The sequence below is a fragment of the Paraburkholderia fungorum genome, from assembly GCF_046027605.1.
In the GTDB taxonomy this organism is placed as follows: domain Bacteria; phylum Pseudomonadota; class Gammaproteobacteria; order Burkholderiales; family Burkholderiaceae; genus Paraburkholderia; species Paraburkholderia fungorum_F.
On the sequence record NZ_JAQQEF010000003.1, the window covers coordinates 115,343 to 173,013 of the forward strand.

Below are 57,671 nucleotides of genomic sequence, written 5' to 3' on the forward strand. Positions count from 1 at the left end.
TGAAGCGGCCTGTGCGAAGGCGACCGACCAACGGCCGCAGCCAGCACGATAACGGATCGAATAGATGAACATGGCAATCTCCTGTGGCATTCAATATCAACACGCCCTGGCGCCCTTCGTCGCTGATCCGGACGGGTTGGTCCCATTCTGGTCACGCGCTGTTGACGCGATCCTGTCCGGCGGATTACATCCTTGTTATCTCGAAGCAGATTGTGTGCGTCGCAGCCATTCGCCGAGTTCTTTCCCACGAGCGCTGAACCCAATACGACTTCGGATATGCTGTCAGCAGAATGGCTCACACCTTACTTAAGCGGTGAGTGCTTTCTCGATGAGAGAAGAATAGGTTTTGCCGGAGGGTGAATCTACTCTACAGTTGGATATGCCAATGCCGCGTTAGCGTTGCCTGTTTATACGAACGTATAACCGCGGTGGGGAGCGCTGGTATTTCGAGCGGCTGCGGGAATGTCTCGTGTCGGTTAAGTATCGGACCGAGTGCGAGACAAGCCGCCTTTAGACAGGGCAACACTACCGATACGCGGGAATCGTAAATTGAAATGTCATTCCCGAATCGATATTGTGGGACGCCCACACCCGCCCTCCGTGAGCGTCGATGATTGAACGACAGATGGAGAGTCCCATGCCCATACCATCCACCTTCGTCGTGTAAAACGCGCTGAAAAGCCGGTCCAGCTCCTCGGGCTCTGTGCCGATGCCGACGTCCTGCACCGCCACGAATACCTGGCCGGATTCCCGCTGTTCGGTTCGGATGGTTAGCACACGCGTGCGACCGGTGACTGCCGCCATGGCCTGGACACCATTGATTGCGAGATTGATGATCACCTGTTGCAACTGGACCCGGTCGCCACGCACCGAGGGCAAATCCGGCGCAAGCCGCTGCTGCACCGTCACCCAATGTCTGAGCGCCTCCGGCTTTACAAGCGCGACCGCCTCGTCGATAACCTCGTTGATGTCCAGTGGAATCATCTCCGGATCCGCCCTCCTCGCAAGATCGCGAACGCTCCGGATCACGTTGCCCGCGCGATCGGCCTGCTCGGCAATGTGACTCACGCAGGCGCATGCCTCGGCTACTTCCGGAACATCGCGGGTCAGCCAGCGCAAGCCGGCTGCGGCGGTCGTGGAGATGGCCGCGAGGGGTTGATTCACCTCATGCGCAATCGAGGCACTCATCTGTCCAAGCGCTGTTACGCGAGCGGCGCGGGCCAGTTCCGCCTGTGCCGTGTGCAATGCCTCTTGCGCTTCCCGGGTGGTCGTGACGTCCATCAGTGCGCCAACGAATTCCTCGCCCGATTCGTATTTCGCGCGATGGGCCAAAACGATCAGGTGTTTGATCGTTCCATCCGGCATCAGAAGACGGTGCTCGTAGTCGTTCGCTGGTTCACCAAGTGCCACGCGATCCATCTCTCGCAGAACAAATTCCCGGTCATCCGGATGAACGCGTTGAAGAACGAGGTCGATCGTCGGCTCGACCGTTTCGTCCACGCCAAATATCCGATATGTCTCTTTCGACCAGACCATGTCGCCGCTGGTTAGCTTCCAGCCAAAGGTCCCCGTATGACTTAACCGTTGAGCCTCGGCCAGATTGGCCTCACTGCGCCGCAACGCGCCTTCCACACCTCTTCGCGCAACGTTCAGCCACACCACGAACAGGCCTGTCACCGCAAGCAGGACGATGCGGGGCAAGTCCGCAGACGCAACCTTGAACGAGTCGACGGGCGGGACAAAGTGATAAGTGAAACACGCGACGGATAGCGCGGTTGCGAGCAAACCCGGCCCGAGGCCACCGAACCAGGCGCTGAACATGATTGCGCATAGAGACAGCGAAACGAACGGACTACTATGCATGTGAGGTTCCAGCAGCAGTGCGGCGACGAACGCCGCTACAACCGACAGAACTGCAACCGCATAGTTAGCAAAAGCGGACCGTCTGGTCCACTGTAGAGGACTAGACCATGACATATCTGCTGCCTCCACGCATCAGCAATGCCTCGCGCAATCTGGCTGCCTGAGGCATTCGGGATCGACATCTTCAGAGCCGCGGCCGTCTGTTCGGGGAAGTTCGCAATGCAGATGCCGTCGACGGCCGCCTCGATCTCCTCGCGCTCGTATGCGAAACCGTACTCGGGTGACGCCGCGGTGACCGGCTACGCGACGGGGGCGACGCGCGCCCCGGCCCGGACCTTGCGTCGCCTGATTGTCGCGCGGGATGCCGGCAATCATACCGCTATCGGGCTGCCGCGGCGGCATTGTCAGGTTGATTATCGACGGTGTAAAACTACAGGAAACAGGTGTTTGCCCGGACGGTCGGCGGATTCTGGATGAGTTCGACGAAGCGACGCCATGCAGCGAAGCCTTGGGCGAGTTGCTTGCGGTAAAGCGAAGCGCACAAAGGGAAAGTCGGACTAGCGCCGATGCATGCCGCCGAATCCCCTGGTTCCACCGAATCCACGCATACCACCGCTGGGGAATGGCCTGCGATGAAAGCCCGTTCCGAATGGCACGAAGTGATTGTGACCAAACTGATGAAAGTGGTCGAAATGGTGAAAGTGATGGAAATGGTCGACAAAGATCAGACTCACGCCGCCGCCGATGAATATCGGCGGCCCCCACCACCACGGGTCGGGATAGGGATAGGCAGCGACCGGGTACCACAGCACGCTGCCATCCTCGCTTTGCACAATCTGCCAGGTCCCATCACTCTGCAGGCACGCACGTCCGACGACCTGCTGGATCGTCCCATCGATGTCCGCCTGCCCGACAACTGCGCGGCAATTCGCGCTATCGGCCGGCGCGGGTTGCTCGTCGTAGGTTTGCGCCAGTGCAGGCGCAGCGAAGCCGAGACACGCGAGCAATGTCCCGATACGAAGCAGTTTGTCCATGATGGTTGGCCACCTGAATCCCCGACGTTTTCGACGCCGAGTCGTCGGCGTCGCCCAGCACATCGGTGTGCTTGCGCAAATTCACGCCGCGGGCTTGCTGCAGCAGGCCTTGACGCTCGAGACATGGTTGCACGATGAGTAAACGATAGTGCACGCCGGCTTATTCCGGCACCGTGCGTGAAACGTGGGTTTTTCAGAGCGCTTCGGCGCGTTCTTTGTCTAACGAATTGCTGAAGCGACCAACACACCAGCTGCCGCAATACGGGCTCGAACCTGTAAAACCCGTTCTCCGGCTTTTTTGAATTCGGTCATCGCAGTGGGCCGTGGCGCGCCGGTGCGGTGCAACTCTCAAGGAATGCGCCGGAGATGGCGCACACGCTGAGCGCATGAAGCAAACTTTCGAACTAGAACAGCGGGTGCTCTTGCGGGTACAGCGCGGTCCTAAGGGCGAGGACACCGAGGACAACGAAGATGATGGCGGCCAGAATGTGGACCGCCCTGGTTGGCAGGCGGTCGGCGAACTTGTGTCCCAGGTAGATGACGGGCACATTTGCCAGCATCATGCCGAGTGTTGTGCCCGCGACGACGCCGAAGAACTCGTGAAAGCGCGCAGCGAGAGCAATGGTGACGATTTGGGTTTTATCGCCCATTTCGGCGAGAAAGAATGTGAGCGCGGTTGTGCCGAACACACCCATCGAGTTTTTGGTCAACACCGCATCAGCGTCGTCCAGCTTGTCCGGAACAAGAATCCACACTGCCATCACCGCGAACGACGCGACTACCGCCCAATTCAGAATGCCCGGACTCAGAACGCTCGCCAGCCACGCGCCGAGTGCGCCGGATGCACCATGGTTGATGAGGGTAGCGGCAAAAACACCCAGGATGATGGGAATGGGCTTGCGATATCGCGCGGCCAATACCAGGGACAGCAGTTGGGTCTTGTCGCCAATTTCGGCAAGGCCGACCACGCTGGTCGAGACAAGGAAGGATTGCATGGGTTGTTGTATCCGGGCCGCGCTGAAAGAACGCGATGACGCGCATTCCGGCGACCCGGTTAGGTCGGAATGCGTGCCATCAGTCTTGCCAGGCGCTTGGCTGCGCACGCCATAGCGGATCTCTCGACTCGCCAAGTATGTTGACGTGCGCCCTCGAACATCGCGTTCGAGGCGGCTACTCCCCAATGAACAGGCGCGATTCTATCGCGCCATGTGTGATAGACGCAAGTTATCGCACGGGAAGCTCGTGGCAAATGGAGACGCTCGCCAGAGCGGGTTATTCAAAGATGTGGCGCCCGGGGGCAACGCCGGGCATCGAAGCCACGGCCATCAATGCACGCCGACTCGACTGCCATAGATCAGGCCACCGCGTGTGAGGTCTGCACTTCAACGGTGACATGTGACAGCCCCTTGAACTGCTCGAGCACCGCGTGATAGAAGCGCGAATCATGCCGGGGCTCACCTGTTGCCACGGACACCACGGCACTCATGTGACCTGGACCCACCCGCCATACATGCAGATCGACGACCTTGTCGCCACGCTCCTCGATAGCGTTGCGCACGTTCTCCGCCATGCGTCGGTCGGAGCTCATGTCGAGCAGGATTGCACCGGTGTCGCGCATCAGCCCATAGGACCAGTTTGCAATCACCAGCGCGCCGATGACACCCGCGAGCGGGTCCATCCAGAGCCAGCCAAATGCGCGTGCCAGTAAGAGGCCGATGATAGCCAGCACGGAGACCGCCGCATCCGCCATCACGTGGATGTAGGCCGAGCGGATGTTATGGTCGCGGGTCGCGTCTTCATGGGCATGCTCGTCGTGAGCATGGTCGTGATTATGGTCGTGACTGTGGCCGTGATCATGGCCGTGTCCGTGGCTATGACCATGACTATGCCCGTAGTCGCCTCCGCTCAGCAGCCACACGCTTGCCAGGTTGACCAGCAGGCCGACCACCGCGATAGGAATCGCTTCGCCAAAATGAATGGGTACCGGCGACAGAAAACGCGACACCGCCCCGTAGCCAATCAGCACTGCAATCATCGCCAGCACGATGGCACTCGTGAAGCCTGCGAGATCGCCAAGTTTGCCGGTACCGAACACGAAACGAGGATCGGTGGCATGCCTGCGCGCATACGTGTAGGCAAGTGCCGCAATCAACATCGCGCCGGCATGCGTCGACATATGCAGACCATCGGCGACAAGCGCAAGCGAGCCGAACATACTGCCGCCGACGATCTCAATCAGCATCATTACGCTGCATAGCGCTATCACGGCCCAGGTCTTGCGCTCGTTCTTTTCATGACCGGCACCGAGAAAGTTGTGGTCATGTCCTGCGCCAAAGGCGGCGCTTTTGAAATCACTCATGTTCCGCTCTACTTGAAATAGCTGTGAACGACCTCGATAAGCTGATCCGTCGCGCTGCCGGCCGGCTCTTCGTTGGTGTCCGCATCGACGAGATGGGTGCGGATATGGTCCTCGAGCACGACAGCCAGGAGGCCATTCATCGCACCGCGGCAACTGGTTATCTGCTGCAGGATGTCAATGCACCCCTGCTCCTCCACGAGCGCCCGCTCGATGGCTTCGACCTGGCCCTTGATGCGCCGGACCCGGTTGAGCAGCTTCTGTTTCTCGCGAATGGTGTGGCTCATCAATGATCTCCCATATACCTAGGGGGAGTATAAGTCGGATAGGGTGGAGGGGTATATTAAATCTGTGTGGGCGAAAGTTGTTCGAAAGTATCCGCCTGGACAACTTTCGAATAGCCGTTTGCCCGGTCGAGCACCGCTGCATGCAATCATTATTACGAAATCCTTTCTGACGTGATATGCTCGCCCCTGTCTTTGGGGAGTAGCCGGCTTCTACCCAGAAGCGCCTGCATCAACATACTCGGTCGAGCAGACCGTGGTGCAGGCAGCCCTTTGGTTGGCAAGACCATCGACACACCACGCGACCGGTCGGGCGCGACGGTGTGTCGCGGTTTTCCGCCCGGCCATGAGCGCTTCCTGTCATGAATCCCGTCACAACCCTCTTCCTCGCTTTTGCCATGTCTACCGACGCCTTTGCGGCTGCGATCGGCAAAGGCGCCACCCTTCATCGTCCTCGCTGGCGCGAAGCCGTCAGGACGGGACTGATCTTCGGAATCATTGAGGCGCTGACGCCTTTAATCGGATGGTTCCTCGGCAAGGCTGCAGCCCAATACGTCTCCGCCTGGGATCACTGGATCGCATTCACGCTGCTGTTCATCCTCGGCGCCCGCATGGTCTTCAATAGCTTTTCCGCCAGGGAAGTCGAAGAAAAGAAGCCGGCCACCCATTCCTTCTGGCTGCTGGCACTGACCGGTTTTGCCACCAGCATCGATGCGATGGCAGTCGGCGCCGGTCTCGCCTTTGTCGACGTGAACATCTATTCGACCGCAGCAGCGATCGGTCTCGCCACCATGGCGATGGTCACGATCGGGGTCATGCTGGGCCGTGTCGTCGGCAACGTTGCGGGCAGGCGTGCGGAACTGGCGGGCGGCATTGTGCTGGTCGCCATTGGCAGCACTATCCTTGTTGAGCACTTGAAGCTCATTGCCTGATCACCTTGTCCTACAGTGGCTCGCTCGCATCGTCGCTGCGAGCGAGTAAACAAAACACTTCCTTCAATTCATTTTTGCAAACGCACCCAAACGGAAAAGCCACGCGGCAAGCCGAGCGCCCATCGCGGACCGATCGACTTTGTCGCGTCGGGGGATGGGAACAGCTCGGGAACACGGGAATAAGTATCGTCAGTCGTACGTTTAGCTCTCGTAGTACGCAATTGACGTGTGAACAATGAGCCGCGCACAGCCGGCGCCGAAAGATGAAAATGGATTAGCCTGGCACTGGCGCGACCTCTGATCAGGAGAGCACAGTCGATGACGTCGATTGCGAACACGAAGGAACGCTTTGGCGCGGTCGCGATGCTGCTCCACTGGTCGATGGCTTTTCTTATCATCGGGCTTGCGGCATTGGGTCTTTACATGGTCACGCTTCCCGATGTCGGCTTCAATACGAAGAAGATCGTGTTGATTCTCTTCCATAAGGAGGTCGGCTTGCTGGTTCTCGTCTTACTCGCGGCGCGATTGGCCTGGCGTTTGACTCATATACTGCCGCAATTGGTTGCACACCTGCCCGATTGGCAACAAATCGCTGCCCGATTCGTTCATCTTTGTTTTTATGCCCTGATGTTCGCGTTGCCGATGACAGGGTGGCTGATGTCTTCCGCCGCTGGCATCCCGGTATCGTTCTTTGGCCTATTCATGCTGCCAGATTTCCTCCCTCATGACGATTATCTGTTTCAACGACTCATCGATATCCACAAGTGGTTCGGTTTCGCGCTCATCCTGTTCATATTCGTTCATGTGGGCGCGGCGCTGATGCATCATTTCGTGCTCAAAGACGACACCTTGCGCAGAATGCTGCCCTAGTTCGCGTTATCGACCACCAACGCGGCCAGTTCCCGCAATAGCGTTACCATCGCCTCATTGGCAGCCACGACGCCCGCGTAGGGGTTCCTCTCCCGCATGGGTTCACTCACTGACAATTCCCTGGTCGCAATGACCTGATTCGTGGCTTCACGGCTCAGATAGAAACGCATCGTGAGTCGCAGCATCGCGGGCTCCGACGTGAAGTCCTGCTTTAAGTTCAGGATTTCGCTGCGAAGCACGAACGTGTGGCGACCGAAATCGGGGGACGGCAGAACTTCGCTGAAATAGTGAGTGTGCCGAAGTGTCTCGACGATTAAAGGCTGAATCATCTGCGACGGTGTCTCTGCCCATTCATTTTGACTGAAGTACGCGATCTGATAAGCCTGCGTCGTATAGACCATCTGCGTGGTGGCATAGAGCGGTTCGGTATCGGGGAAGAGGACCAGCAGGGTCCCGGAGTGAGTCCGCTCGCTGGGCAGATCGAGCGGGATATCGGTCAGCGCATATTGTTTCGTATCTGTCTTGACCGGTGAGAGTAGCGCGCAGCCCGACAGCAGGACGACGCAGAGCACGCTGAAGATCGTCCTGCGCGTATCGACTTTCATTTTCGTTCCCCCGGTCCGAGTGGCCGCGGCGCAGTTCCGCGAATCACGATTGAGGGGTCTCGGTTGACCTTAGTCGCCAGGTCAGTGAAGGAACTGGACAGATTGTCAAGATTGAACAGAGCCTTGTGCGCTTCAGGCAAAATTTGCGTCTGGAGTGCTGTCACGGCGTCATTGCTCGATTGCAGCAACGCGTGCGCTTCAGGCAAGGTCTGCGTTTGAAGCGCTCTCACTGCGCTGTCGCTCGACCGCAGCAAGGGCTCAAAACGACGACTGGCGCGTTCAGTATTGGCAACGATAGCGTTGAGCTTGTTGGTATTTTCCACCAGGACCTGGGTGACCTGCTGCAAATTGTCCGCTGATTGCTTCAATGATGCTACGGTCTTCGTGTCGAGTATTGATTTCAGCAATCCGGTGACGATCTGAAAATTTGCGTTGACCTGATTGATCGTCGTGTCGAGCGTCACGACGTTTGACGGAGCCGTCGGTATGGTCGGATAGGCCTCGCCGGGCCGGGCAGTCAGTGGCCGCGGATTGATGCCGACATCTTCAAGAGCAATGCAAACGTAGCCGGTAAACCCGCGTGTCGCGAGTCCTCGCGAGGTAATCGTCGCTACGGTAATCGAAGTAACCGGCGCAGTCTTGTCGATACTCAGTACGATGCCTACTGAATGCGAATTGACCAGCCTGACGCTTTTTACCTTTCCCACCTCGACGCCGTGAAATTCAACCGGGGCATCGGCAACCAGACCTGAGACCGACTCCTGGGTATAGATCTGATAGGTCGCATACTGGCTTAGGGAAACGGCATACCAGATTGCCACCGCGACAGTCGAAGCAAGCAGGAACGCCACGAACGCGAATCCCGCCTTCGTATTGTTATCGCTTTTCATCCCACACGCCCCACATGTGTCCAGAACACCGTTAGCCAGGCGGCGGACCGGGGCAGGCGTCGCCTGCTCCGGGACGAGCGACTGATCCGACGTTCAACTCATCCGAGCGGAACCTCCCGAACCACGGCTTACCTGACATCTGACTGACGTATTCGCTCGACTTCTGATTGCACGCCGCTTCCGACGCATCAGCAATGGTTAATATCCGCCACTACTGCTGCTGCCACTGCTCGACGTCGCGCCGCCGCCGTGCGAACTCCCGTCTGATGGGCATCCCGTTAAGGCTAGCGAAGCAAGCATGAGGAATGCTAATAACAGCCTGGTAGTTTTCATCGTGACCTCCCGTGTGTACGACCCGCTGCGCTTTGCGAGACTGCGCACGGTAAACGTCTGCCGGAGCCACGATATTCCATTCGGAGCGGTCACCGGTTGGCATTGGGCGGACCGGCCTTGTTTCGCCGCGAAGGGCGTCCCGGTCAGGTCAAGGGCCCGTCGGCATGAGGCCGGTCGCAGATGGTTGACACGAACAAGTCAAGCGACGGCGCGGCGGATGGTTGGGGGCATTGCGTGACTGGTCGCATGTTTTCCTGTGTCCCATCTCGCGCGGCGCCGCCAATCCATTCGCGCCTGCGCTGCATCAATCCATGCACGAAAATGGAATAGACAGCCGGGGCCGACCGTTTATACGACATATCCAAACCCGCGGCAGACTACGACGAGCGCTCGGCGCGCGTTGCGAGTCGGTGTTCAACATACTCAGGGGCCGGTAACGGACAGATAAGCGGCGACCTGCTCGATCTGCGTGTCATTCAGCGTAGCCGCTACTGCTGTCATCGTTCCGGCTTTCGGCGGAGCGGCTTTTGCGCGCGCCTGGAATTCGTGCAGCCGGGCGACGGTAAATGCGGCGGGCTCGCCTGCGATACCGGGGAAGCGCGCGCCGTTGCCCTTGCCGCCCGCGGCGTGGCAACTGAAGCATGCCGCTACGCTCGTGCCCGCTCCCATTTCGGCGAGTTGCTTGCCGGCCGCGACGAGCTCCGGCGCTGGCGGCTGTGAAGCTTTCACAAGCGGCGGATGCTGGTTCGAAAAGAACACCGCGAGAGCACGCATGTCGCTGTCCGACAGGTTCTGAGTGACCGCCTGCATCGGAGGGCTGACACGCGTGCCGGCCTTGAACATCGACAGCGCATGCGCAAGGTACTCCGGATTCTTGCCTGCCAGCCGCGGCACGCCCATTTCACTTCCGGCACCCAACGCACCATGGCACGCTACACACGTCGCAATCGACGGACCCTGTGCAACGTTGCTTGCACTTGTGCTCGCAGCCTGGCTCTGGGCGAAGCATAAGCTGGCGAACCCGGCAAGCGACGCCCCCAATCCTACTTGCGCACAGCGCGAAATGACGTGCCGAAGATATGAAGCCGCCTTCTCGTGCCGCCCATGGTCTGCGCGAGACCTGCTGTCCGAATTGCGTACATTGAATTGCTTGATGATGTTGAGCATCTGATCTTCCACTTGAGGTTTACATTAGTCTGTCGATAGTCAACCGGCGGGTGAAGTTGGTTCTATCGATGACGCTCATTGAAGATCGCTATACAGTCGGGGGGATTGAGCATGCGTAAGGATTTGAGCCTTGATAAAGACGATCGAGGACGATGTCCGATGACGAAAATGTAATCGGACCGCAACGTCACGGTTATCCAGTGGGCCCCCTTCTCACCCGAGAAATCGAGTCGATACTTTCATTTCGCCTCGAGGGACTTCTATCAATGCGTCGCACCGACCTTTCTGAGTGCTTCCATTGCCACCGTATTGCCTTGCGCCTGAACGGTCGCAAGCGCAGTGTTTCCCCGCGCGTCCTCATGATCCGGGTCCGCGCCATGTGCGATCAGATCATTGAACAGGCTAAAACGTCCAAACAGCGCGGCGAAAGCAAGTGCGGTTTCGCCCGCGTTATTGGTTGCGTTAACGTCGCAGTGCGTTTGCAAGAGCGTCCTTGCAATGTCGAGCTGACCTTTGTAAATGACGCCCATCAAAGCCGTATTGCCATTACCGTCTGCTGCGCACGCATTCGCGCCTGCGGCTATCAGCTTGTCGACCGTATCTGGATGATTGTCGTAGGCGGCAAGAATCAGCGCTGTGTAGCCGCTCGAATTGGCGCTTTCGATTGGATAACCCGCCTTGAGCAAGGCATCGAGAATGTCCCATCGTCCTTCTCGTGCAGCGTTAAACCATTCGCGGTCGTATTGATGCGCTTCGACGCGCTGGTTCGCTTGCAGTTGCGGGACAGGCATGACTTCCGATGCGCATCCGGCCAGCAACATGGCACATGCAGCCACGCCGGCGATGGAAGGCCATGCAAAACCAAAGTGTCTACGCTGCTTCATGCGAGGTGTTTCCGTGAGACGAGGCACGCCGGATGAGCGGCGTGCCTCCTGTTACGCAGTGGCGACTCAAGGCGTATCAAGTTCGCCTGAAATCACTCATCGGACAGCTTCGCCGACATCGTCTTCACCTTCGAGCCGTCCGCATTCAGCGCTCGAATCAGGCGAGCACCCAGATCGGGATCGGCCTTGTTGAAGTAAGACAGCATCGTGTACTTGTTGTCTTCGTTCGTGACATGGCTCAGGTCGCCGGACAGCGCGGTGACGAGATCGCCCTTGCCTTGCTCGGTAAGACTTTCGAAATACTGACCCGCTTGCCGGAAGTTCTGCTTCTTGTGAATCGCGATCTGCTGCGTCGTGCCGGACAATGGCGTCTGTACATACTTGTATTTCGGGTCCTGGCTTAGCTCGCTAATCCCCGACGGCTCATAGTTGACGTCGCCGGTACGACCGCTCGCGTTCATTTTCCCGTCCTGATTGTTGTTGTGGACGTCAATCAGCGGGCGGTTGATCGGAAGCGAATTGTAGTTCGCACCCAACCGGTACATTTGCGTATCGGCGTAGGCAAACAAACGGCCCTGGAGCATCCGGTCTTCCGACGGTTCAATGCCGGGAACCAGTCTGGACGGCGCAAACGCGGACTCTTCGGTGGACTCGAAGTAGTTGTCGGGCACGCGGTTCAGCGTCATGGTGCCGATCTTGCGCTCAGGTACGCCGAGCCATTCCTTGGTGTCGTCAAGCGCATCGTAAGAGAACTTGTTCAGATCGGACGGCTTGAGAACCTGGACGTATAGATCCCACTTCGGGAAATCGCCCTTCCGGATTGCGCCGTAGAGATCGTTGGTCATCAGATTCCAGTCCGAGCCGATGGATGCGGCGATTTCACCGGGACGCAAGTCCTTCTTGCCCTGATCGCTGACCCAGTGGAACTTGACGTAGTGCACCTCGCCCTTCGCATTCACGAACTTGAAGGCATGTACTCCAAATCCGTCCATGTGCCTGTACGAATCGGGCATGCCGTCGTCGCCATAAAGATGCGTGAGCATATTCGTCGCTTCAGGCGTATGCGCAAAGAAATCAAACGCCAGATTGGCGTCCTGAACCCCGGTGACCGCGCTGGGTTTGTTAGCGTGGACGAAGTCAGGGAACTTGATCGCGTCGCGAATGAAGAAGATCGGCCAGTTAATGCCGACCATGTCCCAATTGCCTTGCCCGGTGTAGAACTTGATCGCGAAACCGCGGGGATCGCGCGCTTGTTCAGGAGATCCGCGGTAGCCCATCACCGTCGAGAACCGCACGAATACCGGCGTTTTACTGCCCGGCGAGAAGACCTGCGCTGTTGTCAGATCGGATAGATCGGTGCTTGGAACGAATTCGCCGAAGGCGCCCGTGCCTCGCGCATGAACGACACGCTCGGGAATACGCTCACGGTCGAAACGCTGCAGCTTTTCAACCAGATGCGAATCCTGCAATAGCACGGGGCCTTCCGGACCCGCTGTTTCCGAATTCTGATTGTCTCCAACGGGAGAGCCATTGTCGCGGGTCATGTCGGCTGCAAAGACAGGCGGCAACATCGTGGCGCTCAAGACAACGGACAGAAGCGTTCTTTTAAAGAATTTAGTTGCATGTTGCATATTTCGGTTCCTAGGATCAGTTACTACTCAAGACATCGCCCATCGGGTTGAATCCTATGTCGATGCCTCTGACTGGTCCAATCGCAGTTCCTAATGAATGCGATAGTGATGTCTTAGGAATATGAGTACCTGACAAATCTTGCAGATAGTAATGCAGCGGGTGGAGTCAACCTCTCGTTGCAACACCTTTCGTTTCTGATGGTGGACCAGGAGAAAAAGCGAGTGAATCAGAAGAGGAGATGCGGACTATCACCTGCACAAGGAGGTGTTCCTGAACACGCTGGCGAGTGTCAATCGGGCTTCTTCAGTCCGCTCGGATTCTCAGGTCCACCGCGCGTCACCCCTTGATCAGCCGGCGCGCTCGCACCGCGGTTATCAGGTGCTGTCTCGCGTCGTCCGGAGGCCGCCGACGCGGAATGGGGCGCGCGGACTGCGCCAGGTGTGCGTGGTCGATCGCCACTCTGAGACGCCTGGGCAACGCTAGTGCCTCGCATCCCCGCTCCCGAGTGGGCCGCCCCCACACCACTCGCTCCCGCCTCACGGGCCGCATCTGCATTCTGGGCAGATCCGGCCGTCGCAAAGGTCGACATCAACGCTGCAGCCGCGAAGCTTTTGAAGAGGACTTTCATTTTCGTCTCCATCGTCACGCGCACGCACCCATCGATGCGCGTGCGCGTTTGCTCGACAAATCGCTGCTGACAGGCCGAGGGCTGCTTCCCTTCACCCGCAGGTCGCCTCCATTTGGAAATTGCACCTTGATGCGGCCTGCGCGAGTCAGCCCACGCTACGCGTTGTGCATTGGAGGTGTTTTCATGTTAGTTCCACCGAACGACAGGACCAGCATTTTTCGTTACATCCGACGAAATTGTGCTGGAAGCCACAGCACAGCGACGCCGTTGGAACAAGATCAATGGGTAGCCCGTGAGGCCGTCTGAGCCCGCGTTGTGTTACGAAGCGCGCCGCTGGAAGATTCTGCCGGCATCACAGTCCAGCCAATGCCCCGGACGTTGCGGATCAACGATTGCCCATATTTCTTCCGCATCCCATGGATCAATACGTCGACTGCATTGCTATCTACCTCTCTTGCCCAGCCGTATAGCCGTTCTTCGAGCTGCCCTCGCGACAGCACCGAGCCGCGTCGCTCCAGAAAGGCACGCATCAGCACAAACTCACGCGCGGAGAGCGACGACTCGGCACCGTTATAGAAGAACGTGTGCTTGTCCAGATCGAGACTGATCGTCTGGTCGCCGATTCGTGAGGTTGCGTAGCCGGCAGTGCGCCGCAATACCGCACGAATGCGCGCGAGCAGTTCCCGGGTATCGAATGGTTTGAGTACGAAATCATCGGCGCCGGTGTCGAGACCGCGCGCACGCGTTTCAGGATCGTTATTTGCGGAGAGAAGCAGCACCGGGATCGTGATACCTGCAGCACGCGATGCCTTCAGCAGATCGATTCCGCAAACACCTGGAAGCCCGATGTTGATTAAAGCGACGGCGTAACCGGCATTTCCAATCGCGTCTTTTCCAGCCTTGCCATCACGAACCCAATCGACCGTGTAATCCGCCTCCTTCAACGCGCAGGACAGGTTTCGACCTTTATCCAGATCATTTTCAACAAGTAATACTCGCATCGTTTCCTCGTGAAGTGCCGAAAGCGTTCCCTGTGTCCATGGGCCGGACGCTGTCGGTTCAAGTGATCTCCCCGTCTTGTTTCGAACAACGTCTTCGTAGAGTCATCAGACGGTCCTAATGCATGACATAAGCCTTTTCACTGCAGCGCGTCAGGCCAGTTTTTAAAGATTTACAGAATTAGCCCTATCTGGAGCAGAATCGGGCAATCACACAGCCTGCCTTGGCGGCCAATCCTTCTCCAAAATCCGTTGCCCCGAATTGTGCGGGTTCGTTTTTTACGAAACATCCCCATAACTGGTGATAGCGGAGTTATTGTTCTGCTGAAGAGGCGGTTGTGCTCGAGTCGATTATTACAATTTGCCTTCTATATCGTGCTGGCACATCGCTGAACCGCGCCAGGCTGAGGAAATCACGCGAGGTGACTGTATGACGGCATACAGCGCAGACGAACTCGTCGGAGAGATATACGAGGCTGCGATGGGGCAACGGAGCTGGATGGATGTCGGCCGCGGGATTCGAAGGCTGACAGGCGCGCATACGGTGGCGATGTGGGCGCCCGGGCTGGACAATGAAACGAAGTCGAATCTGCTCATGCCGTTCGACGAAATGCAGGCGAAGCATCAGTATTTCTCGCACGGACTCAAGGTCAACCCCTTTCACAATTGGGGCTCCACGACAGCATCGACGGCGGGGACCCGTGCAAGCGTTCCCCTTGTGACGAGTGGCGACGAAATCATCTCCAGGCAGGAACTCGTCAAAAGCGCGTACTACCACGAGTGCATGCGTGAATATGATCTTCAGCACGTGGGCTATGCCCGGCTGACCCACTGCGACGCAATAGGCTTAGGCTTCAGCCGCGACGGCCTATCCGGCCCGTTCGACGCAGAGGAGCTGACGCTGATTGGACGCCTTCGTCCGCATCTGGAGCGGGGACTGCAGTTGCGTCGACAAATGTCGAGCCTTGCCGGCCAGCCCGACTACGGCCGAGCCGCACTGGAGGCGCTGCCCGGATACGCGATGATCGTATCCGCCGACCTGCGGATCCTGTTTGCCAACACGGCAGCGGTCAATAAGGCTGCGTCAGCTTCGTGTGGTTTGCGTGTCGTGAGATCCGGGCCGATGCCTGGCAGTTCTGCGTTTCTCACGGCGGCGCATCGTGACGACAACAAAACGCTGGCAGCGCTGGTGTTAGCCGCGGCGTCGGGGCGATCCGGCGGTGCGATGCGGATTCGTTCGCCGGCGACGGCCTCCTTGGCGACAGGTCTGGCCGTGCTTGTCTCTCCCGTTCCTGATTGCTTTGTCGACCGAACGTGTGCTGACCCGCGAATGCAACTGGCGAAAGGTGTCGCTTTAGTGACGGCGCGGGAAATTTCAGTCAAGCACTCGCCCGCTCATGGGGAGTTGCTGCGAAGCCTGTTCGATTTGTCGAAAGCGGAAACCGACGTGGCGATGACACTGATTGGTGGACGATCCGCCGAAGACGTAGCACGCTCCCGCGACGTTTCTCTGGGCACGATCAGAACGCAAATCAAGGCGGTGCTCAGAAAAATGGACGCGTTGAATTTGCGAGACTTTGAACGAATCGTTGCATCGGTCGAGGCGATGTTACCGGCAGCGACGAGCCCACACGCCCTTAAATCGGATCGATTCGTCTGATCGTGCCGACCACGAAGGCATAACTGGCGACCGCCAGCAGAGCGTGGGCAGCGACGAATATCAGCGCACCGTTGAATGAGTGCATGGTGTGGACCAGATAACCGATAGCAATCGGTGTGGTGATACCCGAGACGCTACTGAACGTATTGAACACCGACGCAGTCAGACCTGACGCGTTCACCGGCGACGTATCGGCGATAACCGCCCACCCGAGTGCGCCGAAACCCTTACCGAAGAAAGCCAGTGCCATGATCGTGACAACGAGCCAGTCTGCGCTCACGTAATTGCACGCCACGATGGTGGAAGCCATCAGCATCCCCACGTATATGGGCACCTTGCGCGCGACGGTGAGTGTCCGGCCTCGTCGCAGAAGCAGGTCAGAAAACATTCCGCCTAGAATTCCGCCGGAAAATCCGCAAATGGCAGGTACGGACGCCAGTATCCCGGCATGCAGCAAGGAGATATGTTTTTCCTGCACCAGATAAACAGGAAACCACATGATAAAGAAGAAGCTCAGCGTGCTGATGCAGTACTGTGCGAAGGAAATTCCCAGCAGCACGCGGTTTTGCAGCAGGCGGCGCAATGTGTCGAAGCGGGCCCGTCGCCGGGGCCGTTTGCCCTGCATTGCGAGCGAACGGCCGTGCTTGCTACCGCCATCCATGTCCAGTGTTCCGCCGCCCGCCTCGATGAACTCGCGCTCCGCTGTAGTCAGCCGAGGGTGATCCAGCGGCCCTTTCAGCCTGAGTCCAAATAGCGCGCCTGCAGCGATGCCGATGGCGCCCATGGCAAAGAAGACCGAGCGCCATCCGAAGTTGGCGGCAAGCAGAGCGAGCGCGGGCGTAAACGCCGCGGCGGCGAAGTACTGCGTGGCGTTGAAGATCGCCGATGCCGTCCCGCGCTCGGTTGCCGGAAACCAGGCTGACACGATCTTGGCGTTGGCGGGATAGCAAGGCGCCGCTGCCATGCCGATCATGAAGATCAACGCGAAGATCAGTACGCTCGCCGCGTGCGGTCCAAAGAGAGGGGCAAGGCCTACGCCCGCCGCGCAAAAAGACCACAGGAAAACGGCGCATGTATAAGTGCGTTTGGCCCCGAACCGATCCAACGTCCAGCCGCCGGCCAACTGGAAGAGTGTGTAGGCCCACGCGAACGACGAGAAAATCCAGCCCAGCTGCAGGTGATTCAAATGCAACTCAGCGGACATCGGCGTGGCCGCAATCGACATCGCTGCGCGATCCGCGAGATTGATCGTCATGACGATGAAGATCAGGCCGATCACTTCGTAGCGAATGTGCCGCGCCGCCAGCTGGCGCAGTCGCGCGAACGGGCTCTTTCCGATGGGATGATCGAAGGTGCGTGTGGGATCGACGTTCATGTGAGAAATCCGGAAATTGCCCTGCGTGACAAGGGACCGGCGGCGTGCCCGCTCAACCCGCTTTCGGTCCGACGATCCCTGCTTCCCGCGCTATCCGCACATGACCCTGGACTGTCGCCCCTTCGCTGGCGCGCTCCACCCGCAAACCAGCCACGCCCAACGCCAGCTCGTAGCGTCTGCACAGGTCGTCATCGCCGATCAATACGACTGGCAGCGTCATATCCGGCGTGTAAGACGCCATTGCACTCGCCACCTCCACGCCGATCAGAATCCCCGACAGGTAGTCCGGCAAGCCGGTCGAAGGCAATTCATCCATCAGACGCGCCGTGCGCGCGGCAAATACGACATGCGTCGCCTGGTTCGGGTGTTTCAGCCCGAGTGATACGCCCGCATGGAACGCGTCGTCGTCGCGCGAACCGAATTCCATCAGTCGCCCGAGAATGCCGTGCTTGGTCAGCAAACCATACAGTTCGCCCGTTATGTAAGTCGCAAAGTGGGTGATCATGGAATCTTGACCGACAGACACCCACTTGCTGTGCGTGCCCGGCAGAACGCAAAGACGTTCAGAGCCGACGGCCGCGCCCCAGATCTGCGTCTCTTCGCCGCGCATCACATCGTGTATCGAATCCCCCCCGCCGCAGCACACGCCAGGAATGATGTGCATGTCGACCTTGTCGGCGATCGGCAGCGTCGTGAATGCCATTGCAGCCGCTGCCGGCGTCGCCGGACAAGCCAGATAAGGCGCCTCGACCCAACCTTGCCGGCTGCCGACCATCCCGCTTGCCACGATCGGGCAACCGTGAATGTCGATCCAGTCCTCACAGATCGCGTTCAACGGTGTATGGAAATCCCGGTCCTTCACGGTCATGACGCCGCCAGGGGCACTTCGGCTCTCGATGATTTCTCCGTCAGCCGAGACCAGCGTCGCTCTCAAACTCGATGTACCCCAATCGAGGCTGATAAAAGATGGATTCATAATACGGTATCCTTAGTTATCAAAGTACGCTCCGGGAATAAGCGTCTGTTGCAGTTATTCCCGATCTGTAGCTATCAGCTTATCGTTTTCTTTCGCACATACTGCCAAACCTCATCGCTCGGCTCGACACCGAGACCGGGGCCCTGCGGTAGTTGAAACGCACCATTCATGCAGCGCATTGCCGTCTTGACATAGCGAAGGTTGCGATCGAATACAGAATGCTGGTACTCGTGCATCGGCAGATTCGGCAGCGCTGCCGCCGCATGCAGGCTGGCCGCCTGAAAAATGCCGATGCCGATGGTCGCGTGCGGGATCACCTTCACGTGAAAGGCGTTCGCCATTCGCGCGATCTGCATGAACTGGCTGATGCCCGTATGTCCCATCTCCGGCTGGATGATCGACATCGAGCGCTTTTCCAGTCGCGGACGGTATTCGTACACCGTGCGCCATTCCTCGCCAAGCGCAAGCGGCACGCGAATCTGTTCGCCGACTCGCGCCTGCCCTTCCATGTCTTCGGGCGCGCAAGGCGCTTCGATGAAATACGGACGCCAGCGCGCCAGCTGATCCGCAAGCTGTATCGCTTCCTGCGCGGTGAACTTCCAATGCAGATCGACCATAAGCTTGACGGTATCGCCGAGCCCTTCGCGCAATGCCCGCATTTCTTCGACAATGCCGTCGAACGAGACGGCCGCGTGGTATTTGAATGCACTGAAGCCTCTGCTCACGAACGAACGCGCCAGTTCCACACGTTCGTCGAGCGTGCGGCCCGGCAGGCCCGACACGTACGCAGGAATCTCTTCCAGACGCTGGCCGCCGATCAGCTTGACGACCGGCTGCCCGACCAGTTTGCCGAACAGATCCCAGATCGCAATATCGACGCCCGCGATGGCATCGACGTAGAACCCGCCGAAGAAGCCGCGCACTCGCATCAGGTCGTACAGATCTTCCTGGATCACCATCGCGTCGCGAGGGTCCCGCCCCACGACGGCGGGTCCGAGTACGTCGTCGATAATCGCCGTCACGGCTTCTGGAGCGACAATGCCGTAGGTTTCGCCCCAACCCACCGTGCCGTCCTCGGCAGTCAGCTTGATCAGCACCGACATGTCCGTGGTCGGATAGATCGTCCTGTTACCTTTGCGGATCAGATACCCGCGATGATTGATCTGCTCGTCTTTGCCGAGTCCGCCAAGATACGGCTCGCCTCGTGGAATCGACACGATGAACGATTCGACGCGGGCTATTCCAGGTACGTGTGTCAGCATGGTTTGCTTCCTCATCTGCAGGGTGCGAGGAGATCCTCGATGTCGTGCAGGAATGCGTCGACGTCGGCGACATCCTCGTTATCGAGCAACGGGCCGGCCGCGCGTTGCAGGCGGCAGCGGATCAGGCCACGACGGTGCAGCACATACTTCGTCAACGACCAGCGAAACACTGCTTGCACGTTCAGGATCGGCAGCATCCGCGTGAATAGTTGTCGCACGCGCTCCGTCTCGCCCGCGCGATGCGCGGCGAACAACGCAACGTGAACTTCCGCCAGCTCGATTGCAGGCATCGTGCCGCACGCGCCGCGCCGCAGTTCGTCGGTGATATAGCGGCCGCCCGCGCCGCCCAGTACGCCGAGCAGCGTGCGCGGCGCTGCCTGCCGTACCGACGTGAGCCGCTGCCCACTCGGCAACGTTTCTTCCTTGACGTAACGGATGCCCGGCACGGCATTCAGGATCGCGACCAGCACGTCGGGGTCGAGTCCCGCGCCCACGGGCGCCGGCACGTTCTGCAAAACGATCGGCGTATCGGGAACGGCCCGCGCAACCGCGGAGAAGAACTCAATCTGCGCCTCTGCCGTCTCGCGATCGGGTGGCACGGCGATCATCAACGCGCTCGCGCCGCGCCCGGCGGCCGCTTGCGCGAGCTGCACCGTCTTCCCGATATCGGTGCTCGATACGCCCGCAACCAGCGGGACGCGGCCGTCGAGTTCGTCGAGCACGATATCCGTCAATGCCAGCCTCTCCTCCGTCGTCAACTGGTTGAACTCGCTCGCGACGCCCGGGTACGTCATGCCGTCGACCCCCACGTCGACCAGATAGCGCACCAGTCTGCGCAAACTGTCGACGTCGGGCTTGCCGTCTTCGTCGAACGGCGTGGGCAAGACCGGGAACACGCCTGAGAGGGTTGCAACGCTGTCGTTCTTGTTCATCTATTAGTCTCCACGGTCAATATGCAGGCTTGGTCGAGAACCATCCGGGGCGTCGCGCATCGAGGTACGCGCCGCGAATGTGATCGACCTTGTAATGGTCCAGTTTGTCGAAATCCGGCTGCATGCCGAGACCGGCGCCGTCGGGCAGTGAGAACACGCCGTCCTTCACGGTGGGCGCCGAACGCACGACATCGTCGGCAAGATAGGCGCGCTCGGAATCGATCGAGATCGACATGTTCGGAATACTGCTCGCAAGATGCACATACGCGGACTGCGAGAAGCCCAGTTCGCCGCCGCTGTGCAGCGTCACGGGAATGCCGTGCGCTTCCGCGATTGCCGCTGCCTTGATGGTTTGCCACAGGCCGCCGATTTCGTGCGGATCGAGCAGAATCACATCGGCCGCCGCATGTCGCACGATATTGCCGACGTCCGCGAGCGTATAGGCCGACTCGTCCAATGCGATCGGAACCGGTTGCGCGCCGCGCAGTTGAGCGTGGCCGTGCAGGTCATCGAGTTCGAGCGGCTGTTCGACATATTGCAGATCGAACGGCCGCAGCAACTCCAGCATGCGTTTTGCGGTACCCGGCGTCCATGCGCTGTTGACATCGGCGCGCAACGGCAAATCACCTGTCACCGACTTCACGGCTTCGACGTTCGAAAGATCGCTCGCAGGTGTCATGCCGATCTTGACCTTGAAGCTTCGATAGCCGTCATCCAGAAAACGCCGCGCGGCGTCTTTCAACTGCGTCGCATCCGTTCCAAACAGATACGCGGATACCTCCACCTGAGAACGATAAGCACCGCCCCACAGGTCCACCAGGGGGCAATCAACGCTGCGCCCTTGCGCGTCCCACATCGCCATCTCGACGGCGGCCATCGCCATCACGACCGCGCGTTTATGATGGTAGTAACCCGCGCCGAACACGTGCCGGGTGAAGCGCTCGACATCACAGGCCCGGTGTTGCCTCGCAATCGGAATGATCGTGCTGGCCAGCACCGGCTCGATGAATTCGAGCAGGCAGATCGTTTCCCCATACCCCTTCACACCATTGGCCAAGGTCAATTCGACGACGAGCCGCGTCGCGGCGGGACGCGCGCCCGAACCCCATTCGAGCGCCTGGCTGAACGGCATCGCCACTTTCCAGTGACGCACTGCGACGATCTGTAATGGATGCTGTGTCATTGTTTCAGGCCTGCAACGCGCGCGGTTCGGCAACGGGAATGCGCAAACCGGCCGAATTGAAGAGATGCGTCTGTTGGGTGGCAATGGACAGGCCAATGTTCTCCCCGGCCCGAACCGGCGAATCGCCTGCCGTCTTGACCAGCACCATCGCCGATTCGACCTGCGCATGCACATAGGTTTCGCCGCCCAGCCGCTCGGCCAGTACGACGCGGCCGCTCAAATGCCCGTTGTGCGGAGCGACCAGTTCGAGATGCTCGGGACGCACGCCGAGCGTGATCGACCTGTCGGCCGGCAAGCGGACATCGCCGGCAAACGACAGCTTGCCGCCGCCGGGCAACGCGACGTCCAGCGCGGCGCCGTGCCCACCCATTGCGCCCACGTCGATAAAATTCATCTTCGGCGAGCCGATGAAACCGGCGACAAAACGATTCGCCGGGCGCGTGTACAACTGGAGCGGCGAACCAACCTGTTCGATCTTGCCGTCGCGCAGCACGACGATCTTGTCGGCGAGCGTCATCGCTTCGATCTGATCGTGTGTCACGTAGATAAACGTGGTGCCGAGTTGCGACTTGATCTTCGACAGTTCGACGCGCATCTCGACGCGCAGCGCGGCATCCAGATTCGACAGCGGCTCATCGAAGAGAAACAGCTTGGGATCGCGCACGATCGCACGTCCGATCGCCACGCGCTGACGCTGGCCGCCCGACAGATCTTTCGGGCGACGGCTCATCAGGTGCTCGATTTTCAGCGTCTGCGCGGCGCGTTCGACAGCCGCGTCGATCTGCGTTTGCGGCACACCCGCCATCCTGAGTCCAAAGCCCATGTTCTGCGCGACGCTCATGTGTGGATACAGCGCATAGGACTGGAACACCATGGCAATACCGCGGCGCGCCGGTTGCGCATTCGTGACGTCGATGCCGCCGATCGAAACCGTCCCTTCGCTGCATTCCTCGAGGCCGGCAATCAGCCTGAGCAGCGTGGACTTGCCGCAGCCCGACGGCCCGACGAACACGCAGAACTCGCCGTCGTCGATTTTCAGATCGACGCCGTGAATCACGGTCGCGGGGCCAAAGGTCTTGCGCACCCCTTTCAGCTCAACTTGAGCCATGTGTAGTCTCCTTCATGAATGTTGTCCTCGATGGATCGCACCGCTGCAATCGCATGCTTCAAGCGTCATGCACCAGGCGTCATGCGTCCGGCAGCACGATCGGCGGACGGCCCCACCAGCCGCGAATCCGCGTCGACAGCAGTGCGCTCGCGGCGAGCGAGGTCAGCCCGCCGTCCACGGCGAGGTCGACGCCTGTGATGAACGATGCTTCGTCCGACGCGAGGAACAGCACCGCGTTGGCGACGTCGTCGGGCTCGCCAACCCGGCCAACTGGGTAACATTCGCGGTTCAGACGCATGTCGTGTTCGCTGACGCCTTTCATCGTGCGTTCGGTCGCAATCAACGCAGGCGACACCGCGTTGCAGCGAATGCCCTGGGTTCCGTATTCGATCGCGATCTGCTTGCTCAGCGCGGCGACGCCGCCTTTGGCCGCGGTGTAGGCGGCAAGCCCCGGATTGGCGACCAGATGATTGATCGAAGCCAGATTCACGATCGAGCCACCGCCGTGGCGAAGCATGTGCGGAATCGCTGCACGGCAAAAACGGAACGTCGAACCGAGTGCCGAATCGATCGTCGCGGCCCAGTCCTCGTCCGTGCAATCGACCACATTGCGCTCCGTGTAGCGCACCGCGTTGTTCACCAGCGCATGCAATCCGCCGAAGCGAGTCAGTGCCTGCTGCACGGCATCGTCCACCGTCGACTGCAAATGGGCGTCGGCACAGATCAGATGCACCTGCTGTTCGGGCAAGCCCTCGATCGACGACTCGCCCGCCTCACGCGACCATTCGACCGCGACCACGCGCGCGCCCTCCTTCACGAATCGCCGCAGCACCGCGCGGCCGATGCCCTGCCCCGTGCCGGTAACGATGGCAACCTTGTCCGCGAGTCTCATGATTTGACTGCTCCTGCCGTGAGCCCTTGAATGAAGAAGCGTTGAAGAAAGGCAAAGCCGATCACCACGGGCAACGAACTGACGATCGAAGCCGCCATCGCGCCGCCCCAATCGCTCTTACCCTCGCCCATGTAGCCGAGCAGCAGGCCCGGACCGACCGTGCGCAACTCAGGCGACGTGATCAGCGTCAGCGAGAACAGCAGGTCGTTCCACGCCCACATGAACGAATACAGTCCCACGGTGACCAGCGCGGGCATCGCCAGCGGCAGCACGATGCGATGCAGGATGTAGAGTTCGCTCGCGCCGTCGGTACGCGCAGCCTCGATGATTTCGTTCGGAATATTGACGAAGTAGCTGTACAACATATATGTGCCGCTCGGCAGCGCCAGCACGATGTACGCAATAACCAGTCCGATTCGAGTATTCAGCAGCCCGAGTGTCTGCAGGATCGGATAGAGGCTGATCAGCAGCATCGCGAACGGAAACATTTGCGCCGAGAGCATCAGCACCATCAGCGCCTTGCGTCCGCGATAACGGAATTTCGCGAAACTGTAGGCCGCGTAAGTGGCCAGCGTCACGGTGAGTAACGCGCCGCCGCCCGCCGTCAACAGGCTGTTGCGCAGATACCCGACCATCTCGCCTTGCGCAAACAGGTCGCGATAGTTTTCAAACGTCGGCGCGTGCGGCCAGAACGACGGAAACTGTATAAAGACTTCGCCTTGCGGCTTGATCGATGTCATCACCATCCAGACGATCGGCAGAAACAGGAACGCCGCGATCGCCACGAATGCCACGACGAACGTCGTTCTGGCAGGTCCAGTTCGAAGGTTGAGCAGCATCAGGCCTCCCGCTTGAATAGCGCACGCAGATAAAACACCGTAGGCACGGCAATCAACACGAACCACAGCACGCCGACCGCGCACGCCATGCCCATGTCCCAGTTCTCGAACGCCTGCTTGTAGACTTCGACGGAGAGCATCGTGGTGGCGCCAACCGGTCCGCCTTGCGTCAACGCATAAATCACGTCGAAGGCCTGCAGATTGCCCATCGTGCCGAGAATCATCACGATGATGAGGGTGGGCGCGAGATGCGGCAGCACCACGTGCCGCAACACGCCGAGGTTCTGACATCCATCGACGCGCGCGGCATCGACCTGGTCCTGCGAAACGCTTTGCAAACCGGCGAGAAAAAACGCCATGAAAAGCGGCACGGAAAGCCATACCTTCGTGATGACGACACAAGCCATCGCGCCATGACGCTCCGCCAGCCAGGTGACCGGCTCGGATATCAGTCCGGTCGAAAGCAGGATTGCGTTGAGCACGCCGTACTGGCCGTTGAAGATCCACGCCGCGAGGAAAGCCGTCACCGTCGAAGGCAGCACCCACGGCAGCAGCGATGCCGCGCGTACCAGCGCCCGCGCCTTGAACGCCTGATTCATCATCAGCGCCCATGCGAGCGAGATCACCATCGTCACGCAGGTCGCGCTGACCACGAACACCAGCGTGTTCAGACAGACATTGACGATGGCCGGATCGCGAAACAGCTTGAAGAAATTTTCGAAGCCGACGAATTGCGGCTCCGGCGTATCGATCGTGTACCTGAACAGCGACAGCTTCAGCGACTTCACGAACGGAATCAGGATGATTACGACGAACGCCGCCAGCGCGGGCAGCGCAAACGCCACACCGACCCTGCGCTCGTGTTGCTTGAGCGTCGACTGGCGACGCGCTTCGTGCGGCGGATCCGCGGACGTGATGGATGAATCACTCATATCAGAACCTCGAAATGCCCGCTGTCTGGTCCTGCAAGCGCTTGCTCATGCTCTCGATCGCCTCCTGCGGCGACTTCTGGGCCAGCACCGCGGCCTGCACTTCTTCGCCGATCACCGTGGTGAGCGAAGCCGAATTGGGCCAGAACGAGGTCTCGTCGCGCGTGGCGCTGCGGGCCGCCTTCGACCAGATCGACACATACGGATCGGACGCCAGCTTGTCGAGCGCGCTGTTCGTCACCGGAAAGAGCCCGATGTCTTTATAGATGCGCAACTGCGATTCGTCATTGAGCGCGAGATACGCGAGCAGCTTCGCTTGCGGCGAGTTCGCATCGATCTTCTGCTTGCCGTCGCTGAAGATGCTGAGCAGATGCCCCCACGCGAGCGAGCGCGGCATGTCGCCCGCGTGCAGCACGGGTGTGGGCATCGCAATGACGAGCGCGTCGAACTTGTCGCCGATGCTCGAATTGCTGCGGGCAAAGCCGCGCGCGAGCGGCGCATCGTTATAGAAGCCCGTCTGGTACTGCGCGAACATGCGGCGCGCGTCCGGCCGGTCGATGTCTTTCGCAGCCAGTCCGTCCTTGACGAGACCGGCCATGAAACTGAGCGCTTTCACGCCTGCCGGGCTGTTCACCGCCACCTTGCCGCTGCTGTCGAACAGGTGGCCGCCGAACGTCCATAGCCATACCTGGAAGTCGGGGCTCAACGCGTTGTTGTTCTTCGTCGCCATTGCATAGGGCACGGCGCCAGGGTTCGCCTTTTTGATCGCCTTGAGTGCGCTCACGAATTCGTCCACCGAGGCAGGCGGCGTCGCAATGCCCGCGTTCTGCAGCACTTTCGCGTTGGCCACCATGCCGATCGAACCGGCCGACCACGGCAGTCCCATCTGCTTGCCGTGGTAATTGCCGAGTTCCAGCACGCCCTTGCTGATGCGGCTGCGCAACTGTGCCGCGCCGAATATCGTGTCGATATCGACGAGCCGGTTCGTGGCCGCGAATTGCGGCACCCAGCGTTCGTTCAGTTGCACGACGTCCATGGGTTGTCCAGAGCGCAACCGCAGCAGCACGTTCTGCTGCATCTGCGCCCACGGATAACCCACCGTGTCGAGCGATACGCCCGCGCTCTGGCGATAGCCATTGAACAGCGCGGCCAGCGTCGGCCTGCTGGCGGCCTCTTCTTGCGACCAGCCCACGTACGTGATCGCGCGGGTTTGCGCCTTCACCCCCGCCGCCGTGAATCCCGATGCGACCGCGACCGCACCGATGAATTGTCTGCGTGATATCAAAATTGCCTCCTGAATATTGATGCGTGGGACGCCGGCAGTGCCGGCTCCCTACGCGCGCTGCACAGCGAGCGCGCGCCGGTCAAAATACCTGCTTCAGTCCCACCGTAAAGCCCGTTCCGCTCGACGATGTGCCGGTCGGCTGCCAGCCGTTGAGGCCTGCCGCGCTGCCGGTGCGGTACGCGTATTTACCGGCATTGGCGTCATAGAGGGCATCCGCGTAAACCGAGGTGCGCTTCGACAGGAAATACACGTAGCCCAGCACGCTGCGGCTCTGGATGGTGTGTCCATAAGCGGTCGTGTGCGAGTACGTGCCGCGGACCATGCCGTACACACCGGTCGGAATCGCGAAGCCCAGCATCTGGTTGTGCATCAGCTGCTGGAACGTGTTCTGGCCGAAGCCGTAGCCCGCATACAGCCGCGCGAGGCCGAAATCGTATTGGCCTGCCGTGTAGGCCCAGTGCGCGTTGTCGCTTTGCGGGCGCAACCACGAGACGCCCAGCTTCAACTTCTTGTCCTCGTAGACCAGCGACGCCGAATACGGAATGTTGCCGTCGCCGCCCTGAATGGCGCTGTCGCGCGCGGCCACCATGGCGCGCAACGTCAGGTTGGCCCACGTGTACACGTAGTTGGCCGAATTATTGGTCCGCACGGTATCGATCTGGCCCGGGCCGCCGTTCGCCTGCGAGATGCCGCCTCGCGCGCCATAACCGGCTGCGACGCCATCCTGGCCAAACGGGTCGGAGCTCGATTCCACGTAGTGGCTCGCGTTCACGTCGCGCCCCACTACGAGGTGGCCGAACCACCCTTCGAGTCCGACTGTCGAGCGGCCACTGAAGAACGAACTGGAGTTGTACAACGTGCCGTCATTCGGATTGAACTGCTGCTCCAGCCAGAAGACCGCGCGATAGCCGCCGCCGAGGTCCTCCGAGCCTTTCAAACCCCAGCGGCTCGTCGCGCCCGTGTTCTCACGGATCGCCGTGCTGCCGTCGTACTTACCTACTTCGAGGTCGACGATGCCGTACATCGTCACACTCGATTGGGCCATTGCGGACGATGCCCCCAACGCTGCTGTCGCCAAGACGAGCAACTGGTGTTTTGCTTTCATTCTGGCTGGTCTCCTCCTGATAGTGTGTTCCATTCATTGGAACAACGTGGAACGCAGTCTACCATTGAATGGGACAAACGGAAGAGGAACGTAGCCAGGGATGTCCCGTACGCATGCCGCGGGAAAAGCTTCAGCGACGCCAACGGAAACCGGGCATCCTCAAGCATGGCGCGGTTCAGCGCGGCTTCGGCAGGACGTGCACCGTAGTGTAGCGATTCAGACTTAGAAGAGATTTAGCGACGAAATTCCCGATCAGTGGAACTCACACGACAAAGCGCGGGAGGCCGACAGCGGAATTTCAAGGGAGAACGAGAATGCCCGATCCGGGCAGCAAGGATTGATGCGCCGGCTCGCGGCGCAATCGGAAGGAAAAGGGAAACTCAGCCCGCGAACATTGCCTCGGGCAATCCCCGGACGCCAGGAATTTCCATCGCGAACAGCGATCCCGACAGGGGCGCCTCGGCCAGCGCCTGTTCGCTCAGGCGCACGGAGGCGCTGGTGACATAGAGCGTCTCAAGATTCGGGCCGCCAAAGCAGCAGCTGGTCGGCCGTGGCACCGGCATGCGAATGCGCTGGATTTCGCGCCCATCCGGCGCGTATCGGACCACATGCCACGCGTCCCACATGGCGATCCAGATGCAACCCTCGTCGTCGACGGTGAGGCCGTCCGCGCGCCCTTCGGTGGGCGCAAATTCAATCAGCGTGCGCCGGTTCGCAATGGCGCCCGACATCAGGTCGAAGTCATATTCGTACAGTGCGCGACGAAAGGTGTCGACAAAGTACATGCGCGAGTCGTCAGGGCTCCAGCCAAGGCCGTTCGGCACCGTAAAGCCGGTGTCCATCTTGCGCCAGGAGCCGTCCGCCTCGACCCGAAACAGACTGCCGCGATTGAGCGCCGTCGCCATATCCATCGACGCGATCCAGAGCCGCCCGCGCCGGTCGCATTTACCGTCGTTGAAACGATTCGCGGGACGTTCCGCCTCGGGATGGCTCAACGGCGTCATGCGCCGCGTAGCCGGATCGAAATTCATCAGGCCGCCTGGCGTCGCGAGCAGCAGGCCGCCGGTGGAGCGGGGAATCGCGACGCTCGCCATCGAGCCCAGCCGCACTTCCGAGGTCGAACCGTCCACGGCATGGTAGGTATGGACGGAAGGCATCAGAATGTCGACCCAGTAAAGCGCGTTGTCGCGCGGCGACCAGATCGGGCCTTCGCCCAGCAGCGCCTGGGCCCGGGTGACACAGCGCACCTCCACGGTGGGCATCTGTTCTGGCTGCTCGCGGGGCGCGATCGACATGGCCGCGCCGGCAGCCGAATGCGAAATGCCGCGTGCCGCGCCGATCAGCGTCGAACTCAAGCCATGCAGACGCTCAGCTTTCAGGCGTGTGACGTCGCCGGTCACCGTGACCGCGCCGATCGGCCGTCCTTCATAGTCGAAGATCGGTGCCGCGACCGACACGCTCTGCGCGCGGCATTCGCCTTCTTCGAGCGCATAGCCTCGGGCGCGCGCCAGATCGAGATCGTCGCGCAGCGCGGCTGTCGTGATCAGCGTCCTGTCGGTGAAGCGCCGCAGGTCGAGCCGTTCGATCAGCCTGGCTGATTGCGCCGGATCGAGATTGGCGACGATCGCTTTGCCCGCCGCCGACGCATGCACCGGCAACGGCATACCCACGCTCGACGTGCGCGCCATGTCGTGACCCGCGTCGGCACTGGCGACGATCACCACTTCGTCGCCATTCAGAACCGCGAGCTGCACGGTCTCGCCCAGCGAGTCGCGCAATGTGACGAGCGTATCCTGAGCGGCCACGCGCAAGTCGAAGTCGCTCCAGACCTTGTGAGCCATTTCCAGCAACCGCAAGCCGAGTTGAAATTTTTTGGTGTACGCGTCGTAGCGCAGCAGCCCCTCGTGGATGAGCGTCTGGGTGAGGCGATGCAGCGTGGATTTCGGCAACGCGGACGCGTGCTGCAGATCGGTAAAGCTCATGGGCGCGCGCTTGGCCGATACGATGTTCAAGAGCGCCAGTGCCTTGTCGAGCACACCCAGGCCGGCGGAACCGGAGGCGTCAGAGGCGGGTTTGTCTTTGATCATGGTCGGGAGCGCTGTGGCGACGGTAGAACACCGGTATTTGCTGGGAGCGGATGCTATCAGACTACTGGGAGCACCGTCATGCGGACGTCGCCCTCCCGTCCGTTAGATGAAACAGCATGATTTTTTTGCGGCCTTATCGCGATCACGACCGACCATCAGTTCCATTCAATAGAACAAACGGTGTGCGAAATCGGCTTTCCGCGTACAATGCCGACGGAGACCTTTCCCATTCGAAGCAGATCCGACAACTTGAACACTGTGAGAGACAAACTGCCGGACGCCCCCCGCTCGACCCCGCAAGCGGCGCCGAAGCGGGCGGATGCCACGGCATCCGCCGTCGTTGTCGCCGAAAAAGGCGCGGGTGGGATCGGCGTCCTCGAAAAGGCCATGGCGCTGCTGAACCTCGTGTCGAAGGCGCCCGCGCCAATGACCTTCACCCAGCTCCTGCACGCGTGCGGCATGCCGCGCGCCACGCTGCACCGCATTCTCGCCACGCTGCAACGGGAAGGACTGCTCCAGCACGACTCGGGCAGCAAGACCTTTCGCCTCGGCCTGCGTTTTCTCGAACTGGCTCACGAGGTATGGAGCGACTTCGACTTGCGGGTTGCCGCCCAGGACGAGCTTCTGCTGCTGCGCGATCAGGTTGGCGAAGCCGTCCATCTGGTTGTGCTTGAAGGTCATAGCGCCGTCGTCATTGCCGGCGAGCAGGCGCGCCAGTCAGCGCGGCTTTCGCCGGGCGTCGGCGAACGCCTGCCGCTGCACGCGAGCGCGGTCGGCAAGGCGGTGATGGCGTGGCTGGACCCGAGCCAGCAGCAACATCTGCTGGAATCGATCGGCCTGCCGGCGCTCGGTCCGCGCACCATCACGTCGGTCGGTGCGCTGAAGAGCGAGCTCGATCTGACCCGCGCGCGCGGCTATGCGCTGGCCATCTGCGAGAGTTCCCCGGATACCGTGGCCTTAGCCGCGCCCATCTTCGATTTCGAAGAGCGCCCCATCGGCGCGCTCGCGATCTCCGGCACGCTGGCGGAACTGGATGAGACGCGCGCGCACAGTCTGTCGGCAGCCGTCATCGGCGCCGCACGCAAGATTTCACACAATGCAGGCGGCCGCTCGATGTCGATCTCCGCCAAGGGACAGCCGGACATGCAGTCGAACGCCGAGGTTCGCTGCGTTAGCCAGATTCCGTCGCTGCTTGGCGAAGGTCCGCTCTGGTCGCCGCGTGACGATGCGCTGTACTGGGTCGACATCCTGACTCCCGCGATTCACCGCTTCGACGTGGCAACGGGCATCGATACCGAAACGAAGCTTGGCTCGATGGTCAGCCTCGCCATTCCAAAGGCCACAGGCGGACTGCTGATCGCGACGCCCAACGGCCTGATGACCATCGACGACAGCGGCAGCCTCACGCGCCTGTCTCACCCGGAGGCCGACCGGCCCGGCAATCGCTACAACGACGGCAAATGCGACCGCATGGGCCGCCTGTGGGTGGGCACCATGGACATGGGCGCGACGCCGAACCGCGGCAACCTGTTCAAGGTCGAACCCGACGGCTCATGGCTCAAGATGGACACCGGCTTCACCGTGGCGAATGGTCTCGGCTGGAGCCCGGACAATACGCGCATGTATTTCACCGATTCACACCGCAAGCTCGTGTTCCAGTACGACTTCGATTTCATCAACGGCACGATCGAGAATCGCCGGCCGCTGATCTCGTTCGACGCGTCGGCGGGTTCGCCCGATGGGCTCACCGTGGATGCCGAAGGCTGCCTGTGGGTCGCGATGTGGGACGAGTGGTGCATCGCCCGTTTCGACCCGCAAGGCCAGGAGATGACGCGAGTCCGGATGCCGGTGCCGCGTCCGACCAGCTGCTGCTTCGGCGGTCCGAACCTCGACATCCTCTATGTGACCAGCGCGCGGGTGCGGCTCGCACAAGACGTGCTCAGGAGCGCCCCGCTTTCGGGCTCGCTCTTTGCCGTTCAGATACCGGGTGTGCGCGGATTGCCCGAGACCATTTTTGCGGGTTGAATCTTCGGCCGCGCCTCCGCGTCGCGACCGATACGACGTTCGGTGGCATACCACCCGCCACCAGATACCCAACCAGCTCGATCGCCGAAAGCGGAGTGAGTTCGGACGGCTTGAGAGCGTTCGTGACGGGACAGGTTACGGCAAACGCGCGCGCCCTCCTTCGCGGTCTGGATCAGCACCTGTGCACCTTCCGGCGGAATGTTCACGACAGTGCCGACTTCGACGCCATCGAAGGGATTGGTGACGGGGATAAAGCCGGGCGACGAGTCAATGGGGAATGCGGAATTCATTTCGCAGCGCCTGCGTCCTTGCTTGAATACGAAAAATGTCAGAAACCAACGCACCAGCCGTTTCAGCGCGTCTCGCGTCCGGTCGGTCTAGAGCGTAAGCGAGCCCTCCACGGATGTGACGCAGGAACCGCCCACGCGCACATTCCCGTTCGCATCCACGCTGACCTGTATTCGTCCATCTCGACCGACGCACCGTCCCTGAGCAGCCACGTAATCTGCTCCGCCGGGCGGCAACAGGCCGCGCTGCCACTGGAAGGCCGCCACGCTGCCGTTGCCGCTTCCGCAGACAGGATCCTCCTCCACCCCACAGGACGGCGCGAAGGTACGCACTTCGATTGCCGCATCGTCTCGATGCTCGCGCGTGCCGAATACGGTCAGGCCGGTGACGCCGAGGCGGCGCTCGAGTGCCGCCAGGCTGGCGAAATCCGGCTGAAGATTGAGTACGGAAGCGGCATTGTTCAGATGCGCCACGATCCAGATGGCGCCGACATTCACGATAGCTGGCGCAGACCTGAGGTCCACTTTGCAGCCGAGGATCAGCTCCAGCTCCGCCACATCTGCCGCGTGCAGCGGCTCCAACTTCGCAGGCGGCAGGTTAAACGTGAGCTGTCGGTCTGCGCCTTGTCCCTCGATCGTCAATTCAACGAGGCCGATGCCGCATTGTTGAATCAATCGGCCGCTTTCGCGCGGTGTGACGCGCCCCGCTTCCACGATGGCGTGAGCACTACCCAGGGTCGGGTGTCCTGCGAAGGGAAGCTCACTACGCGGCGTGAATATCCTCAAAAGATAGTCGGCCCCGGCTGTCGTGGGCGGCAGGACAAAGGTCGTTTCTGAAAGGTTGGTCCAGCGCGCGACAGCTTGCATCGCGTCAGTAGTCAGACCCTCTGCGTCCAACACCACGGCCACCGGATTGCCCAGAAGCGGCCTCGCGGTGAAGACGTCAACCACTTTAAAAGATCGTTTCATGTTCGCCGACGCCCTGCAAGGTGCATCATTGCGCTCACGCTGCGTTCAGACTGCGCTGACGCCGTCGAGCTCCGTCTGTGTGAGCCCATACTTTGCCATGCGGGCACGGTGATCAGCCGAACCGAGGTACTTGCGAAGTTCCAGATTCACCGCCCGCAGAAGGTCAGGATTGCTCTCGCTGAACGAGAACGCGCCCACAGGTGCTCTGCCATCCTTGCTCTTTTCGTGCGCCACCACTTCCAGGTCCTGATTGGCACTGGCAAGGACACGGCTTCCAACCGCCGTGCTCGCGTAGGCGTCGATTGTTCCCGCGAGCAGCGCGTCGATCGCTTCGGTTTGGCCCTTGAACGCCACGATCTGGCTATCGCTCACGCCGGCCGACTTCGCAGAGTCGAGCTGAACCGTCCCGGCGACGATTCCGAGCCGCGCGTCGTTGCGCGCCGCGACGACCCCGTAGCTCGTCAGCGCTTTCGGATTGCCGTGATGCAGCAGGAATCCGTCGCCCAGCGCCCAGACCGGCACGCTGAACGCAACGCGCTCGGCACGCTCAGCGGTCACGAAAATGGGTACGTTCATGTCCCACCGGCCTTCCTGCACGCCAGGCAGCAGTTCTTCGAACGAGGTCAACTGATGTTCGATGGAGGACACACCGATCGCCCGAAGCACCACCTCGGCCAGTTCGATGTCGGCCCCCGTTACCGAATGATCTTCCCCCGTCCAGTAGAACGGCGGTTCCTCGAGATATGCGATTCTTACCTTCATAGCTGTGCTCCACATGTCCAGCAGTCAAGATTCCGGCCGCCTGCCGTTGGGCGGACCAAACCGCACAAGTTTCAGGTGATATTTCCCAGCCATTGCGATACGTCATCCCGTAGCAACGTCCATAACCATTGAAAGAGCAGACAGTGCGGGGCCGAGACGCGCAGGCGGCAGATAGCCAAAGCCCAGCCGGAATACACGGCTGCTTTCGCCAAACCATGCGCCGGATGCCAACTGCAAGTCATGACCCGGCAGCAGGTCCCAGAAACGCGAGACAGCAACTTCGTCGAATGCGTCGGCGCGCAGGCGCAGGCAGCATAACGCGCCGGCATCTGGGCGCACCCACTCGATGCGCTCGTACTCGCTCTCGCACCAAAGCGCCAGTTCCTGGAGGGCAGCGGCGAGCAACCGGCGTCGCGGTGCGAGCACACCTTCCCTGTTGCGCAGAAGCGCTGTAGCGAGCGTCTCGTCAAGTACCGATCCCGAGATCACGGTGTTCATTTTGGCGACGGCCAGACGCTCCCGAAGCTCCGCGTTCGCCACAGTGAGCCACCCCGTGCGCAAGCCCGGCGCGCCGAGCGCCTTCGATACCGATGCGCCGGTGACGATCTGTGGATCGAGTCCCGCGAAACTCTCGAGCACCGCATTGTCGCCGTAGGTGGCCTCCCGATAGGTCTCGTCGATGAAAAGTATCGCGCCCGAAGACCGCCTTTCCATCAAGACAAGGAGCTTCTCGACGTCGGCACGAGACGTCTGGATACCAGCTGGGTTCTGTGGCGAAGCGATACTGACCAGCTTCGTTTTCGGCGACAGACTTGCGTCGATCTGGTCCAGGTCCAGCCGATAGCCATTCTCGAATGACAGCTTGATCTCGCGGACGCTAACGCCGGCTCCAAGCAGGCAATCACGGCTCGGCGGAAAGCATGGTGTCGCGAGGACTGCCTCGTCACCGGATCGGCAAAGCTCGAAAGCGAGAAGAAAGAGACCTAGCGCGGTGCCTTGTGTCGTGATGATCTGCTCAGCCGGAACGTCGCAGCCCTCGGCAATTGCCTCGCGAAGCGCGACCGAACCAGCGGATGTGCCATAGCCGAGTTTCAGATTGCGAATATCCTCGAGGCCAGGCAGACATAGGAGTTCGCCGAGCGTCAGGTCTTGCGACGTGCTCTCCGCCAGGTTGAACGGCCGATTCACGTTGAGAAGTGAAATGATGTCGTTGCGAGGAAATCGCCCGCGCCACGCCAGGGGATTTGATTCGCTGAGGCCAGACTGTTGTCGTTCGTCGACATCCGGTTGAATACTCTGCATGCTTTTGCCTTGCATTCGCTGTGAATTGTTTGTCAGACGATCCGTTGCAAGTAGCCAAACAGGCGTTCCAGCCTGGCCCTGACAGCAGTTATCGCTGTGCGCAGCATCTCGGGTACTTCAGACGCGATCGCAACGCATGCATCGTAGCGCCCACCGGTCGACCATAACAGTCACAATTTTCCGCGAAATGGACCGTCACAATTCCTCTTGGCGAGCCGGGGCGGCGGATCGATAATCGTGGATTACACCGTTATGAGCGCATCCATGGACACGCCCACTCCATACCGCTACGAGCGCCTGGCCGAACTCATTGTCGGCATGATCGACAACGGCGCGCTCGCGGCGGGCACGCGTCTGCCCTCCGTGCGCGCCGTCAGCGAGCAGCACAGCATCAGTATCTCCACGGTGTTACAGGCGTATCGCCTGCTCGAGGATCGCGGCATCCTGGTCGCGCGGCCGCAGTCAGGCTTTTATGTCGCGGGCTCGCGCCGCGGCGCACTCGCATTGCCTTCGGTCTCGCGGCAGCGCGCGAAAGCGTCGACCGTGTCGATCAGCGGAGCCGTCGCGGGACTGCTCGAGCACGTATCGAACCCGGCGCTGGTGCCGCTCGGCTGCGCCGTACCCGACGCGGCGCTGCTGCAATCGAAGCGACTCGACCTCGCGCTCGCGCGTGCCGCACGTCAACACGGCACGCGCTACAACATCTATTGCGCACCGCAAGGCGACCCACGCCTGCGTCGCGAAATCGCGAAACGGGCGATGCACTTCGGACACGCGCTGTCGCCCGATGACCTGCTCGTCACGAACGGCTGCACCGAGGCATTGACGCTCGCGCTTACCGCTGTCGCGAAGCGGGGCGATTCGATTGCGATCGAGTCGCCCACTTACTTTGGTCTCCTCCATACTCTCGAAGTGCTTGGCCTGAAGGCATTCGAGCTGCCCACCGACCCGACGCACGGCATCGAGGTCGACGCGCTCGCCCGCCTGCTCGATACAGAACCGGTGGCTGCCTGCGTGCTGTCGTCGAATTTCAACAACCCGCTAGGCTGCGCGATGGCCGAAGCCGACAAGCGGGCGCTCCTTGCGCTACTCGCGCGGCATGCCGTGCCGCTGATCGAAGACGACGTCTACGGCGACATCCACTTCGGTCGCGAGCGGCCCAAGCCGTTCATCGCGCTCGACGGCGGCGCCAATACGATCTACTGCAGCTCGTTTTCAAAAAGCCTTGCACCTGGGTATCGGGTCGGCTGGATCGTGGCGGGCACCTATGCGCAACAGGTGATGGAGCGCAAGCTGGCGTTCAGCCTCTGCTGTCCTGTCCTGCCACAGGTCGCGCTCGCAGACTTTCTGGAGAGCGGCTCGTACGACGCCCACTTGCGCAGCGTGCGGCGCATCTTCGAAGAGAACCTCGGGAGCATGACACGTACGATCGAGACAAGCTTCCCGACCGACACAAAAGTGAGCCGGCCAGCAGGCGGCTTCATGCTCTGGCTGGAATTGCCGAGGCGCTTCGACTCGCGCTCGCTCTTTGACGAAGCGCTCGAACAGGGCATTTGCTTCGCGCCTGGTGACGTTTTCTCCGCAAGCCGGCGCTTTCGCAATTGCCTTAGGCTCAGCGCCGGGCATGCCTGGAACGACCACATCGAAGACGGCGTCCGCCGACTGGGGCGGCTCGCGCAGGCGCTGCTCGAGGGCTGAGCGCCTTTGGGGCGTGGAACTGAGTGGAGTGGAACTCGTTCGGCCGGAGGCGGCTCTCGCGCTCCGGCCGATCGGTCATTGTTGAGAATGAGTGGTTTGCATGCCCCCCGGCGTCATCGGGAACCTCGGCCACGTCCGGACGCTGGACCAGGCGCCGATCTAATCGGCAGCAGCTTTCAAAGTACAAAGGTCGTAACTGTTTAGGCTCCCCGCTCCGGGTGAAACTCACTCTTTCAGTTGTTCACGATGACAATGCATTTTGTCTCACTTAAATTCGCGTTTAGATTGTTACCGGTACCGCCTGACAGCGCCGCTCGTGTGGGTTGAACTGGCGTGAAGGTCAATGGATATGACCGTTGAAAGGCACCTGTTCGATCAAACATAAAATACAGGAGGCCTTATTACGTGATGACAGAAAATCCGATGATCCTGCAACTCGGAAGGACGCTCACGCCATATTGATAGATCCGCGAAGTGGCATGCGAGGCGACGACGCTACCAGACAGTGAAGCATTTACATCGGAACTGATTATGAAATTAAAGCTTATCTCGCTGGCCGCGCTCGCTGCGGTTTCATCCGTTGCGCACGCTCAAAGTAGTGTTACTTTGTATGGCACGCTCGACACGGCGGTCGCGTATTTTAGTAACCAGAAGGGAGCGCACGCCTCAGGTGGAACGTTTCAGATGGCATCGGGCACGCTTAGCGGCGACCGCTGGGGTTTGAAAGGTACTGAAGACCTGGGTGGCGGCCTGTCGGCCGTGTTCAATCTGCAATCCGGATATAACCTGAACACCGGCGCTGCCGGACAAAGCGACCGCATGTTCGGTCGAACCGCAATGGTTGGCCTCGCTGACAAGAGCTACGGCACCGTCACTGTGGGGCGCCAATATGACCCGCTCGTCGACCTGATCCAACCGCTGACAGAGGACGATACCTATGGGTCGGCCTTTGCAACCCCCGGGGACATCGACAACTATGACAATAGTGCCCGTGTCAACAACTCAATCAAATACACGAGTCCGGCTTATGCCGGTCTTCAGGTGTCAGCCATGTATGCCTTCGGCGGCGAAGCCGGCGAAACTAGCGGCGGACAGACCTACGCAATTGCGGCGCTCTATAGCCATGGCCCCCTCAATCTGGCTGCCGGTTATCTTCGTGCGAACTACGACGGTACGTCCTCGACGTACGATGGCTTTACTTCAACCGGCCTCGACTCGACGGCCATCAACGGTGCGTTTATTTCTGCGACCACGCTGCAAATCATCCGCGCCGCCGGTACCTATGCAATCGGTCCGGTTACGCTGGGCGCTGCCTATAGCAACGTTGACTACGGCAACTATGCCGCTGCCCCAGGCTCGAACAACGGCACCAGGTTCAACACGGCGCAGGCGTTCGTTAACTACCAGTTGAACGCTGCCATCGAGCTCGGGGTCGGCTACAACTACACGAAGGGCAGCGGCAACAACGTCGACGCCAGCTACAACCAGGTCAGTCTTGGCGCGGACTACGCGTTGTCCAAGCGCACTGACTTGTATGCTCTGGCGGCCTATCAAAAGGCCTCCGGCAACACAATTGACGCGGAAACCGGCCAGGTGGTGGCCGCAACGGCGTCTGTTGCCGACTTTGGCAATGATGCAAGCGGCAACAACCAGACAATGGTGATGCTTGGCGTTAGACACCATTTCTGATTCGTCTAACTGAGTCGTATCGACGAGCGACTCCCTTGCGGCCACAACACAAGGGGCCTTGGGGGAGTCGCAACTGTCAACTGGCTTCATATCCCCCTGCGTTGCTCCGCGACGACGCAAAGCCGGAAGCCGCCGGATGGGCATAGGCACGACGCCCGGCTATGGCACGGGCCTGGCGAGGATTGACGCTGCTATTCAGGCCGCTCAGAACCGGGCATCGCCGGACGGCTTCAACCGCGGGAGCGAAGGCCCGGTAAGGCCGATGACGTGACGCCTGTACTCTTGCCTCGCCGGTGTAAGTTTGGAAGTTCGTCGAACCCTACACCAACGGGCACAATCAACTGAGATGAGATCGTGAGATAGGCGCTGAGCAGCTACCAGACTGGAAACTGGTACAGGTGCAGCAATAACCACCGCTGAAATTCGCCTATTTCTCCACGACGCCGAGCAACGCCTGCTTGCCGCCGACGTACTTGTATAGCGAAATCACGCCGTGCCGCAGATCGCCCTTCGAATCGAACTGCGTTTCTCCGAGCACCCCCTGATGATCGGTCGCAGGCATCGCGGCGAGGATTTTTGCTGGCTCGGTTGATTGCGCGCGCTTCATCGCGTCGACGATGACACCCACCGCGTCGTACGCAAACGGTGAGTTCAGCACCGGTGCGTAACCGAAGCGCTTCTTGTAGCGCTCGACGAACGCCGGGCCGCCGCCCATCTTCAGCAGCGGCGCGCCCGCGATCGAGCAAATTACGTTATCGGCCGCATCGCCGGCAAGTTTCGCGAGATCGTCAGCACATAAGCCGTCGCCGGCCAGTACTTTCACCGCGATGCCCAACTGCTTCGCCTGTTTCGCGAACGGACCGCCCGTGCCATCGAGGCCGCCATACATGATCGCGTCCGGCTTTTCACCCTTGATCTTTGTGAGGATTGCTCGGAAATCGACGGCCTTGTCGGTGCTCGCGTCATGCGACAGCACCGTGATGCCGTTGGCTTCCGCCTGCTTTTCGAATTCGACGGCGAGACCCTGGCCGTATGCAGTCGAGTCGTCGACGATAGCGATCGTCTTGACTTTCAGCGATTTCGCGGCATAGTCGGCGAGCGTCGGCCCTTGCTGTGCGTCGGTCGCAACCACGCGATACGCGGTTTTGAAGCCCTGCTGCGTATAGGCCGGATTCGTCGCGGACGGAGATACCTGCGCGATGCCTGCGTCGCTGTAGATCTTCGAGGCCGGAATCGTCGAACCGGACTGCATGTGACCGACCACCGCGACGACCTTGTCATCCACCAGTTTCTGCGCGACCTGGGTGGCCTGACGCGGGTCGCCCGCATCGTCCTGCGCGTCGAAAACCAACGTCACCTTCTTTCCGCCGATCACGAGGCCCGTCTGGTTGATCTCCTCGATCGCGAGTCGGGCGCCGTTCTCGGTGTCCTTGCCGAGATACGAGGCCGGCCCAGTCACGGGCGCGGCTTCACCGATCTTCACCATCTCGTCGGCACGGGCGACGCCCACTGCAGAGGCCGCCAATGTTCCCAGAATTCCGATGGTCGCCACGCCGCGACCCAAGGCTGTGCTTTTGCTCATGTCTTCACCCGAAAGAAGTTGTAATTGGTCGGAACGGACGGCAACGGCCACCCGCCGATCGGAAACACGCGACCGTTTGCGTCAGCAATGTGGACGGTGCGCCTGCCTTCGCCAGATCGTTCGAACCCGCAGTGCGGCGTCGTTCGTTAGCAGGTTTGAATTTATGCAGCCAGAAAGCCCTGGGATTGCATCGATCTGCCGGAAAATAGAAGAATTGCGGCAAAGCCGCCTTGCACCGATTCGCCGTGCGTCGCCGTATAATCTGGGCGCTCCGCCCCCGAGTTCGCACATGCCGACTGCCGACGATTCCACTCAAGTGACCCAGACTGCTCAGGTGGTCGAGCAACTGGACGCGCTACCGCGTACGCTTCAGGCGCGTCCGAGCCGTTCGGGCGCGGAGTTGAGTGTTGGCATCCTGTTGTGGCCGCGCTTTCCGATGCTTTCGCTCGGCGGCCTTTGTGATGCGCTGCGTCACGCAGCAGACCGCGGCGACCAGAGCCGTCAGCTACGCTGCCTGTGGACGATTGTCGGCGCACAGAGCGAATCGGTCGAAGCGAGCTGCGGCATTCCGGTGCAGACGCAGTCTACGTTTCCGGAGGTCGCGCAATTCGACTATCTCGTGGTAATCGGCGGCCTGCTTCCCCATCTCGATCAGGTTGACCGGCGCTACTGGGCCTATCTGAAACAGGCTGCCGATACGGGCATTCCGCTCGTCGGCATGTGCACGGGCAGCTTCGTGCTGGCACGCGCGGGCTTGATGGAAGACCATGTTGCCTGCGTGCACAGCTTTCACCTCGACGATTACCGGCGTATGTTCCCGGCGCTGCGCGTCGTGACCCACGCCGATTATCTGATCGACGGCACGCGCATCACCTGTGCGGGCGGCATTTCCGTGGTGGAGATGGCCGCGCGCCTGATCAGCCTGCACTGCGGACCGGACCGGGCGTCAAAAGTGATCCATCAGATGACGGTAAGCCGCCAGGGCGGCTCGTCGTTCGTCGAGCGGCGCGCGGCGCTCGGCTACCTGTCCGTCGAGGACGCAACCGTGCGCCACGCGGTGCTGCTAATGGAAGAGAACCTCGAAGCGCCGCTGAACATCGCGGTCATCGCGAAGATGATCGGCACCAGCGTGCGCAATCTTGAGCGCGCGTTCATCACCGAGATGAACACATCGCCGAACGAGTTTTACCGGCGGATGCGACTGCGTTACGCGCGCTGGATGCTCGTCAATACGACGCGCAAGATTACCGACATCGCCTATGAATGCGGCTTTGCGGACTCCGCGCATTTCATCCGCGTGTTTCGCGAAGCGTACGGCGTAACGCCTGGCAAGCTGCGCGCGGCGCGGGGCGCGGCCGCCGCCTGATCCGTCCGGGCGGCTGCGCGCCGATCGTTCTCCCTCTCGCGTGCCTGTCGCGATTCTTCTACTTTCCGGCAGATCAATGCAATTCGGCGCATCGATGGCGCCGTACAGTCCGGTCAGAGGGCTGACGACGCACCCGCGGCACACGCCCCCCAGGCAAAATACACGAAAAAGCGAGTGCGGCGGTATGCAGATATTGATCCTCGGTGCGGGCGTCATTGGTTTGTCGAGTGCGTATTACCTGAGCCGCGCCGGCCACGACGTAACGGTCGCGGACCGGCATCCGGAAGTAGCGAGCGAGACCAGTTCTGGCAACGGTGGCCAGCTATCGTACAGCTATGTCGCGCCGCTCGCAGGGCCCGGAGTCGTCTCGAAGCTGCCGCGCTGGCTCACGCGCAAGGATTCACCGGTGCGCTTGCGCCCGAAGCTGAGCACCGAACAGTGGCGCTGGTGCTTCGAATTCCTGTCGGCATGCACGCGCGAACAAAGTGAATTCACAACACGCAAACTGCTGTCGCTGTCGTTCCTGAGCCGGACGCTGATCCATGAACTGATCGCCGCCGAACCGGCGCTCGATTTCGACTTCGTCCGTTCGGGCAAGCTCGTGCTGCATCGTGACGCAAGCGCGATGCAGAGCGCCGTAAAGCTGCTTGAATTTCAGCGCACGCTCGGCTGCGAACAGAAGGCGCTGAGCGCCGACGCGTGCGTCGAACTCGAACCGACGCTCGCGCATCTGTGGCCATTTCTCGTAGGCGGCATCCATACACCGAGCGAAGACACCGCCGATTGCCAACGCTTCTGCAAGAGCCTCGAAGCGTTGCTGCGCGCTCGCGGCGTGCAGTTCATGATGAACACGTCGATCGATTGCCTGAGGCCTGGAGCAAGCGGTAACGTCGAAGCCTGGAGCGACGGTGCGCCGCTCGCGGCGGATCATGTCGTCGTCGCGTTAGGCTCGGCTGCGGCACGGCTACTGAAGCCGGTCGGCATCCGTGTGCCGATCTATCCGCTTAAAGGGTACAGCCTGACGTTCGACCTGCAACCGCAGACGGCCGCGCCCCATGTGAGCATCACCGACTTTAGCCGCAAAGTGGTTTATGCCCGGCTCGGCGAGCGACTGCGCGTCGCGGGCATTGCCGATATCGACGGGTATTCGCTCGAACCCGATCCCACACGTCTTGCGACGCTGCGGGCGGAGATGGCTGCAATGTACCCCGACGTCGCCAGAGCGTCTGCAGGCCGCGAATGGATCGGGTTGCGCCCCGCAACGCCGCGCGGCATGCCGATCGTCGGGCCGACGCGCTACCGCAACCTGTGGCTCAACGTCGGTCACGGCGCGCTCGGCTTCACACTCGCGACGGGTTCGGCCGCGCTGCTGGCGCAGTGGCTTGCAAGCAGCAATGGCCAGGAACTGCGCAGCACATTTGCCCTTTCGCATTGACGCCGCAAGATGATGCACTTCGTGACGCCGCCCACCCTCCCCAACACCAGCGACTTCGCATGACAGAAAAGCCCAACATCGTCGTTATCGGCACAGGCGGCACGATTGCCGGCCAGGGCAAAGCCGCCATCAACACGTCCGCATACATGTGCTCGGTGCTCGGCATCGATGAGATTCTCGGCACGATTCCCCATGCGTGCGCGCTGGCGAATTTGCGCGCGGAGCAGTTGCTGCAAACCGGCTCCGAGAATTTCAACAACGAGCATCTGCTTGCGATCGGTAAGCGCGTCTCGAGACTGCTCGCGCAGGATGACGTTGATGGAGTTGTGATCACGCATGGTACCGACACGATCGAGGAAACTGCGTACTTCCTTCATCTCACACTCAAGAGCGCGAAGCCGGTGGTCGTGGTCGGCTCGATGCGGCCGCCGTCGGCAATGAGTTCCGACGCGGCGCTGAATCTTTACGATGCGATTGCGGTAGCTGCGCACCCATCCTCGCGCGGCATCGGCACGCTGGTCGTCGCCAACGATGAGATCCACACCGCTCGGGACGTCGTAAAGAGCAACAGCTTCAAGCTCGAGGCGTTCCGCTCGCCGTACGGTGCGCTTGGCAATGTGATTGAAGGGCTGCCGCGCTACTACCGTCGCCCATGGCGCGCCCATACGCTCGATACGCCGTGGTCGATCGATACGCTTGGGGCATTGCCCAAAGTGGACATCGTCTATGCGTACGGCGCGCTCGCCGCCGACGCAGTGGACGCAATTGCCGCGCGCGCGCAAGGGCTAATCTATGCGGGCACCGGCAACGGCAACGTCGCGGAGCATCTCATTGAGCCGCTGTGCGACGCTGCCCGACGCGGGGTTCACGTGGTCCGCGCATCGCGCACCGGCGACGGAATCGTGCTACGTAATGGCGCGCAGCCCGACGATGAATACGGCTGGCTCACCGTCGAGGATCAGGTCCCCCAAAAAGCCCGCATCCTTCTGATGCTGGCGCTCACACAAGCCGACGACACGCAAGCGTTGCAAGTTGCCTTTGAGCGCTACTGAAGCGCGCCTTCCTTCCAGGTCACTTGCGTCAAAGTGTAGCCAACTAGCGTCACCCACCTAGCCCGGCCTTCGCCATCATCCCAAGCGCCACGCAGATCAACACGCCCGCGAAACCCACTTGGACATGCAGCGCGGAGAGACGGTGCGAGACCAGCCGCCCGGTCACCATGCCGGCGGCCGTCGCCAGGCTGAACCACAGCGTCGGGTCGAGCGGCAACGGCGCGCCGTGCAGGACCGTCGCGACGACACCGCCGCTGCCGACCAGCGCTATCACCATCAGCGACGTAGCGACGATGCCGTGCATCGACACGTTGGTCAGCTTGCGCAGCATTGGCACGATGATGAAACCGCCTCCCACCCCGAGCAGCCCCGTCATCAGCCCGGTCAACGCGCCGGTTGCCGCAAGTGCGGCCCCAGTGGTCCATGACCAGATCAGCCGCCCGGTGTCGGGATTGATACGGCCGACGCAAAACCGTGAGTCCACGCGATCCGGTCGCCCCCGCCGCAAAGCCTGTGATAACAGCCGTCCAGCCACCCCCAGCATGACGGTGGCAAACAGCGCCAATAGCACGCGTTGTGGTAACGCATGCGCGAGGCGCACACCGAGCAAGGTAAGTGGCACGCCAGCTGCGGCCATGAATAGCGCGGCGCGGTAGCGGACGAGCCGCTGCCGGAATGCTTCAAGCGCGCCGATAGCAGCGCTGCCGGCCACGGCGACCAGCGCGACCGGCGTCGCCTGCTGCATCGGCCAGCCCATGCCGGCCACCAGCGCCGGAACGGCCAGTATGCCGCCACCCGCGCCGGTCAGGCCGAGCACCGCGCCAACGATGGCGCCAAGGATAAGTGAAGTTAGCATGACAAACACACGCTCAGATTGCGTTGAGGGGAATCTTGAGATACAGCACGCCGTTATCTTCCGGATCGGGCATATGTCCCGCGCGCATGTTGACCTGCACTGACGGCAGCATCAGCACCGGCATGTTGAGTGTCGCATCGCGCGCGATACGCATCGCAACGAAGGCGTCCTCCCCGATACCGTCGCGGATATGGACGTTGTGTTCGCGTTCCTCGGCTACCGTGCTGACAAACTGCAAAGGCCTCCCGCCCGGCTGGTAGTCGTGGCACATGTACAGCTTCGTGTCCGCCGGCAGGCTCAACACCTTGTTGATTGACCGGTAAAGCGTACGGGCGTCGCCGCCGGGAAAGTCGCAGCGCGCGGTACCGTAGTCGGGCATGAACAGGGTGTCCCCGACAAAGGCGACGCTCTGCGCGCCGTCGCTGACCACATAGGTCATGCAAGCCGGCGTATGGCCCGGCGTATGGATGGCGCGCGCCTGCAACGCTCCGACGGCGAAACACTCGCCGTCGGAGAGTAGATGATCGAACTGGCTGCCATCGTGCGCGAATAGTGAGCCTGCGTTGAACAGCTTGCCGAACACGTCTTGCACGCGCGTCACCTGCTCGCCGATCGCAATCTTTCCGCCGAGTTTTTCCTTGAGGTAAGGCGCGGCGGACAGATGGTCGGCATGCACGTGGGTTTCGAGAAGCCACTGGACGTTCGCGCCAAGCTCATGGACGCGAGAGACGAGCCTGTCGGCCGTCGTTGTGCCGGTACGACCGGACTTCGGGTCGTAGTCAAGTACGCTGTCGATCAGTGCACAGTCGCGCGTGCGGACATCCAGCAACAGGTAACTAATCGTCGAGGTACCGGGTTCGAAGAAGCCTTCGACCAGCATGGGGCTTGCGGTAGTCAACGTCATCTCCTCAAACATTCCGGGCGATCGATTTCGCGAAGTAACGCCGCGCTGCAGTCATGTCCCGATGAAGCCAGGAAAAGCGCGCGCGGTTAATACGATTTGTACGGCAGGAACTTGCCAGACAGCAGCACCTTGACGCGGTCGCCTTTCGGATCGGCCTCACGCTGGATATCCATCGAAAAATCGATCGCGCTCATGATGCCGTCGCCGAACTCTTCGTGAATCAGTTCCTTGATCGTGGTGCCGTACACGCTGACGATTTCGTACCAGCGGTAGATCAACGGATCGGTCGGCACCGCAGTCTCGAGCGAACCCTTGTACGGGACGATCTGCAACCACGCGACGGCCTCGTCCGGCAGCCCGAAAATCTCGCCGGCGATCTCGGCCTGCTGCTTGCTGAAGGTCATCTGGCCGAGGCACGCGGCCGTCGTCCACTCCTTGCTCTGGCCGATCTTCCCGGCAATCTCACTCCACTTCAGGCCCTTCGCGACCTTGGCGGAAACGATCATCTGCGTTACTTCATTGCGGCTGGAAATCATGGGTGGCTCCTTAGGTAAGAAATCAGGCAATTGCCTTGAGATTGGGTCCGGCAGGCCGCGCGATTGCGGCCGGCGCGGCTGCGCCGTCATCGAGCCCGGGATAAACGAGCCGCGTCGTGGCGGCGGCCACGCCTCCGGTATCGGGTCGGTCGCCGTGGGAGGCGTTCAGTTCTTTCGAACGCCGCACCAGAAAGTCGACCAGATAATTGCGGATCCGGTAAAACTGCGGGTCATGGTGCATGGTCTCGCGCTGACGGTTAGCCGGCAGCGTGTTGACGACGATCTCGGCGATCCGGGCACGCGGTCCGTTGCTCATCAGCATGATCTTGTTCGACAGCAGAATCGCTTCGTCGACATCGTGCGTGATCATGAATACGGTCTGCTGCGTCGCGGTGCAGATTTTCAGCAATTCATCCTGAATCACACCGCGCGTCAACGCGTCGAGGGCGCCGAACGGCTCGTCGAGCAGCAGCATGCGCGGCTCGATCGCAAACGCCCGCGCGATGCCAACGCGCTGCTTCATCCCGCCAGACAACTCCGACGGCTTCTTCTTTTCGGCGCCCTTCAGGCCGACCATCTCGATGAAGCGTTTGCCGTGCCCGGCGATCTGCTCGCGTGTCCAGTCCGGATAGCGCGAGCGCACCGCGAACGCGATGTTGCCTTCCACGGTCATCCACGGCAGCAGCGCATGGTTCTGGAACACCACGCCACGATCGAGCCCCGGTCCGGAAATTTCGCGATTACGCACGATCACGTGCCCCTCGCTGGGCTGCTCGAGACCGGCCAGCACGTTCAGGATGGTGCTTTTGCCGCAGCCGGAATGGCCGATCACGCAAATGAATTCGCCCTGCTCTATCTTGAAGCTGACGTTTTCGAATACCGGCGGCAGATCGTCGCGATAGCGCTTGGTCAATCCTTCGACGCTAACGAAACTCGCCACGCCGGACGTCTGGGCATTGGACTTACTCGACATAGGTCACCTTGCGCTGAAGTTGAGCGAACAGCAGGTCGAGAGTCATGCCGACCAGACCGATGAGCAATACCGAGAACAACACGTTCGCCAGTGACAGGTTGTTCCATTGGTTCCACAGGAAGTAGCCGATGCCGGTGCCGCCGACCAGCATTTCGGCCGCGACGATCACGAGCCACGCGATGCCCATCGAAATCCGCACGCCGGTGACGATGGTGGGCGCCGCCGCGGGCAGCACGACCCACAGCGCGCTGCGCAACGGCGGCACTTCAAGCGTGCGCGCCACGTTGAGCCAGTCACGCCGCACCCCGGCGACGCCGAACGCGGTATTGACGAGCATGGGCCACACCGAGCAGATGAAAATCACGAATACCGCCGAGGCCGACGAACTCTTGATCGTGTACAACGCGATCGGCATCCAGGCGAGCGGCGAAATCGGCTTCAGCACCTGGATGAACGGATTGAAGGCGAGGAACGCAAGCCGTGACATGCCGATCACAAAACCGAGCGGCACCGCAACCAGCAGCGCAATCGCGTAACCAGCCGCGACCCGCACGAGCGAATAGCCGAGCTGGATGCCGACGCCCTTGTCGTTCGGTCCGTTGTCGCGGAACGGATGCGCGAGCTGGCGTGCGGCCTCGTGCGCGAACTCGGCGGGCGATGGGAAGCCGGTGACCTTCATCGAGTCCGCCGCAGCGCCGTCAGCACCTGGATCGGGCGCCTTGCCCATCAGCACTGCATACTCCGCAGCCTCCGCGGCCTCGGCACTCGTGGCTTTCGAAGCCGTCGTCGCAGCTGTCACGGCTGGCGTCTTCGGCAGCGTCGCGGCCTGCCAGATGACCAGCAGCAGCGCGAGCAATACAAGCGAGCATAGCGCCGCCTTGCCTCTCAACGTGAATCGTCGAATTGGAATCATTCAGTTTCCCCTGCGTTCAGGCACGTTTGATGGCAAAGCCATTGAGGTAAGCGTCGGGTCGGTTCGCGTCGAAAGTTCGACCCATCACCGTGATCGGCTGGTAGCCGCCGTTGTCCGCGATATCCGGTGGTGTCTCACCAAGCTGCTTCATCGCGTTGCGCGCGTCGGTCAACAGAAATACCTGCTGCGCAAGTGAACGGTAGTCAACGCCGCCCTTCAGATAACCCCAACGCTTCATCTGCGTCATCATCCAGGTCGCCATCGAATACCACGGCAGCGGCTGGAAATCGATTCGGTCCGCGACGCGGTGCACGTGACCAATGCCGTCCGCATAGGTGCCGGTCAGCACCTGCCGGATCACCAGCTCGGGCTGATTCAGATAGGCAGGCGCCGCAATCATTTTCGACAAGCCGGCGCGATGCGCAGGGTCGCTCGCATAGGCGGACGCGCGCAGATTCGCACGCATCAGCGCGGCGAACGCGTTCGGGTTCTGCCGCACGAATGCGTCGGGCACACTGAACGAGCAGCAGGGGTGCCCCGCCCAGATATCCTTCGACAGAATATGAATGAAACCGACCTCGTCAAATACCGCGCGCTGGTTAAACGGATCGGGTCCCAGAAATCCGTCGATGTTGCCCGCGCGCAGATTGGCGATCATCTCCGCGGGCGGTGTCACACGCAGTTGCACATCGCGATCCGGATCGATGCCATGCTCCGCGAGGTAATAGCGCAGCAGAAAGCTGTGCATCGAATAGTCGAACGGAATCGCGAAGCGGAATCCTTTCCAGTTGCGCGGGTCGCGGTTGTCCTTGTGTTTGAGCGCCAGCACGATGGCCTGGCCGTTCACGTTCTGGATCGTCGCGACGCGCGTCGGCGTGGGCTGCGAACCGACGCCAAGCGAAATCGCGAGCGGCATCGGCGCGAGCATGTGCGATGCGTCGAGTTCGCGATTCAGCATCCGGTCGCGCACCAGCGCCCAGCCGCCCAACTTGTTCAGCGTGACGTTCAGCCCTTCCTCCTTGTAAAAGCCGAGCGGTTCCGCGGCGATCAGCGGCGTGGCGCAGGTGATCGGCAGAAAGCCGACGTTGAGGTCGCGCTTTTCGAGCTGCGTGGCTTTCGTTGCTGCGAAAGCCTGCTGGAGCGACGCGATCGGCAGCACGCTGTACACAGCGGCGATGGCCGTGCTCTTGCCGACCGCACGGATAAAGGCACGCCGCATCGCGTTGCGCGGAAAGAGTGCGCGTACGGCCGCGGCTTCGACGGCGTCGCACCACGCGGCTTCACTGTCCGCGCTACCGCCGTCATGCGCGTCGTGCGCGGCGCCCGTAGTGGCGGCGCGGTGCGCGGCCTGGTCGGCATGGCGGCCGCATGAGCAGCCTCCCAGCGTGCTGCCGGGATCGAACGGTTGATAGCGGTTACTCATGTGGTGTCCGATGCGTGAGGGTGGGTTCAGGTCGCGAGCTCGACGCGCCGGCTGCCGACGGTCAACGACGAAACGATGTCGCCGTCACGGTACTGCGCCATCGCGAGGTGTCCGTCGTCTTCTTCGACGATCTGCCAGTCCAGTTCACGCGAAGGCAGTCCGCGCACGACGATCGGCGTCGAACGCGTCTTCACGCGGATCACGGGCGCCTGGTGGCGATAGCCTGCATGTTCGAAGCCGGTCACCGCGTGCGCGATCGCTTCGGCCTGCGCGGCAATCGGCTCGATGAAGCGGCACGGCTCGCCGGCGAAGCTGATGCAGTCGCCGAGCGCGTAGATATCCGGCACGCTGGTCTGCAACGTGCGGCTGTCCACCACGATGCCGCGCGCGAATTCGAGTCCTGCCATTCTTGCGAGGCGCCCTTCGGTGGCGAGCCCCGCCGCGCACAGCACGAGATCGGCGACAATCCGCTCGCCGTGCTGCGTCGCGATCACCTTTTCGCTTCGCGTGGCGCTGACGTCGGCGATACCACCGCTTGCTGGCGTTGCGTCAGTCGTCCGCTGTGTGACGCATGCGTCGATCCCAGGCCGCTCCTCGATGCTCACGCTGCGGCCGGGCAGAAAGTGGATGCCGAGCTGCGTCCAGTTCGCGAGCAGACGGCGCGAGGCCGGCGCCGGCAATAACGCCGCGAGGGGCCTGTCGCCCACATCCAGCACGGTGACCGCATGTCCCGCCCGTGCCAGATCCTCCGCCAGCTCGCAGCCGATCAGCCCCGCGCCGATCACCGCCACGCGCGCCGGCCCCATCGCCAGCCGGCGCTGCATGCTGCTCCACATCGACAGATCGTTGACGCGCCAGCACAGTTCGCGCGGCAAGCCGGATGGCACCACGGGCCGCGCCCCCTGGGCGAGAACCAGTTGCCGGTAACGGAACGTGCCCGCCGTCGTGCGCAACTGATGCAGCGCCGGCGACAGTCCGATCGCGTAGGTATGGGCGACCAGCCGTACGTCGAGGCGTGTTGCGGCGGCCGGGCCGGTCTCGAATACGAGCCGCTCCGGTGTGCGTTTCTCGCTCAACGAAACCGACAGTTCCGGCTTGCGGTAACGGTCCGCCGAGCAGGCGCTCACCAGCGTGATCGGTATGTCCGGATCCAGCGCCCGGACTGCTTCGACGGCTGCCCAACCCGCCGTGCCGCCGCCGACCACGATTACCCCAGGGGTGCGCGAGGGCGCGCCCTGCGCCGGCGCGTACGCCGCTGTACCGGCCACAACCGGCTCGTAAAGCACGAAATCCGCTTTTGTTACCCCGCATAGCGGGCACTCCCAGTCGACGGGGATCGCGTCGAAGCGTGTGCCGGCCGCAATGCCGCTATCGGGATCCCCCAGTTCTTCGTCATAGATCACGCCGCACGCGCGGCAGATGTATTTCTTCCAGTCGGCAATCAGGACGCTCATGCTGGAAGCTCCTCGGCGGAAAGGCGGGCCATTTCCCAACGCAGATGCTTGATGGCAGGCGTCACGATCGCCACGAAGTGCGACTCGCGAATCCGCCGCTGCGGCGCTGCGCTCATCAAATAGCCGCGCGCGCCCTGATGCAGCAGCGACGCCTGCGCCGCACGCAATGCGAGCTCCGCGCCGCGTGTGCGCAGATCGAGCACTTCCAGCAGGTAGTCGGTGCTGCCGTCGTAGGCGGTGCGCGCAAGCCGCTGCGTCGCGCCCACCGCTTCGTCGAGTTCGGCCGTCAGTTCGTCTGGCCGGTCGTGCAGGAAGCGGTTGACGTGACCGAGTACCGGCTCGACTTCGAGACACGAATCGATCCCGCCTTGTGCGACGCCCAGCGCCATGCCGACCTGCAGCAGGATGAACGCCGCCTTGATCCGCGCGACGAAAGGCCGCGCCGGATCGGCAATCAGATCGGCTTCGCCGACGAAATAGTTGGTGAGCTTGACGCCCCACGTGCTGGTGCCTTCCATGCCGGAAAACACCGGGCAGTGGCGCAACTCGACGCGCTCGTCGCAGCTCAGCAGGAACATCACCTCGTGCGAGACCGAACCATCATCGCGATGCACCGCGGCGATCGCGCCGCAATACTGGCCGAGGCCGATGTGACTGACCCACGGCAGCGTGCCGTTGATCAGATAGCCGCCTGGCGTGGGCGTGGCGCGGAACATCATCGGCTCGATCCCTGAGAACGCTTTCATCGGATTCGACAGCGCGGTGCCACCGAACGTCTGGCCGCGGGCATGCGCGTCGAGCCGCGCGCCGCCTAGAGACGGGTTGCCGGACTGCTCCATGTACAACCCGCACACATCGTGGGCCCACATCAGGAAGCCCGTCGAGCCACACGCGCGGCTCGCTTCCTGCATCGCGGCGAGCGACAGTCCGAAGCGTGCGCCGTACCGGTCGAGGTGAACGCCGAGCGCGCCGGCCGCGCCCAGGTCTCCCATGATGTCGAGCGGGTAGACCCCTTCGCGGTCGATCCGTGGCGCGGCTGCCGCGAGCGGACCGCGAGCGATCGCGGCCACGCGCGCCAGCACCGCTTCGTCACACCAGGTGTCGACGCTGGACGTCTCTGCTACCAATGCGTGTTCCATGTTGGTTTTCCTTCGGGTTCCCGGGGCGGCCGCTACGCGCGGCGCGAACGAGCGAAGCGGCGCTTCAGTCGGCGAGCGCGACAGTCATGGGAATCGGATTGCGCATTGAGTTCGCAACCGGCGAGAAGTAGTTAGCATGACGGACGATCTCATCAAGCTCTTCGCGCGTCGCATCGCCTTCGATCACGATCTTCACGCGGATCGCCTGGAAACCCATCTGCGCGGATTCCATCTGGGCGCCGCCTGCGCCCCATGCAGCCGGATTGCCGATATCCGCCTCGATGAACACTTCGAGCTTCGACAGCTTGACCTGCTTCCACGTGGCGACGGCCGTGATGCCGACCGCGAGGCAGCCGCCGAGACCGGACAGCACGATCTCGCCCGGCGCCGGCGCCGTGTCTTCGCCGAACAGATGCAGCGGTTCATCGACGACGACGGGCGTATGGTTGCCGACATAGCTCAACGAGCGGTACTGACCTTGCATGACCGTGTGCACGTTGTTCTTGCCGCGCGACCCCGGATTGTTGCGCCCCTTTTCGGCGAAGGCCATCAGCCCATCGCGGTCGATCGGCCGCAGGTAGGTGGAAATGGTCGTGGGATTATCGGTGACAGTGTTCAAGTGACGCTCCTGGTGCGTGGATGGTGAAGGCGCGGGCGTCGCATCGAAGGTCGAGCGGCGCCGGCACATCACTCAGTGCAACAGGCGTGCCAGTTTGACGGCATATCGCCGAACCGCTTTCCTGTCGGGGCTTTGGGGCCGACCAAGAAGCGGCGACCGGCTTCGGCGGGAGGCATTTTCAATCAAGCAGCGAACCGACAATGTCGACATTGTCGACATTGTTCACTCCGCGATACGAGGCCTGTCTGGCTTTCAGTCATTCGGCAGGCCAAGCTTTTGCCAGCGATAGCTGAACTGTCGCGCTGTCATGCCCAATTGCTGCGCCGCGCGCGATTTGTTTCCCCCGCACTGTTCGAGCGCGTCGACAAGCGCCTGCGCTGGATGCGAACCGACGCGCCGGTAGGGCCGCATCGGCAGCGATACAGTGTGGGTCACGGGATCATGTGATGAAGCGTCCAGCGCCCCGCCCTGCCGGCGGTCGGCGGTCGCCGACTGTGCCAACGCGGGCGCGACAGCCGGCTCATCCGCCGCGTCTGAAGGCAACAGCCGGTCAATATCGACTGCATCGAGCAGCGGCTTCTCGGCGAGCAACACGATCCGCTCGATGAAATTGGTCAGTTCGCGAATATTGCCAGGCCACGGATACGCTTCGAGCCGATCCAGCGCGGCCGTCGTGAGATTGACGTTGCGCTGGTTGAGTTGATTCGTATGACTGATGAAATGCAGCGCGAGGACGCGAATGTCCTGACGGCGTTCAGCGAGCGACGGCAGGTGGATCGGAATCACGTTGAGCCGGTAGTACAGGTCCTGGCGGAAGGTGCCGTGCGCCACATCGCGTTGCAAATCGCGATTGGTAGCCGCGACGAGCCGCACGTCGACCCGGATCTCCGCCTTGCCGCCGAGACGCGTGATGGTCCCTTCCTGAAGCGTGCGCAGCAGCTTGGTCTGCATCGTCACCGGCAGTTCGCCGATCTCGTCGAGAAACAGCGTTCCTTTGCTGGCCTGCTCGAACCAGCCCGCGCGCATGCTGTTCGCGCCCGTGAATGCGCCGCGTTCGTACCCGAACAGTTCGGACTCGAACAGCGTATCCGGTATCGCCGCGCAGTTGATCTTGATGAAGGCACGGTCGCGCCGCGGACTCGCCAGATGCAAGGCCCGTGCAAACAGCTCCTTGCCGGTGCCTGATTCGCCGAGCAACAGCACGCTCGCGGCGGAATCCGAGACGCGCTCCAGTTCCGAGATCGCGCGCAGCAAAGGCGGCGAGGTGCCGACGATTCCGTAGCGGGCGGCCGCCGATTCGAGGGCTCGCGCGAGCACCGCGTTCTGCAGTTCGAGCGCGCGGGTTTTTTCCTCGAGGCCGGCTTCCAGCTGCAGCAACTGCCCCGCCAGGGTCGCGAGAATCCGCAGCACCGTGATGTCGTCGGCCAGCGCACGCGAGCGGTGGCGAATCCGGTGACACGCAAGAACGCCGACCGCCTTCCGTTCGATGACGATCGGCAGCGCGATGAACGCGACCGGGCCGGCCGGCAACCGTGAGCGCTCAACCGCACGCGCCAGAAAATCCGGCTCGCGGTCGATGTCCTGGATGATCGTCAGTTGGCCGTGCTGCAGCGCGCGCCCGGTGACGCCTTCACCGTACGCATACACACCCCGGCCGATTTCCTCGGGGGTCAGTCCGTAGGCATACCGGATGCGCCCGCTTCGACGCGTTTCGTCCGCGAGCACGATGCGGCCCCGGTTCAGGCCGAGCAGTTCGGACATCAGATGCAGCATCTCGCGCAGCGCAGGCGCGGGGGACAGGCCTTTACCGACAAGCGCCATCACCTGCTGCAATAGCAGCATTTCGTGTTCGCGCCAGTAGCCGGCAGATTCGTTGTCAGCTGAGGCGTCAGATCGTGTTTGCATGGGCGCAGGCCGCCGCGATGGGGAGCGAGGCCTATTATTTCAGAACACAATAAAGCTCGCAGGCGCGCCATCCGATCCAGCATTAACGCTCGACGCCGCGCATCCGATGCACGTTGCGCCACCCTTCGAAGAGACTGTCGTTACCAACTGACGTTGCCCCTGTTTGGCGAATCTCATAGCCACGCAAATCAGGCGGCTTCGCCTCGAGGGTCACGCTTCCGGAGATCCGTTGAAGTCGACGAAGGCACCGTACAACTTCAATTTTGCTTAATAGACAGCGCACTGCCCGGATCACAGCGGACCATGCCGGAATGTAACCCCATGTTTTAAAATGAAAAACATGGAAAACCGGACCTCCGGGAACGACTTGGGAGTGGCCTAAATCACTCCCACTCGATCGTCGCCGGCGGTTTCCCCGAGATGTCGTAAACCACCCGGTTAATCCCGCGCACTTCATTGATGATCCGGTTCGACACATGCCCCAGCAATTCATGCGGCAGATGCGCCCAATGCGCGGTCATGAAGTCGAGCGTCTGCACAGCGCGCAGCGCGACGACGTACTCATAGGTGCGGCCGTCGCCCATCACGCCGACGCTCTTCACCGGCAGGAACACCGCGAACGCCTGGCTCGTCAGGTCGTACCATGACTTGCCGGTTTCCTTGTCGATGAAGGTGCGCAGCGTCTCGATGAAAATCGCATCCGCGCGACGCAGCAGGTCGGCGAAATCGCGGCGCACTTCGCCGAGAATCCGCACGCCCAGACCCGGGCCCGGGAACGGATGGCGATACACCATGGCCGGCGGCAAACCGAGCTTCACGCCGAGTTCGCGCACTTCGTCCTTGAACAGTTCGCGCAGCGGCTCGAGCAGCTTCAGGTTCAGCGTCTCAGGCAGGCCGCCCACGTTGTGGTGGCTCTTGATGGTCTGCGCGGCCTTCTTGCCCTTGCCGGCCGATTCGATCACGTCCGGATAGATCGTGCCCTGCGCGAGCCACTTCGCGTCGGTCAGCTTGTTGGCTTCGGTCTGGAACACTTCGACGAATTCCGCGCCGATGATCTTGCGCTTCGCTTCCGGATCGGTCACGCCGGCCAGCTTCGACAGGAACACTTCGCTCGCGTCGACGTGAATCACCTTCACGCCGAGGTGATCGGCGAAGGTCGCCATCACCTGCTCGGCTTCGTTCAGGCGCAACAGGCCATGGTCGACGAACACGCAAGTCAGCTGGTCGCCGATCGCGCGATGCAGCAGCGCCGCCGCCACCGACGAATCCACGCCGCCCGACAAGCCCAGGATCACGTGCTCGTTGCCCACCTGCTCGCGAATCTTCGCGACGGCTTCGTCGATGTAATTGCCCATTTCCCAATCGGGCCGGGCGCCGCAGATCTTCAGCACGAAGCGCTCGAGCATCGCGCGGCCTTGCACGGTGTGCGTGACTTCCGGGTGCCATTGCAGACCGTAGAAATGACGCTTTTCGTCGGCCATCGCCGCGATCGGGCACGATTCCGTCGACGCCATCAGCTGGAAGCCCGCAGGCATTTCCAGCACCTTGTCGCCGTGGCTCATCCACACCTTCAACATGCCGTGACCTTCCGGCGTGGTGAAGTCGCTGATGCCTTCGAGCAGGCTCGTATGGTTGCGCGCACGCACTTCGGCATAACCGAACTCGCGCAGGTGGCCGATATCGACCTTGCCGCCGAGCTGCTCGGCCATCGCCTGCATGCCGTAGCAAATGCCCAGCACGGGCACGCCGAGTTCGAACACCGCTTGCGGCACGCGCGGCGTATCCGTTTCGGTGACCGAACTCGGGCCGCCGGAGAGGATCACGCCCTTCGGCGCGAAATCGCGAATGAACGACGCATCGACGTCGTACGGATGAATTTCCGAATACACGTTGGCTTCGCGAACGCGACGTGCAATCAGTTGGGTGACTTGCGAACCGAAGTCGAGGATCAGGATCTTGTCATGCATGGCAGCGGACGGAGTCAAAAGTGAACGGATACGGGATGCCGCGCACGGAGCGCGGCGTTGAATTCAAAGCGGTCCACGTGGGGACGATCGAACATGTTGCGTAACGATGAAGCGCGCTGGACCAGCGGACGCCGCCGGCACTGACCCGCGGCGCGCGCGAACGTAATCCTGTAGCTTCGGCAGGCGTTCCGGCGCTCGGCGCCTCAGCCATGAAACGGTGGCCGGGGCGCACCGGGTGCGTCGGCGGCGGAGTTGCGGGCCTCGTCGCGCGCGGCCGCAGCCTCGGCCCGTGCAGCGCGTTCAGACGCCGTCAGGCCCGGTTCGTCGACCGCTGGATGAAGCGGCGCCGCCGAAACAGGATCCAGGGGCCGTGGGACCGGCATAACGGGCTCGACCACCGGCTCGGCGTGATAGACCGGAAAGCCGGCCGTCACCCGGCCCGCGTCGCGCCGGTTGGCCGCATCTTTCGCGGCGTCTTTGGCAGCCTGCTTTTCAGCACGCTCGGCAGCCGCGGCTTCCACCAGCCGTACCTTTTCGCGCCGCCGCACCGCGCCCGAGAGTCGCACGCCGCCCAGACCGATGACCAGCAATACCACGCCGGTCAGCACCGCGACAATTTGCCCGAAGCCGGTCAGCGCCGGCGTATGCAAGCCGAGCAGCCAGACCAGCATCAGCACGCCGGTCAGCCAGTTCACATGGCCCACGA

The 57,671-nt window shown here is 61.5% G+C and carries 50 protein-coding genes and 2 riboswitches (2 of these 52 running past the window's edge); of the genes, 9 read left to right on the forward strand and 41 right to left on the reverse strand.

The genetic code is table 11. From position 1 onward, the window contains the following. From PQR53_RS06635 to PQR53_RS06660, 6 genes are all read right to left on the reverse strand, one after another. Window positions 1-72, reverse strand: the 5' portion of a protein-coding gene (locus PQR53_RS06635) for a hypothetical protein (protein ID WP_179730772.1). 81 nt of this gene lie to the left of the window's left edge; 72 of the gene's 153 nt are visible here — the first part of the coding sequence; its start codon is at window positions 70-72; the stop codon falls past the left edge of the window. 453 nt (window positions 73-525) lie between these two features. Continuing rightward, the gene (locus tag PQR53_RS06640) at window positions 526-1,977 is read right to left on the reverse strand and encodes an ATP-binding protein (RefSeq protein ID WP_408452335.1); all 1,452 of its coding nucleotides are present in this window, start codon (window positions 1,975-1,977) and stop codon (window positions 526-528) included. Between the two features lie 443 nt (window positions 1,978-2,420). Continuing rightward, window positions 2,421-2,897 carry a hypothetical protein gene (locus tag PQR53_RS06645; protein ID WP_408451777.1) on the reverse strand — a complete coding sequence of 159 codons (477 nt, stop codon included), beginning with the start codon at window positions 2,895-2,897 and terminating at the stop codon, window positions 2,421-2,423. A 404-nt stretch (window positions 2,898-3,301) separates the two neighbouring features. Further along, window positions 3,302-3,892, reverse strand: a complete 591-nt coding sequence (locus tag PQR53_RS06650) for a TMEM165/GDT1 family protein (protein ID WP_408451778.1) — start codon at window positions 3,890-3,892, stop codon at window positions 3,302-3,304. Window positions 3,893-3,902: 10 nt separating this feature from the next. Further along, window positions 3,903-4,088, reverse strand: a riboswitch (yybP-ykoY riboswitch). Window positions 4,089-4,251: 163 nt separating this feature from the next. Continuing rightward, entirely contained in the window at window positions 4,252-5,256 is a 1,005-nt protein-coding gene (gene dmeF, locus PQR53_RS06655; RefSeq protein WP_408451779.1) for a CDF family Co(II)/Ni(II) efflux transporter DmeF, read from the reverse strand. Window positions 5,257-5,264: 8 nt separating this feature from the next. Then, window positions 5,265-5,540, reverse strand: a complete 276-nt coding sequence (locus PQR53_RS06660) for a metal/formaldehyde-sensitive transcriptional repressor (RefSeq protein ID WP_408451780.1) — start codon at window positions 5,538-5,540, stop codon at window positions 5,265-5,267. Window positions 5,541-5,722: 182 nt separating this feature from the next. Beyond that, window positions 5,723-5,893: riboswitch (yybP-ykoY riboswitch) on the forward strand. A 6-nt stretch (window positions 5,894-5,899) separates the two neighbouring features. Here PQR53_RS06660 and mntP point away from each other — a divergent pair. Together mntP and PQR53_RS06670 are read left to right on the forward strand one after the other, a co-directional pair. Then, on the forward strand, window positions 5,900-6,469 hold the full coding sequence (mntP, locus tag PQR53_RS06665) for a manganese efflux pump MntP (RefSeq protein WP_408451781.1): 570 nt from the start codon (window positions 5,900-5,902) through the stop codon (window positions 6,467-6,469). Window positions 6,470-6,787: 318 nt separating this feature from the next. Continuing rightward, window positions 6,788-7,339, forward strand: coding sequence for a cytochrome b (locus tag PQR53_RS06670; protein ID WP_408451782.1), 552 nt, complete (start codon window positions 6,788-6,790; stop codon window positions 7,337-7,339). Here the strand turns inward: PQR53_RS06670 and PQR53_RS06675 are convergent. The 6 genes from PQR53_RS06675 to PQR53_RS06700 all read right to left on the reverse strand — a co-directional run bounded on the left by PQR53_RS06675 (window position 7,336) and on the right by PQR53_RS06700 (window position 14,479). Continuing rightward, window positions 7,336-7,944 carry an ABC-type transport auxiliary lipoprotein family protein gene (locus tag PQR53_RS06675; protein WP_408451783.1) on the reverse strand — a complete coding sequence of 203 codons (609 nt, stop codon included), beginning with the start codon at window positions 7,942-7,944 and terminating at the stop codon, window positions 7,336-7,338. The genes PQR53_RS06670 and PQR53_RS06675 overlap by 4 nt on opposite strands. Then, window positions 7,941-8,834, reverse strand: a complete 894-nt coding sequence (locus PQR53_RS06680; protein WP_408451784.1) for an MlaD family protein — start codon at window positions 8,832-8,834, stop codon at window positions 7,941-7,943. Before PQR53_RS06680 ends, PQR53_RS06675 begins: the two co-directional genes overlap by 4 nt. Window positions 8,835-9,590: 756 nt before the next feature. Further along, entirely contained in the window at window positions 9,591-10,334 is a 744-nt protein-coding gene (locus PQR53_RS06685; protein WP_408451785.1) for a c-type cytochrome, read from the reverse strand. A 263-nt stretch (window positions 10,335-10,597) separates the two neighbouring features. Continuing rightward, entirely contained in the window at window positions 10,598-11,218 is a 621-nt protein-coding gene (locus PQR53_RS06690) for an ankyrin repeat domain-containing protein (protein ID WP_408451786.1), read from the reverse strand. Between the two features lie 92 nt (window positions 11,219-11,310). Then, on the reverse strand, window positions 11,311-12,789 hold the full coding sequence (locus PQR53_RS06695; protein WP_408451787.1) for a catalase: 1,479 nt from the start codon (window positions 12,787-12,789) through the stop codon (window positions 11,311-11,313). A 967-nt stretch (window positions 12,790-13,756) separates the two neighbouring features. Further along, window positions 13,757-14,479, reverse strand: coding sequence for a response regulator transcription factor (locus tag PQR53_RS06700; protein WP_408451788.1), 723 nt, complete (start codon window positions 14,477-14,479; stop codon window positions 13,757-13,759). A 427-nt stretch (window positions 14,480-14,906) separates the two neighbouring features. Between PQR53_RS06700 and PQR53_RS06705 the strand changes: the two genes are divergently transcribed. After that, window positions 14,907-16,136, forward strand: a complete 1,230-nt coding sequence (locus PQR53_RS06705; protein WP_408451789.1) for a helix-turn-helix transcriptional regulator — start codon at window positions 14,907-14,909, stop codon at window positions 16,134-16,136. On the opposite strand, the gene PQR53_RS06710 is transcribed toward PQR53_RS06705, so the two are convergent. From PQR53_RS06710 to PQR53_RS06765, 12 genes are all read right to left on the reverse strand, one after another. Continuing rightward, entirely contained in the window at window positions 16,114-17,511 is a 1,398-nt protein-coding gene (locus tag PQR53_RS06710; RefSeq protein ID WP_408451790.1) for an MFS transporter, read from the reverse strand. The genes PQR53_RS06705 and PQR53_RS06710 overlap by 23 nt on opposite strands. A 52-nt stretch (window positions 17,512-17,563) precedes the next feature. After that, the gene (locus tag PQR53_RS06715; protein WP_408451791.1) at window positions 17,564-18,487 is read right to left on the reverse strand and encodes a 2-dehydro-3-deoxygalactonokinase; all 924 of its coding nucleotides are present in this window, start codon (window positions 18,485-18,487) and stop codon (window positions 17,564-17,566) included. Between the two features lie 74 nt (window positions 18,488-18,561). Next, window positions 18,562-19,749 (reverse strand): mandelate racemase/muconate lactonizing enzyme family protein, encoded by a 1,188-nt coding sequence (locus tag PQR53_RS06720; RefSeq protein WP_408451792.1) that lies wholly within the window; start codon window positions 19,747-19,749, stop codon window positions 18,562-18,564. A gap of 11 nt (window positions 19,750-19,760) precedes the next feature. After that, a complete protein-coding gene (locus PQR53_RS06725; protein WP_408451793.1) occupies window positions 19,761-20,681 on the reverse strand; it encodes a dihydrodipicolinate synthase family protein in 921 nt (306 codons plus the stop codon). A 16-nt stretch (window positions 20,682-20,697) separates the two neighbouring features. Then, a complete protein-coding gene (locus tag PQR53_RS06730) occupies window positions 20,698-21,864 on the reverse strand; it encodes a mandelate racemase/muconate lactonizing enzyme family protein (protein ID WP_408451794.1) in 1,167 nt (388 codons plus the stop codon). A gap of 4 nt (window positions 21,865-21,868) precedes the next feature. After that, window positions 21,869-22,972, reverse strand: coding sequence for an ABC transporter ATP-binding protein (locus PQR53_RS06735; RefSeq protein ID WP_408451795.1), 1,104 nt, complete (start codon window positions 22,970-22,972; stop codon window positions 21,869-21,871). A 79-nt stretch (window positions 22,973-23,051) separates the two neighbouring features. Further along, window positions 23,052-23,864, reverse strand: coding sequence for an SDR family NAD(P)-dependent oxidoreductase (locus tag PQR53_RS06740; RefSeq protein WP_408451796.1), 813 nt, complete (start codon window positions 23,862-23,864; stop codon window positions 23,052-23,054). Then, window positions 23,861-24,703: a carbohydrate ABC transporter permease gene (locus PQR53_RS06745; protein ID WP_408451797.1), complete on the reverse strand. Its 843-nt coding sequence runs from the start codon at window positions 24,701-24,703 to the stop codon at window positions 23,861-23,863. Before PQR53_RS06745 ends, PQR53_RS06740 begins: the two co-directional genes overlap by 4 nt. After that, window positions 24,703-25,635 carry a carbohydrate ABC transporter permease gene (locus tag PQR53_RS06750; protein ID WP_408451798.1) on the reverse strand — a complete coding sequence of 311 codons (933 nt, stop codon included), beginning with the start codon at window positions 25,633-25,635 and terminating at the stop codon, window positions 24,703-24,705. The genes PQR53_RS06745 and PQR53_RS06750 overlap by 1 nt, the downstream gene beginning before the upstream one ends. 1 nt (window position 25,636) lies before the next feature. Continuing rightward, on the reverse strand, window positions 25,637-26,917 hold the full coding sequence (locus PQR53_RS06755) for an ABC transporter substrate-binding protein (protein WP_408451799.1): 1,281 nt from the start codon (window positions 26,915-26,917) through the stop codon (window positions 25,637-25,639). 79 nt (window positions 26,918-26,996) lie between these two features. Then, a complete protein-coding gene (locus tag PQR53_RS06760; protein ID WP_408451800.1) occupies window positions 26,997-28,022 on the reverse strand; it encodes a porin in 1,026 nt (341 codons plus the stop codon). 380 nt (window positions 28,023-28,402) lie between these two features. Further along, window positions 28,403-30,109, reverse strand: a complete 1,707-nt coding sequence (locus tag PQR53_RS06765; RefSeq protein ID WP_408451801.1) for an SMP-30/gluconolactonase/LRE family protein — start codon at window positions 30,107-30,109, stop codon at window positions 28,403-28,405. Between the two features lie 258 nt (window positions 30,110-30,367). Here PQR53_RS06765 and PQR53_RS06770 point away from each other — a divergent pair, with 258 nt between their 5' ends. Then, window positions 30,368-32,134 (forward strand): SMP-30/gluconolactonase/LRE family protein, encoded by a 1,767-nt coding sequence (locus tag PQR53_RS06770; protein WP_408452337.1) that lies wholly within the window; start codon window positions 30,368-30,370, stop codon window positions 32,132-32,134. Here the strand turns inward: PQR53_RS06770 and PQR53_RS06775 are convergent. The 4 genes from PQR53_RS06775 to PQR53_RS06790 all read right to left on the reverse strand — a co-directional run bounded on the left by PQR53_RS06775 (window position 32,086) and on the right by PQR53_RS06790 (window position 35,454). Further along, window positions 32,086-32,424, reverse strand: coding sequence for a hypothetical protein (locus tag PQR53_RS06775; protein WP_408451802.1), 339 nt, complete (start codon window positions 32,422-32,424; stop codon window positions 32,086-32,088). The two genes, PQR53_RS06770 and PQR53_RS06775, sit on opposite strands and share 49 nt — an antisense overlap. A gap of 87 nt (window positions 32,425-32,511) precedes the next feature. Further along, window positions 32,512-33,390: a PhzF family phenazine biosynthesis protein gene (locus PQR53_RS06780; protein WP_408451803.1), complete on the reverse strand. Its 879-nt coding sequence runs from the start codon at window positions 33,388-33,390 to the stop codon at window positions 32,512-32,514. A gap of 45 nt (window positions 33,391-33,435) precedes the next feature. Beyond that, window positions 33,436-34,152 carry a transporter substrate-binding domain-containing protein gene (locus PQR53_RS06785; RefSeq protein WP_408451804.1) on the reverse strand — a complete coding sequence of 239 codons (717 nt, stop codon included), beginning with the start codon at window positions 34,150-34,152 and terminating at the stop codon, window positions 33,436-33,438. A 102-nt stretch (window positions 34,153-34,254) separates the two neighbouring features. Next, window positions 34,255-35,454, reverse strand: coding sequence for a pyridoxal phosphate-dependent aminotransferase (locus tag PQR53_RS06790; RefSeq protein WP_408451805.1), 1,200 nt, complete (start codon window positions 35,452-35,454; stop codon window positions 34,255-34,257). Between the two features lie 264 nt (window positions 35,455-35,718). On the opposite strand from PQR53_RS06790, the gene PQR53_RS06795 reads away from it, so the two are divergent. Beyond that, window positions 35,719-37,152 carry an aminotransferase-like domain-containing protein gene (locus tag PQR53_RS06795; RefSeq protein ID WP_408451806.1) on the forward strand — a complete coding sequence of 478 codons (1,434 nt, stop codon included), beginning with the start codon at window positions 35,719-35,721 and terminating at the stop codon, window positions 37,150-37,152. Window positions 37,153-37,683: 531 nt separating this feature from the next. Further along, window positions 37,684-38,841 carry a porin gene (locus tag PQR53_RS06800; protein ID WP_408451807.1) on the forward strand — a complete coding sequence of 386 codons (1,158 nt, stop codon included), beginning with the start codon at window positions 37,684-37,686 and terminating at the stop codon, window positions 38,839-38,841. Between the two features lie 427 nt (window positions 38,842-39,268). On the opposite strand, the gene PQR53_RS06805 is transcribed toward PQR53_RS06800, so the two are convergent. Next, a complete protein-coding gene (locus PQR53_RS06805) occupies window positions 39,269-40,423 on the reverse strand; it encodes a branched-chain amino acid ABC transporter substrate-binding protein (RefSeq protein ID WP_408451808.1) in 1,155 nt (384 codons plus the stop codon). A gap of 289 nt (window positions 40,424-40,712) precedes the next feature. Between PQR53_RS06805 and PQR53_RS06810 the strand changes: the two genes are divergently transcribed. The 3 genes from PQR53_RS06810 (at window position 40,713) to PQR53_RS06820 (ending at window position 44,276) form a co-directional block, all read left to right on the forward strand. After that, complete coding sequence (locus PQR53_RS06810) at window positions 40,713-41,789, forward strand: GlxA family transcriptional regulator (protein WP_408451809.1); 1,077 nt, start codon at window positions 40,713-40,715, stop codon at window positions 41,787-41,789. Window positions 41,790-41,973: 184 nt separating this feature from the next. After that, window positions 41,974-43,224 (forward strand): D-amino acid dehydrogenase, encoded by a 1,251-nt coding sequence (locus tag PQR53_RS06815; protein WP_408451810.1) that lies wholly within the window; start codon window positions 41,974-41,976, stop codon window positions 43,222-43,224. A gap of 59 nt (window positions 43,225-43,283) precedes the next feature. Continuing rightward, complete coding sequence (locus PQR53_RS06820; protein WP_408451811.1) at window positions 43,284-44,276, forward strand: asparaginase; 993 nt, start codon at window positions 43,284-43,286, stop codon at window positions 44,274-44,276. 49 nt (window positions 44,277-44,325) lie between these two features. Here PQR53_RS06820 and PQR53_RS06825 read toward each other — a convergent pair whose 3' ends face one another. The 12 genes from PQR53_RS06825 to PQR53_RS06880 form a co-directional block, all read right to left on the reverse strand. Beyond that, on the reverse strand, window positions 44,326-45,132 hold the full coding sequence (locus tag PQR53_RS06825) for a sulfite exporter TauE/SafE family protein (RefSeq protein ID WP_408451812.1): 807 nt from the start codon (window positions 45,130-45,132) through the stop codon (window positions 44,326-44,328). A gap of 13 nt (window positions 45,133-45,145) precedes the next feature. Continuing rightward, the gene (locus tag PQR53_RS06830; RefSeq protein ID WP_408451813.1) at window positions 45,146-46,036 is read right to left on the reverse strand and encodes an MBL fold metallo-hydrolase; all 891 of its coding nucleotides are present in this window, start codon (window positions 46,034-46,036) and stop codon (window positions 45,146-45,148) included. Window positions 46,037-46,122: 86 nt separating this feature from the next. Then, entirely contained in the window at window positions 46,123-46,572 is a 450-nt protein-coding gene (gene cynS, locus PQR53_RS06835; protein ID WP_179740621.1) for a cyanase, read from the reverse strand. A gap of 22 nt (window positions 46,573-46,594) precedes the next feature. Continuing rightward, on the reverse strand, window positions 46,595-47,545 hold the full coding sequence (locus PQR53_RS06840) for an ABC transporter ATP-binding protein (protein WP_408451814.1): 951 nt from the start codon (window positions 47,543-47,545) through the stop codon (window positions 46,595-46,597). Next, a complete protein-coding gene (locus tag PQR53_RS06845; protein WP_408451815.1) occupies window positions 47,535-48,458 on the reverse strand; it encodes an ABC transporter permease in 924 nt (307 codons plus the stop codon). Before PQR53_RS06845 ends, PQR53_RS06840 begins: the two co-directional genes overlap by 11 nt. A 16-nt stretch (window positions 48,459-48,474) precedes the next feature. Next, window positions 48,475-49,881: a CmpA/NrtA family ABC transporter substrate-binding protein gene (locus tag PQR53_RS06850; RefSeq protein ID WP_408451816.1), complete on the reverse strand. Its 1,407-nt coding sequence runs from the start codon at window positions 49,879-49,881 to the stop codon at window positions 48,475-48,477. Between the two features lie 26 nt (window positions 49,882-49,907). Next, window positions 49,908-51,335 carry an FAD-dependent oxidoreductase gene (locus tag PQR53_RS06855; protein WP_408451817.1) on the reverse strand — a complete coding sequence of 476 codons (1,428 nt, stop codon included), beginning with the start codon at window positions 51,333-51,335 and terminating at the stop codon, window positions 49,908-49,910. Next, window positions 51,332-52,474 carry an acyl-CoA dehydrogenase family protein gene (locus PQR53_RS06860; protein ID WP_408451818.1) on the reverse strand — a complete coding sequence of 381 codons (1,143 nt, stop codon included), beginning with the start codon at window positions 52,472-52,474 and terminating at the stop codon, window positions 51,332-51,334. The genes PQR53_RS06855 and PQR53_RS06860 overlap by 4 nt, the downstream gene beginning before the upstream one ends. Window positions 52,475-52,538: 64 nt before the next feature. Continuing rightward, on the reverse strand, window positions 52,539-53,024 hold the full coding sequence (locus PQR53_RS06865) for an OsmC family protein (protein ID WP_408452339.1): 486 nt from the start codon (window positions 53,022-53,024) through the stop codon (window positions 52,539-52,541). Window positions 53,025-53,345: 321 nt separating this feature from the next. Further along, entirely contained in the window at window positions 53,346-54,998 is a 1,653-nt protein-coding gene (locus PQR53_RS06870; protein ID WP_408451819.1) for a sigma-54 interaction domain-containing protein, read from the reverse strand. A gap of 383 nt (window positions 54,999-55,381) precedes the next feature. Further along, entirely contained in the window at window positions 55,382-56,965 is a 1,584-nt protein-coding gene (gene guaA, locus PQR53_RS06875; protein WP_408451820.1) for a glutamine-hydrolyzing GMP synthase, read from the reverse strand. A gap of 203 nt (window positions 56,966-57,168) precedes the next feature. After that, a protein-coding gene (locus PQR53_RS06880; RefSeq protein ID WP_408451821.1) for a hypothetical protein crosses the window boundary here: on the reverse strand, window positions 57,169-57,671 show its 3' portion. Its footprint extends 226 nt past the window's final position; only the last 503 of its 729 coding nucleotides appear in the window; its start codon lies off the right edge, out of view; the stop codon is at window positions 57,169-57,171.

Coding starts and splice junctions, on each gene's coding strand:
- PQR53_RS06670 (WP_408451782.1), top strand. CDS start 6,788: ATGACGTCGATTGCGAACACGAAGGAACGCTTTGGCGCGGTCGCGATG.
- PQR53_RS06800 (WP_408451807.1), top strand. CDS start 37,684: ATGAAATTAAAGCTTATCTCGCTGGCCGCGCTCGCTGCGGTTTCATCC.
- PQR53_RS06810 (WP_408451809.1), top strand. CDS start 40,713: ATGCCGACTGCCGACGATTCCACTCAAGTGACCCAGACTGCTCAGGTG.
- PQR53_RS06760 (WP_408451800.1), bottom strand. CDS start 28,022: ATGAAAGCAAAACACCAGTTGCTCGTCTTGGCGACAGCAGCGTTGGGG.
- PQR53_RS06695 (WP_408451787.1), bottom strand. CDS start 12,789: ATGTTGCCGCCTGTCTTTGCAGCCGACATGACCCGCGACAATGGCTCT.
- PQR53_RS06710 (WP_408451790.1), bottom strand. CDS start 17,511: ATGAACGTCGATCCCACACGCACCTTCGATCATCCCATCGGAAAGAGC.
- PQR53_RS06780 (WP_408451803.1), bottom strand. CDS start 33,390: ATGAAACGATCTTTTAAAGTGGTTGACGTCTTCACCGCGAGGCCGCTT.
- PQR53_RS06720 (WP_408451792.1), bottom strand. CDS start 19,749: ATGCTGACACACGTACCTGGAATAGCCCGCGTCGAATCGTTCATCGTG.
- cynS (WP_179740621.1), bottom strand. CDS start 46,572: ATGATTTCCAGCCGCAATGAAGTAACGCAGATGATCGTTTCCGCCAAG.
- PQR53_RS06645 (WP_408451777.1), bottom strand. CDS start 2,897: ATGGACAAACTGCTTCGTATCGGGACATTGCTCGCGTGTCTCGGCTTC.
- PQR53_RS06795 (WP_408451806.1), top strand. CDS start 35,719: ATGGACACGCCCACTCCATACCGCTACGAGCGCCTGGCCGAACTCATT.
- PQR53_RS06820 (WP_408451811.1), top strand. CDS start 43,284: ATGACAGAAAAGCCCAACATCGTCGTTATCGGCACAGGCGGCACGATT.
- PQR53_RS06830 (WP_408451813.1), bottom strand. CDS start 46,036: ATGACGTTGACTACCGCAAGCCCCATGCTGGTCGAAGGCTTCTTCGAA.
- guaA (WP_408451820.1), bottom strand. CDS start 56,965: ATGCATGACAAGATCCTGATCCTCGACTTCGGTTCGCAAGTCACCCAA.
- PQR53_RS06865 (WP_408452339.1), bottom strand. CDS start 53,024: ATGGCCTTCGCCGAAAAGGGGCGCAACAATCCGGGGTCGCGCGGCAAG.
- PQR53_RS06855 (WP_408451817.1), bottom strand. CDS start 51,335: ATGAGCGTCCTGATTGCCGACTGGAAGAAATACATCTGCCGCGCGTGC.
- PQR53_RS06815 (WP_408451810.1), top strand. CDS start 41,974: ATGCAGATATTGATCCTCGGTGCGGGCGTCATTGGTTTGTCGAGTGCG.
- PQR53_RS06840 (WP_408451814.1), bottom strand. CDS start 47,545: ATGTCGAGTAAGTCCAATGCCCAGACGTCCGGCGTGGCGAGTTTCGTT.
- PQR53_RS06675 (WP_408451783.1), bottom strand. CDS start 7,944: ATGAAAGTCGATACGCGCAGGACGATCTTCAGCGTGCTCTGCGTCGTC.
- PQR53_RS06790 (WP_408451805.1), bottom strand. CDS start 35,454: ATGCAGAGTATTCAACCGGATGTCGACGAACGACAACAGTCTGGCCTC.
- PQR53_RS06700 (WP_408451788.1), bottom strand. CDS start 14,479: ATGCGAGTATTACTTGTTGAAAATGATCTGGATAAAGGTCGAAACCTG.
- PQR53_RS06845 (WP_408451815.1), bottom strand. CDS start 48,458: ATGATTCCAATTCGACGATTCACGTTGAGAGGCAAGGCGGCGCTATGC.
- PQR53_RS06725 (WP_408451793.1), bottom strand. CDS start 20,681: ATGAACAAGAACGACAGCGTTGCAACCCTCTCAGGCGTGTTCCCGGTC.
- PQR53_RS06860 (WP_408451818.1), bottom strand. CDS start 52,474: ATGGAACACGCATTGGTAGCAGAGACGTCCAGCGTCGACACCTGGTGT.
- mntP (WP_408451781.1), top strand. CDS start 5,900: ATGAATCCCGTCACAACCCTCTTCCTCGCTTTTGCCATGTCTACCGAC.
- PQR53_RS06775 (WP_408451802.1), bottom strand. CDS start 32,424: ATGAATTCCGCATTCCCCATTGACTCGTCGCCCGGCTTTATCCCCGTC.
- PQR53_RS06850 (WP_408451816.1), bottom strand. CDS start 49,881: ATGAGTAACCGCTATCAACCGTTCGATCCCGGCAGCACGCTGGGAGGC.
- PQR53_RS06735 (WP_408451795.1), bottom strand. CDS start 22,972: ATGGCTCAAGTTGAGCTGAAAGGGGTGCGCAAGACCTTTGGCCCCGCG.
- PQR53_RS06730 (WP_408451794.1), bottom strand. CDS start 21,864: ATGACACAGCATCCATTACAGATCGTCGCAGTGCGTCACTGGAAAGTG.
- PQR53_RS06745 (WP_408451797.1), bottom strand. CDS start 24,703: ATGCTGCTCAACCTTCGAACTGGACCTGCCAGAACGACGTTCGTCGTG.
- PQR53_RS06660 (WP_408451780.1), bottom strand. CDS start 5,540: ATGAGCCACACCATTCGCGAGAAACAGAAGCTGCTCAACCGGGTCCGG.
- PQR53_RS06685 (WP_408451785.1), bottom strand. CDS start 10,334: ATGCTCAACATCATCAAGCAATTCAATGTACGCAATTCGGACAGCAGG.
- dmeF (WP_408451779.1), bottom strand. CDS start 5,256: ATGAGTGATTTCAAAAGCGCCGCCTTTGGCGCAGGACATGACCACAAC.
- PQR53_RS06785 (WP_408451804.1), bottom strand. CDS start 34,152: ATGAAGGTAAGAATCGCATATCTCGAGGAACCGCCGTTCTACTGGACG.
- PQR53_RS06765 (WP_408451801.1), bottom strand. CDS start 30,109: ATGATCAAAGACAAACCCGCCTCTGACGCCTCCGGTTCCGCCGGCCTG.
- PQR53_RS06650 (WP_408451778.1), bottom strand. CDS start 3,892: ATGCAATCCTTCCTTGTCTCGACCAGCGTGGTCGGCCTTGCCGAAATT.
- PQR53_RS06825 (WP_408451812.1), bottom strand. CDS start 45,132: ATGCTAACTTCACTTATCCTTGGCGCCATCGTTGGCGCGGTGCTCGGC.
- PQR53_RS06805 (WP_408451808.1), bottom strand. CDS start 40,423: ATGAGCAAAAGCACAGCCTTGGGTCGCGGCGTGGCGACCATCGGAATT.
- PQR53_RS06870 (WP_408451819.1), bottom strand. CDS start 54,998: ATGCAAACACGATCTGACGCCTCAGCTGACAACGAATCTGCCGGCTAC.
- PQR53_RS06680 (WP_408451784.1), bottom strand. CDS start 8,834: ATGAAAAGCGATAACAATACGAAGGCGGGATTCGCGTTCGTGGCGTTC.
- PQR53_RS06715 (WP_408451791.1), bottom strand. CDS start 18,487: ATGAATCCATCTTTTATCAGCCTCGATTGGGGTACATCGAGTTTGAGA.
- PQR53_RS06690 (WP_408451786.1), bottom strand. CDS start 11,218: ATGAAGCAGCGTAGACACTTTGGTTTTGCATGGCCTTCCATCGCCGGC.
- PQR53_RS06740 (WP_408451796.1), bottom strand. CDS start 23,864: ATGAGACTCGCGGACAAGGTTGCCATCGTTACCGGCACGGGGCAGGGC.
- PQR53_RS06750 (WP_408451798.1), bottom strand. CDS start 25,635: ATGAGTGATTCATCCATCACGTCCGCGGATCCGCCGCACGAAGCGCGT.
- PQR53_RS06640 (WP_408452335.1), bottom strand. CDS start 1,977: ATGTCATGGTCTAGTCCTCTACAGTGGACCAGACGGTCCGCTTTTGCT.
- PQR53_RS06705 (WP_408451789.1), top strand. CDS start 14,907: ATGACGGCATACAGCGCAGACGAACTCGTCGGAGAGATATACGAGGCT.